Raw genomic sequence first — 57,671 nt, forward strand, 5'->3', positions numbered from 1 at the left:
CTTTAGCTGAACGCGTTAATGGCATTTTAAAGGATGAGTTTTTAATTCATCAGTGTAATACGTTAGATGAGCTAAGAGTGCTCGTTGATGAGTCGGTTTATATTTATAATCATATGAGACCGCATTTGAGTTTGAATATGAGAACGCCTTTCGAGTTTCATCAAAGTTATGGTTGTTCTGCATAGAAAAAACCAGATACACGGGGTATCTGGCTTGTTTTAAATCATCAACCTATTTTAGGACGAGACATTATTCTACTGGCTGAATAGTTGTTAACTAACTTACCCTTATACCTTAAAATATTGCCTAAATTGCCTAAACTTCTTTTAGCCCTTTACTGCCAATGCTTTTAATAAGTAAAGGTGTTTGCCTATGACCTCCTAAATTGCCTATTCTGTTGCCTATTTAAGGCAGTTCTTAGGCGCTTTAGGCAATCGTAGGCAATGCTATTTACTAAAGAAAACCCCCATACCATAAGGCATAGGGGCTATTTAGGCAGTTTAGGCACATTTTCTAGGGGTATAAGTGAGGGTTGATATATATAACTTGCCTCTTGCCTTCCATTTCCTGCTTAATGTGTCCAGCGCTTTCTAAAATGTTAAGTTCATTCTTTAATAGCTTTGTATCTTTTCTCAATGGTACAGGGGCGCCATTAAAAACATAACTATAGTTAAGCTTGTGAGGTTGTTTGTCCTTGGCCTTACTTGCCAGCCAATCGCTTAACTTCTCGCTGTTATTCTGTTCACCTGTGGGGCTTGCATCAAGATAGCGTAAGCGTTCACTAGTAGAGTAATCAACTAACATAAATGCCCTGTTGATATTATCTACTGTGATGGTATAACGCCCCTCAAAGAAAGCCATTAATGAGGCTATACGGCTTGCATTTTCAGCCATACGGCTAGCATGGGCTTTTAGATATTCTAGGGCGTGTCCTTTCGCCTGTCGGTTCTCTATTGCCTGCATACCCTCATAAAAAGCTTGTTCTGCCTTGGCATCATGCCAGCTTATTTTTATACGCCCTTTAGTATTAATACTGGGGTCATTAATTGGAGCAGGGTCTAGCATGGTTCTACACTTTTGCCAGTATGCTATTAGGTCAACATCATCATAAGGGCTTTGTTGTCTGCGCTGTGGGTCATTCCATACCCTTTGACCTTGTAGACTATCAGGGCAAGCTATCATAGCCCTAGCTAAAAAGCCTTGACCGTTCATCATGGGGTCAGTTAAAGCATCTTCTAATACTACACGTTGCCCCATAAGTAACAATGTCATACGCACATCATAAGCCTGTGAGCGTGGGTTAGCATGTTGGCTCTTTTGTGACCTAAGGCGATTTACCATACCATCACTATATAAAGTGGTTAGGGCAGATAAGGCATTGCCAGCGGTGTCGCCTTTCATGGTGTGACCATTAAAGAATTGCCCTGCTTCATCTGTTGACCAGCTAGCGTTATCCATCTCACCGTTAATAAACTTATCAAGTATTGGCTCAATAGTTGCATCACCAAACATAGTTATAGGGTTGTAAGGTTTAGGCGTATTGGTTAAGAAGTCTTTTAATTCACTGCCCTTTAAGGTCGCTTTGTCGGCTTCCCATTCATCAAGCCTTTGCAAGTAAATTTCATATTGTTCACGCTCGTAGGCTTTTACCTCATAATGACTAAGCCCCATAGCGACACTTTTACCGCTACCACTTTCACCCTCTGTTATAAGGTATAGGCTTGCTGGCATGTGCTTATGACCCATAGGGGCATCAATATAACGCTGTCCTATATGAGCCAATGCGCCTAATACACATTGTCCAGCCATTGCATGGGGCACTTGAGCATAATATGCAATCTTGTTTACTACATTTTTAAGCAGTCCATACCATGCGTCAATTGGGTAAGGGGTAGGCTTACTGGGGTCGCTTGCTAGTGGTTCAGGTTTGCCCCATGCTTCATCTTGTAAGTCTACTATTGTGGCCGTTTCTATCACGCTATCATAAGTTGCATTGCCATAACTCATAATGTCATGCAGTGGTATAAGCTCGGTTATGACTGCCTTAACATTTGCCCCTATTAACGGCTTAATTAATTTCTCTTTGTTCTCTAGGGTAGTCGTAACTGTGATTGTCCTAGTTTCTGAGAAGTATTTAACCATGTTGTTAAAATGCCATGAATTGATGCTTACAATAACGGCAATATTTAAACCTTGAGTTAACACGATTTCTTTATATAAGCCTAAGCCCTCGTTTATATTGCTTACAGCGTATATTTCAATAGCGGTTAAGGGGTCGCCAATGACTAAAGCATAATATTGATTAGGCTCTGTTAGTTCAGGCGGTGTATTACTGTTTGGTGTAAAAATAGCTATGCTGGCAGGCTCAAAGTTATTATCTAGTAATGGGATAATAACTTTACCTTGAGTGACTATTATTTCTCCATCAATAGAGAACCCATCAGAATAATGAAGTAATTGGCTGCCTTGCCCGATTTGGGCTAAGGTGCTTAACAAGTCATCATTTGCTATAATGTCAGCTGTAGCCCGTTCTGTATTTCCTAGTATATCTAAAAGCCCCTTGTGGTCAGCTTGGGGCTTTGTTATTTCTGCATTACTCATTAAGTCCCCCTTTCTTATACCAACTCTTTTTAAACCTCTGTTTCTTTGATTTATCGGTTTTCCCATGCTTTGACTTTGCAAAGGCAAGCTGGGCATGAATAAAGGTTTTTGAGTCTTCTACCTTGTCACTCTCCAGCGTTTGTAGTGGTACTTCTTGATTAAGGTATTGTGCTAACTGCTCATTGGTAGGTAACTTATTATCTTGGCTCATAAGTACCCCCTAATAACTCATTAGATGCGTTATAAAGCGGTTTGCAGGCAGGCAGTAGTAATATCACCAGTAGAGTAATTGCGCTCGCTATAATGACGATACAGCGAGTTATTGAAGGCTTATTACTTCGCATGACTATACCTCCTCTTTATCATTTGAGGTAGGCTGTTGGCTCTCAAGCCATGCTAAAACATCAGAATTACGCCATGCCACCATAGTTGGTGATAGCTTAACGCTGGCAGGAAAACGGCCATCATTACTCCACTCATGTAGAGTTGTACGGCCAAAAGGTAGGAATGGCAGAATATCTTTAGCTCTACTCAACCCTTGAGGTGGCAGGTATTTTGAATACTGGCTTTGTGCTATTTGCTCAGTTTGATTTGATGCTTCTTTGCTAAAGTTGATTACTTTAGTATCGGTAGGATTGTTCATTATATCCACTCCATAACGGTTAATTTAAACCGTAACGGCTCTTAATTGAGTGTTACGGTTGCTATGGAATGGATAATAGTTTAAAGGAATATAGCTTAGTTCTAGTTAGGATTCGAATAATACTAGTTAGAATTAAATTGTATTTTTATGAGCTAATGTTAGCCAATTTGCAATTACATCTTTACTCATTGTATTTCCTTGAATTTCAATAGCTTTCTTAATGACACTATTACTACTCTCGGCATATGGTTGTGTTAAGTCCATATTTAATAACTCACTTGTTAACGCTCCAATTATTTTACTGGCGTTGTTTGCAGTTCTTGGATGTAGTGGCTTATCGTTTTCCGATATGGCTTTTTCTTTTAAAGTTTCTATCTTGGCTAATAAAGCTTTTATTTCTTTATCTTGATTCTTAATAGTTAAGCGAGCTTCAATCAATTCTTTTTTAAACTCACCAGCTTCTATACTTTCAAATAACTCTACTTGTTTAAGTAACTCATCATTCTTTTTTTATATTCCAACACTTTATTAGCATCAATGTGTAAAGCTTCTCGGCACTCATTAAAAGATTCTCTATTGAGATTAACTATTTTTAAACATTCAAGATTTATCAAATCTTCTACTTTCCAATATTTATCCTCGAAGTTTTCTTCAAGTAATTGTTCTTCCAGTATTTCTTCAAAAAATATTTCGGTTGGATATTCAATATCATCTTCATTACGAACCTCATCATATTTTTTCTTATGAAAAATATATTTTGAATATCTGTTAAGAATATCTGGTTTTTCATGTTCATCTGCAGATTTAAATTCATTCTTAAAATCTTCGTCGCCTTCCTGAAATGAAAAAGCCGGACCATAAAAAAAATAATCTAGCTTCAAAAATTCATCATGATTTATCAGATATTGAGCAATCATTTCAATGCTGTCATCAGCATGAAGTTCTAAAATAGCTATAAACTCTATGAATTGTACATACTCTAATTCTTCATCATCTAAATAAGGTTGGATGTCATCTTGCTTTAATTTCCGTATGGCTTCATAAATTCTGCCCATAATTCACCTTTAATACACCTTTAATAAAATAAGGTGCAAGGCGGTGACTGCCTAAAGGTGTAAATGGCAGTCGTTCGGGTAATTACTCCTAGCCTTGCAATTTGGTACGATGGGTTAAGCCATCATGTTTGGTTAAGTGGTTTCAGTTCTACGTTTTTCGGTTAGCTGTTGTCGTCTATCTTGCTTGATGAAAGACTCACTCCACCCACCTAGCTTAAGACTGACATTGTCATGCTCTTTAGATAGCTGTTCTACTTGATACAAGGCATATCCATACGGATAGGCTTTCATACTACTTAGTTTGCCATATTCATTAACATACTGTACAACCTTGCCATCTATTAGAACATCAAACATTGGGGCATGAAGGTACCCATTAAATAAAGCACCTTCAGGCGGTAAACTTTCCCAAAAGCTTCTATTATCTTTTTGCTCTCGTGTAGGTGTGAAATCAAATTCAATCATCTTATATTCTCCGTTGGTGGGGTTTCGTCAGTTTTGGCAGTGCCATAACTAACCGTTTTGGGTTTTTTGTGCTTTAGGCATAACAATCAAGTTATCAGTTTTACCGTTAAAAGCATCATTAACATAGTCAGCCCATTTATTCATCATCTTAGTACGATAGGGCAGGTGTTGAGCACCATTGTATGCCTTACTAATCTTGTTTTCTCTATCGTGTGCAAACTGTAACTCAATAGCCTCGTGCATAAAACCTTTCTCATGTAAGGTGGTACTGGCTAAACCTCTAAAGCCATGACCTGTCATTCTGCCCTTATAACCTAATCGCCATAGGGCAGTAATAAAGGCATTTTGGCTATATGGCTTGTGAGTTGAAGGATTAAAGAAAACATACTTATCAGAAAAGCCCAGCGCTTTGATTTTATGGAGTAGCTCAATAACTTGAGGCGCAAGCGGTACTAAATGCAAGCGTCTAGCTTTCATCTTATCGGCTGGTATGGTGATTAACTTGCGATTAAAGTCGATATCTTGCCACTCAAGATATCTAACCTCATTTGTTCTAAGGAATGTATAGCACATAAACCATAAGCCATACTTAACCAATACATCACCATCATAGGCATCTATATCTTGTAGTAACTTGGGGAGTTGTTGAGCTGATATCCTGCTGTGGTGTACTGTGCGATGTGGCTTGATAGCCTCTGTTAGGTCTGTGGCCGGATTACTTACGGCTAAGCCAGTACGTATGGCGTGTTTAAATATTTGGCCTACCTCTCTAATGGTACGCCTTGCCATCTCGTTAGCACCTCGAGCCTCTACCGCCTTACCAATAGCTAAGATATCAGGTGGTGTTATCTCATCAATCAGTTTATTACCTATAGCAGGCTTAACATCACGCTCATAAGCTGAATAGTTACGGCTGAATGTACTAGGTGCTAAGTAGGTTTTACGCTCTGCATACCAATCTTGAGCAATGGTATCAAATAGCCTTGAGCCATCTTGGCTGGCTTGCTGTTCTATCTTATGCTCTTTTGGATTGATACCATCAGCAATAAGTTTTTTTATTTCAAGGTTATTTTGTCTAGCAGCTTGTAAGGATAGGGCAGGGTATTTGCCTAATGTCATGCTTTGTTGCTTGCCTTGCCATCTATAAGCACTTACCCAAACTTTATTACCTGTATGTCTTACCCATAGTTGAAGCCCATCGCCATCACTGTGTTTATCAGGTCGGCTAGGTGTGCATTTTTCGCTTGGTGTGAGTTTGTTGATAAAGGTATGAGTTAAAGCCATTGTTGGTATATTCCTATGTTGTAACTATCTATACCAACAAATATACCAACATTCTATACTGTTCACCATACCCCTATATATTCGTTAATACCATGAAACACCCATTAAAAAAGGCCTACCGAATGTTACGGTAAGCCTTGATTAAGAAATTGGTGGAGATGGCGGGAGTTGAACCCGCGTCCGCCAGCACTACGCTCATGAATCTACATGTTTAGGGTCTGTCTTTGGTTTTAACCCGCACCGAACCGACAGTCAGGTTGGATAGGGCGATCCTTTAAGTTTGAACCTAAGTGACTAAGGCAGCCACTTAAGCGAACCCATATGCGTGCGCTTCAACTCGTCTAACCCACTATGGGTAAAGGGCAGAGGAGTAAGCAGGGGTTTAAGCTGCTAGAGCGTAAGTTTCGTCGTTTGCGACTATAACAATATATGTTTGATTAACGAGAGGACATATACTCTCGACATGCATCATTGAGTTTCATCACCAGCGTCGAAGCCAGAACATCCCCAATTGAACGAGATATTATATAGATAAGAATGGGTTAGTACAAGCTGTACTAGGTAGGCCTTACATTAAGTAACATAATAAGATACTAAATTAATCTAATACAAGTCTTATTGGTTATTATAAATGTTAGAAATACAAAAAGTCAGCCGAAGCTGACTTTTAGGTTGATTGACTAAATATCAAGGTATCTGTCAATCCAAGCTAAATATTAGTTAGATGAGTAAGGTAAATACTCAGCTAAAATTATTCTTCTTCAGCTTGTTCTTCTTGTTGCTGCTGTGCTTGCGCTGCTTCTACGTCGCCATCTTCAGAAAGAATGGTTACTAGAATGTTAGCAAACACGTCATGGTGCAACTGGATATCAACGCTATATTCACCGATATTGCGTAGCGTACCTTCAGGTAGCTTCACTTCAGAACGGTCAACTTCAAGGCCAGATTTGGTTAAAGCATCAGCGATATCGCGAGTACCGATAGAACCGAATAATTTACCATCTTCACCAGATTTAGCACGCATGATAACGTTAACGTCAGTCAATGCTTCAGCACGTTTGTTAGCAGCTGCTAACTCTTCGGCTTCAATTGCTTCAAGTTCAGCACGACGTGCTTCAAACTTTTCAACGTTAGCTGGTGTAGCTGGTAAAGCTTTACCTTGTGGGATAAGGTAGTTACGACCGTATCCAGATTTTACATCCACAGTTTCGCCAAGTTTACCAAGGTTGACGATACGCTGTAATAAAATAACTTGCATGAGTCACTCCTGAGTTGGCTTACTTATGGTTATCAGTATATGGTAGCAATGCCAAGTAGCGAGCTTGCTTGATAGCAGTTGCTAATTGACGCTGATATTTGTTAGACGTACCAGTGATACGGCTAGGAACAATCTTGCCATTGTCACTAATGTACTGTTTTAATAATTCTACATCTTTATAATCGATGTGAGTAATACCTTCAGCGGTAAAACGGCAAAATTTGCGACGGCGATAAAAACGTGCCATGGGTGTTCTCCTTAATTGAGCTTAAATTAGTCGTCAGAATCGTCGTTAGACTCATTATCCTGATCGTTGTCAGCGTTTTCGCTACGTGGCGCTTTACGAGCACGCTTCTCATCAGCACTTTTCGCTAATTGTGAAGGCTCAGTGATAGCGTCGTCACGACGAACAACTAGACTACGGATAATTGCGTCGTTATAACGGAATAGTTCTTCAAGCTCTTCTAGAGTTTCACCATCACACTCGATGTTGAATAACACATAGTGTGCTTTATGGATTTTGTTAATTGGGTAAGCCAACTGACGACGGCCCCAATCTTCAAGACGATGAACCATACCATTGTTGTCTTGAACTAATTTGATATATCGCTCTACCATTCCGACTACTTGGTCGCTTTGGTCAGGGTGTACGATAAGCACCACTTCGTAATGTCGCATTTAAGACTCCTTACGGATTAATAGCCATTGACCCCATGTCAACAGCAAGGAGATTTATAGCAGATACAGATATTCTTAAAAAATAGGATTAAGCTATCTACAATGAAGATAAATCGGGGTTATACTTTTAAGGTTAAAAGAATAACAAAATAATTTACTTATTGCTATAAAGCGGCGGATTATACCAGTTGCACGTGATTTTAACAAGTTTTGTATGAAAAGATTTCAAAATACAATAAGCAATTGAGCATAGCCCAAAAAATGTTTAGAGTAACCGGTAGCCATATCCCCAGATTTGCCAAAATAGGCGATAAAAGAGTCGAGATTGACTGTTATGTTGGGGATATTATGCTGAGCATAAACGGATATAAGCCATAACTATAATATAAAGGCTTGTTTGCTATTGCTATCAGCTTTTGAGAAACGCGTTAGCACAAGCGTTATAAAATAGGTACACAGAGTTATGAAACGTAAAGCCATTATTATAGGCGCAACGGGGTTGGTCGGGAAGCACTTGGTCAATCAGCTAAATTTGTTATACGACAGCTTAATTATTGTCGCAAGGAAACCGCCTAAGCATATCTCCGCGGAGATGCAGTTCTATCAGTTGGGTGATTTTACGAGCTTAGATGAGATTGTAAATAGCATTACCCTTGATGCGCATACTGATGCCTTTACTTGCTTGGGGACGACTATGAAGCAAGCAGGTAGTGAAGAGGCATTTCGACGTGTGGATTACGATTACAATTTAAGCTTTGCCAAGATATGCCGCCATAAAGGAGTGGAACGTTTCTTTTTATTATCGGCGCTAGGTGCTGACCGTGATAGCCGTTTCTTTTATAACCAAGTTAAAGCGGAGCTAGAAGCCGCGGTACGCGAGCTTAAATTTCCAGAGCTTGTGATATTTCGCCCCTCGTTATTAATAGGCAAGCACAAAGGGCGTATCTTAGAAAATGCAGCACAAAAGGTATATAAGGTTCTCTCACCTTTAGTGCCCAAATCAGTTGGCTCACGTCCTATTGCCGCTGAACGTGTTGCTGCTGCGATGGCACTGAGCGCACAAGAGATTCATGAGCGGTATAAATACGTCGATAAAAGTACCAAGCATGACACGGCGAATGTCACGATTATCGAGAACAAACAATTGCTTGCGATGACTCGGCTAAAGTCTTAAGCTAATTGAGGTTCTGCTAAGCCGATGAGTATAAATTTAGCAGTAAAAATAACAGCTATTTCAAAAATACTAATAAGGATATAACTATGACTGAGATGACCAAAACCACGTTTGTGACCTGTGATTTATTAGATGCCAATCCAGAGAGTCAGGTATGTTTGCCAAATATTGAAGGCAAATCATTTTATAGCTTTGGTGGAAAAGACAGATTTTGCGGTGAAGTTGTTACTGTCAAATGCTTTGAGGACAATAGCCGAGTCAAAGAGCTGTTAAACAGTGATGGCCGTGATGCCAATGGTGAGGGCAAAGTCTTGGTCGTTGATGGCGGCGGATCTATGCGCTGTGCATTATTGGGCGATATGATTGCTCAATCAGCGATTGATAACAGCTGGGCAGGGGTCATCGTCTATGGCTGCGTCCGTGATGTCGATGATATGGCACAAATGGACATTGGCGTAATGGCAATCGGCTGCATTCCTCGCAAATCAACCCGCCGCGGTGAAGGCCAAACCGATATTGAAATCAGTTTTGGTGATTTAACCCTAAACTCAGGGATGTATGTATATGCCGATAATAACGGCATCATTGCTAGCGATAAAGCTTTAATCTAGTTTAAGTGACTTAAGCCCTATAGCGATATTAAGGTTCCAAATATTCGCTAACCTTTATTAGCCAACTGAGCGCAGATGCTGCTTTGTTGGCTTTTTTAGCTAGATGTCTGATTGTTTATAACGTCTTAACGATAACAAGCATTTTAACGATAACAAGCATTAACGGATATCAGCTTTTATTATTCGTATAATAACCGTCTTCAAATCACATATAACCTGCTGCAGCTTGTGGCAGAAATTTGGTCATTAATAAGGATAACACCCACACCATTATGCCTAAATCACCTAAGCATCCGCTAACCACGCTGTTTACCGCAACCAATGAAGCCTTATTTCCAATTACTAAGACACAAAGGCGCTGGCTGTATCCTGCGCATGGTGCTGCAGGCAGTCTATGGTTGGCAAGCTTAACGGATTGTCCGGTTGCCAATGTGGAAAATCGGCTCAAAGTGGTGGTTACCAAAGACCAAAATCAGCTCAATCAAATTGAGACGGAATTGGCGTTTTGCGGTGTGGATGCCTATGTGTTCCCAGATTGGGAGACACTCACTTATGATGAATTATCTCCGCATCAGGATATTGTCAGTGAGCGTATTAACCTTCTGACTGAAATGCCAAAAAGTGGCATTTTACTGATTAGTATTCAAACCTTAATGCAGCGCGTGGCACCGCCAAGTTGGCTGATTGGACAGCATTTTGATTTAAGTGTTGGTGATATCTTTGATATCGAAGCACAGCGTGAGATGTTGGCGGCAGCCGGTTATCGTACCGTTGATAATGTGTTCGAGCCTGGCGAGTTTGCGGTCCGTGGCAGTGTGATTGATATCTTTGCAATGGGTCAGCCGTTTCCACTACGTCTGGATTTATTTGATAATGAAATTGAAACCATCCGTTTCTTTAATCCACAAACTCAGCGCACCTTATCACCTCAGACTTTGCAAGAGCTTGTCTCAGGAAAACCCAATGCAGACAGCGCTAATAAAAATGAGCTCTCTATTGAGTCATTGTCGTTACTTCATAAATTGCCTGATGTGTCCAAACCGATTACCCAGTTTCAAATCTTGCCGGCCAAAGAGTTCCCGTTAGATGAGGGTAAAGAGACCTTCCGTACTAACTTTGCAGCAATGTTCCCTAACGCCAGTAGCCGCAAGTTTGAGCTACACAAAGATGTGATGGCAGGAATTGCCAGTAGTGGCCTTGAATATTATCAGCCGCTGTTTTTTGAATTAGATGATTGGCGTCAGACGGGTCATCTCTTCTCTTATTTCCCCAAAGACGCGTTGTTTATCGTTGATGAAAATATCACCGAATCACAGGGCGATTATTGGTCACAGATTCAGCGCCGCTATGAAGAGCGTCGTCATGATATCGATAAGCCCATTATTGAGCCTTCTTTATTATATTTACTGAGCAATGAGCTTAATGAAAAGCTAAATGACTATTCGCGTATTATCCTCAGTCAAAACGACTTAGATACAGTCGATAGCAGTCTAAGAGGTAAGGTGAGATTGCCAGCGGTTAAGCCGCCCGAGCTGCCTGTTAGTCATCAAAAAGCAGAACCTCTACTAGAGCTGCTTAATTATGCCAGCGGTCACTGGGGCGATAATGAAACCGAACAACAGCTATCACAGTCATTAGCCGCAGATGGTTCGCAGCGTCGCGCTATTTTGATTGTTGCAGAAACAGCCGGTCGTCGTGAGATTCTACTAGAGCTGTTCCGCAGTAAACTGAATGTTCAAACAGTAGATAGCTTGCAGCAGTTTTTAAGCAGCGAGCTGTATCAAACCAGTGCGGCATTAGATAAAAAGTCGAGCAGTAGCACCAAACCAACCATTGGCCTGACTATTGCACCTATTGAGCGTGGAGCAGTTATCCATCAGCAGCTGTCTATTATTAGTGAGACGCAGTTGTTTGGCCGACAAGTGCTGCAAACCCGCCGCCGTCGTCAAAGCGATGTGTCCGAAGAGTTCTTGGTTAAAAGTGTTACCGAGCTGACCGAAGGTAGCCCTGTAGTACACATCGATCAAGGGATCGGTCGCTATCACGGTCTCATTACCCTAGATATTGGTGAAGGTGAGCAAGAGTTTATTCACCTAAAATATGCCGACGACGCCAGCATTTATGTGCCTGTTGCTAATCTACAGCTGATTAGCCGTTATAGTGGCGGTGATCCTGCGTTAGCACCTCTACATAAGATTGGTAGTGGTAAGTGGGATAAAGCTAAGCAAAAAGCTTTAGAGCAAATTCATGATGTGGCGGCAGAGCTGCTAAATATGCAGGCACGTCGTCAAGCCAAAGAGGGTATTCACTTTAAAGTAGAGACGGCTCAGTATGAGCTGTTTGCCAGTCAGTTTGCCTTTGAAGAAACGCCAGACCAAGCCAATGCTATTGATGCAGTGATGCATGATATGAAGCAAAATAAGCCAATGGATCGTCTGATTTGTGGCGATGTGGGCTTTGGCAAGACAGAGGTTGCGATGCGAGCGGCCTTTATTGCGGTTAATAGTGGCTATCAAGTGGCGGTACTTGTGCCAACAACTTTGCTGGCAGGTCAGCATGAAGATAACTTTAAAGACCGCTTTGCCGATTGGCCGATTCGTGTGGAAACCTTATCACGCTTTGGGGGTAAAAAGTATCAGGACAAAGTGCTAGAAGAGTTGGCCGATGGTAAAGTGGATATTGTTATTGGTACTCATAAGATTCTGCAAAAAGATGTCAAATTTGCCAACTTGGGTTTAATGATTGTCGATGAAGAACACCGCTTTGGGGTGCGTCATAAAGAGCGTATTAAAGCGATTCAAAGTGATGTCGATAGCCTATCAATGACGGCAACGCCAATTCCACGTACGCTTAATATGGCGTTAACAGGTATGCGTGATATGTCTATTATTGCCACGCCGCCGGCGCGCCGACTTGCAATTAAGACCTTTGTAATGCAAAAGTCTGACCAGTTAATGAAAGAGGCCATCTTGCGTGAGCTGTTACGTGGGGGTCAGGTATATCTACTGCATAACGATGTTGCCAGTATCGAGCGTATGGCAGAGAATATCCGTGAGCTGGTGCCAGAGGCTCGTGTTGGCGTTGCTCATGGTCAGATGAATGAACGTGGCCTTGAGCAAGTCATGCAGCAGTTTTATCACAAAAATTTCAATGTATTGGTCTGTACCACCATTATTGAAACCGGTATCGATGTACCTAATGCCAATACCATTATCATTGAGCGTGCCGATAAGTTTGGTCTAGCACAGCTGCACCAGTTGCGCGGGCGAGTGGGGCGCAGTCATCATCAAGCCTACTGTTATTTATTAGTACCGTCTGTTAAAGGGCTAAAAGGCGATGCCAAAAAACGTCTAACAGCGATTGAGCGTGCCAATACCTTGGGCGCAGGATTTATGCTCGCAAGCGAGGATTTAGAAATTCGCGGCGCCGGTGAGATACTCGGTAAACAGCAAAGCGGTAACATGCAGGCGATTGGGTTCAGTCTTTATATGGACATGCTAGAGCGTGCGACCAAGGCGATTAAGGCGGGCAAGGAGCCCGATTTAAATACGCCATTATCACTAACCAGTGAGATTAATCTACATTGTTCAGCACTGATACCGGAAGACTATGTCAATGATGTGCCGCAGCGTTTGTTGTTCTACAAGCGTATCAGTAATGCTGAAGATAAAGATGCGTTGACTGATATTCGTACTGAGATGATTGACCGTTTTGGTGCATTGCCTGATCAGACCAAGCAGCTATTTGCTATTCATCAATTGCGTATTCAGGCTGAGCCATTGGCCATTCATAAAATCGATGCGACCAGCAACAGTGTCACTCTCGAGTTTGCTCCCGATACACCCGTTGAAGCCCTAGCAATTATTCAACTGATTCAATCTGATGGCAATCGCTATCGTATGAATGGCGCATCAGGTATTCGTTACACTAACCCTGACAAGCTCGAGACACCGGCTCAGCGAGTAGAGGTGGTACGTGAGCTGCTGAACCATTTTGCTAAGCACGTGGCGAAGCCTGAAAATATGGAAGGTTAACTTTCATTCAATGAGCTCAATTTGGGATCATTAAACGGAGGTCATCAAATCGTCATCTGTCGTTAATCTGACTGTCATTTATTATCAGTATCTTATAGTCATTCAAAACACAACGAGGAGGAGGATAATGACAGGTTCGAGATTTGAAAATACTCATTTTGCGGTAGATTTAGAAGAGCTACAAGTACCTGATTGGTTCGATGATGATGTAGAAGATGCGGTTGAAATGTAATTTGAAACTCGTATGACTCTAAATTTGCTGTTACGGTACAAAACCAATAATAATAAATCTAAAATAATAAAATCAGAATAATAAGCTATAGGGATAATTAGTAAAACAACAGGATGGCATAATAAGAATAATTGAAATAGGTAGTGCTTGGTAACTCGCTATGAACATCCCAGCTGATACGGTTAGTGCCTCTCAATCAGTGCAGATTTAATAGCAAAACAGTCTTGAGCTTTCAAGGCTGTTTTTTTATGGGTGATAGGATTATCCTTTATTTTAAGTCCCTTATATTTGAAGATGTTGAGATTTCTCAGATGTTTGGGTCGATATCAAAGCGCTGTGAATAGGCTGAAGTAGGCGACTCAAATATTAAACCTTTTAGCATCTATAATATCGAGCCAATACCTGATAAAATATCAGTTTGCTGAATTATTAAAATAAATAAGAGAACCGATATGTTTCAACTTCATCCAACACTTGCTAAAGATTCTTTTTTAGTTGGAGATTTTCCTTTATCAACGTGTCGTCTAATTAATGACTGCCAATTTCCTTGGCTGATATTGGTACCCAGAGTGGCGGGCGTACAAGAGATTTATGAGCTGTCAGCTGCGGATCAAGCCCAGTTTTTACGTGAGTCTAGCTGGTTATCTAGCCAAATGGCGAAAACCTTTAATGCAGACAAAATGAACGTTGCAGCATTGGGCAACCAAGTACCTCAATTACACTTCCACCATATCGTTCGTTATCAAAACGATCTTGCATGGCCAAATCCAGTTTGGGGTACGCCAGCAGTACCTTATACCCAAGACGTTTATTTAGCGATGCAGCAGACTCTAATGATGGCACTACGCGGTCATAACCAAATGCCATTTGATTGGCAAATGCAGTAATTGATTCAAATCAATTACTGGCTGAAATAAAGAAAGCCACTCATTTTGAACTAAACCCCATAAGTTGGATCCAACTTATGGGGTTTAATTTATTTACAGCTTTTTTATTTAACCCGTGCCAGATTAATGATTTTCTTTGGCATGGTTTAATGTGTACTTAGGAATCTCAACCACTAAGTCTGTGTCTTCAATCTCAACTTGGCAAGACAGACGCGAATCCGGCTCTAAGCCCCAAGCTCTGTCTAATAAGTCTGCTTCCACATCATCCATTTCTTCTAAGCTATCAAAGCCTTTACGGATAATAACGTGGCAGGTAGTGCAGGCTTTAGACATCTCGCAAGCATGCTCAATCTTAACGCCTTTTTCTAATAAGCCTTTACATAAGTTATCGCCACTTTCTAATTCAACTTCTGTGCCTTCTGGGCATATTTCAAAATGAGGTAGTATCGTAATTTTAGGCATAAAGGTTTCCAATATTTAATTTTAAAAGTTGGTTATAATCGGTTAATTCAGTATTCAATCAAGCAAGGTATCTGGTTATTCTGACCAATCTTCGGTGCTAGTACCTGCAAGTGACTGTTTAACGCTTTGATCCATAATCAGGGCAGCAAATCTGTCGCTAAGTGGCTTTAATTGTGCCTGCTTCGCTTCAACTTCTGCTTTAATTGCCTGTAAATCGCTGTCATCCTCTGAAGAAGAAACGGTATTTAATACAGCGCTTAGATTCTTCATCGCGTGTTGTAGAGACTCTGTTTCACTCTCTGAGAGTAAGTCACCGAAATCTTGTAGCGCAGATTGGAGGGCTAATATTTCACGCTCTGCTTCTACTTTTGCTTCAATTAAGCTGCGCGATATCTTGTCATGTTCTGCATTTTCAAATCCAGCACTTAACAGCTGTTCTTGCTGCTCATCACTTAAGCCGTAAGAGGGGGTAATTTTAATATCACTTTGCACGCCTGACGTGGCTTCTAATGCGCTAACAGATAATTGACCATTGGCATCGATATCAAAGGTTACTTCTATACGTGCTAACCCCGCTTTCATTGGCGGGATGCCATATAGCTCAAAGCGGCCTAATGAGCGATTGTGCTCAACCGTATCACGCTCACCTTGTACCACGTGGATGACCATACCGGTTTGACCGTCTTGATAAGTGGTAAAGGTCTGCTTTTTGGCCACAGGAATTGGCGTATTACGTGGGATGACCACTTCTACTAAGCCGCCCATAGTTTCTAAACCCAAGGATAGAGGGGTAACATCAAGCAGTAGCATATTATTTGATTTATCATCTTTAATCAGCTGATCGGCTACTTGGGCCGCGCCTAAAGCGACGACTTCATCTGGATTTAGATGCGCAAGTGGCTGCTTATTGAAGAATTGCTGCACCGCTTTTTGAATAACTGGCATACGGGTTGAACCACCCACCATAATAATCTCATCTAGCTGCTCAGGTTCGATATTGGCATCGCGCATCACTTGTTCACACGTCGAGATAGTGCGGCGAGTAATCGGCTCAACTATTTGCATTAAATCAGCAGAGGTTAATTGACCTTGCCACTGATGACCAGCCACATCGATAGCCACATCTACAGAATCACTATGCGTAAGCGCTTGTTTAAAGCTTTCGGCTTGACGTGCTACGTGTGTGCGCTGCTGAGCAGTTAAATCAGTAGGTTTAAGGGTCGCTTGCTTGAGTAACCAGCCCATAATCAAGCGGTCCATATCATCACCACCTAATGCACTGTTACCGCCTGTCGCCAGTACTTCGAACACACCTTCATTCATTTTCAGTAATGAGACATCGAATGTACCACCACCCAAATCATAAATCAGATAAATCTTCTCATCTGAATCATTTGCATTACGGTCCAAACCATAAGCAACTGCCGCGGCTGTCGGCTCGTTAAGCAGTCTTAAAACGTTCAAACCGGCTAATTTTGCCGCATCTTTAGTCGCTTGACGCTGTGCTTCATCGAAGTATGCTGGAACGGTAATGACCGCACCTTGGATGCTGTCCTCAGGCAACGCTTTTTGTGCACGCTGTTGTAGAGTACGTAAGATATCTGCAGACACTTCAACGGGAGATATATCACCTTGAGCAGTCACAAACGATGGCATTGCATCGGTCGTGGTTTCACTAGATTTTAGCTGATAAGGATGTGAGAACTTTATGTCTTTAACACTGCGGCCCATAAAGCGCTTGGCCGAAATAATAGTATTGGCAGGGTCAGTCTCAAAATAGGCTAGGGCAGGACTACCCACGATTGGAGTATTGATATCATCTTGATTGCCATAATAGACAATCGATGGCAATAACATGTCTGTGTCGTCAGCTTGGTCATTTTCGTCCAAGGTCTTTAATAATATCGCCTTTCCTGAGCGAACAACCGCTACCATGGAGCGTGTCGTGCCTAAGTCGATACCTAGAGCATATTTATGTTCATGCGGCTTTGCACTTTGGTTGGGTTCGGCAATTTGTAATAGGGACATAACACACTCAATTTATGGCTAATAATAAAAATGAAAGTAAAACAACAATATAGATAGCAAAACAGCGGATTATCTGCTTAATATTTTAACAGCCGACTATCTTTTACGGATAAATTATAGATATAGGTCGTCAACATCGTCGTCAGCTTGCTGGCTGTTATCAATGGCGGTATCCATATCTTTTTTGAGCTTCACTAAGAACTTAAGCTTCTGGGTCGCATCCATTGCCGTAGGCCAATCTTGCTGATTATAAGCCGTTTCAAAGCGATCAGAATGAGTTTTAATACGTGACTCTGCTTTGGTTTTAAGCGATTTAATAGTCGTTAAATCAGCAGCCGATTCAGCATCATCTAGATCCATACGCATATCCATGGCATCATCTAGGAAGTCTAAATCTGCAATCGAATGATCAGTATTAAGCTCTTGCCCAGATAATTCTAATAGGTAGTTTGCACGGCTATCTGGATGCAACAAAATAGCGTAGGCATGATTGATAACCGCCGAGTTCTGCTTCGAAGCCGCCGTTTCATCGCTACTTAAATTATCAGGGTGGAACTGCTTTTGAAGCACTCGTAATCGATGACTCAATTGAGTGGTATCGATATTAAAGGCAACTGGCTGCTCAAATAGAGCAAAGAAATTAGCAAAAGTAGGCGCGTTATCAGACATAGGCTTTGGGTGCTATTTGTTGATAGTAGGGATGAGGGTTTGCGTTATTATAATATATAGTTAATCCACTATTATACAGCTAAGCGGACTGACTTTGTGCTAAGCGTAAAGACAAAACTGACGAACAAAGTCGTCAGCAGCTTATATTGTCACTTAATACGGTTTACTAGTATGTTAAAGACATACAGAAAAATGGACACCATAATTTCAAATTAACTATTAAACCTAAGTTTAATGAGTCAGTTTGAGAATTGGTATTACCGGTTAAACAGTGAAAGACTCACCGCAACCACATTCCCCTTTTTGATTAGGGTTAGTGAATTTAAAACCTTCATTCAATCCTTCACTCACATAGTCCATATGTAAACCGTCTAAGTAAACTTTGCTTTTCGGATCAACAAAGATGTTTACACCGTGGCTGTGATATTTAACATCCACATCGTTTGGCTCATCTACAAACTCTAACACATAGGCCAGTCCTGAGCATCCAGAGGTACGGATACCCACACGAATGCCTTCACCATGACCACGGTTTTCTAAATAGTCTAATACGTGTTTTGCGGCACGCTCGGTCAATTCAATCATTAAGACTTTCCCATCGTTAAAAATTTAAAGACTCATCATTTATATATTGGCAGATGATTGGCCTATTAGACTCTACCACTAAGCATAAAAGTGAATTATATTTAGCGGTAGAGCCACTTACTGTTTACAATTAAGCGTCAGTTTTGCTGCCACTTTTAGTACGGTAATCATTGATTGCCGCTTTAATCGCATCTTCAGCAAGTACAGAGCAATGCACTTTTACTGGTGGTAAAGCCAACTCTTCAGCGATGTGTGTGTTTTTAATCTCTGACGCTTGGTCAAGCGTTTTGCCTTTAAGCCATTCAGTAACTAATGAGCTTGAAGCAATAGCTGAACCACAGCCATAAGTTTTAAAACGGGCGTCCTCGATAATACCGTCATCGCCAACTTGGATTTGCAAACGCATTACGTCGCCACAAGCAGGTGCGCCGACCATACCAGTACCAACGTTAGTCGCATCTTTGTCTAAATTACCAACGTTACGTGGATTTTCATAATGGTCAATTACTTGATTACTATAAGCCATGGTGTTTCTCCTGGGGTTTAACCTAGATATTTAAAATAATAAGGTTTGTCGAAATAAGGTTTCGACATGAATTTTTTACTGAGATAAAGCGTCTAACATTATAATTGTTAAAAATATAATGAGTAATTAGACACCTTATCTGTATTTATAACGGTTAACTGTATTTGTCCGTAACGATAAGGGTGGCTTAGTGCTCGGCCCATTCTACAGCGTTTAGATCGACACCATCTTTATACATATCCCAAAGTGGTGATAGGTCTCTTAACTTATCAACCGCTTCATGAATTTGAGCTAAGATAATATCGATATCTTCTTCAGTAGTGTAGCGGCCAAAGCTAAAACGAATCGAGCTATGAGCCAATTCATCTGGGCGACCAATTGCACGTAATACATAAGATGGCTCAAGCGTTGCTGAGGTACATGCAGAACCTGAAGATACGGCCATGTCTTTAAGCGACATCATTAACGATTCGCCCTCAACAAAGTTAAAGCTGATGTTTATAATATTTGGTACGCTGTTCTCTGAGTCACCATTTAGGTAAATCTCTTCGATATCTTGTACGCCTGCCCAAAGCTTGTCACGCATTTTTTGAGCATGCGCATGGTCTTCTTCAAGACGCTCAGCAGCGATAGCAAAGGCTTCACCCATACCAACAATCTGGTGCGTCGCTAGAGTACCTGAACGCATACCACGCTCATGACCACCGCCATGCTGTTCAGCACGGATACGAATACGCGGCTTACGGCGAACGAATAGGGCGCCAATACCTTTAGGACCATAAATCTTATGACCTGAGAAGCTCATTAGGTCGATTTTTAAATCTTGTAAATCGATAGCAACTTTACCAGCAGCTTGAGCAGCATCTACGTGGAAGATAATACCGGCTTCACGAGTAATTTCACCGATAGCTTTCACATCGGTCAAAGTACCAAGCTCGTTATTTACCATCATTAAAGAAACAAGGATAGTATCTTCACGGATAGCGTCTTTAACTTGCTCAGGTAAAATCAAACCAGTACTTGGCTGTGGCTCGATATAAGTAATCTCAAAGCCTTCTTGCTCTAATTGACGGCACGTATCTAATACTGCTTTGTGCTCAATTTTGCTAGTGATAATGTGTTTACCACGGCTTTGATAGAAATGAGCTGCACCTTTAATAGCAAGGTTATCTGACTCTGTTGCACCTGAGGTAAACACAATCTCACGTGGGTCTGCATTTACCAAATCAGCGATTTGCTGACGGGCATTTTCAACAGCTTCTTCTGCTTGCCAGCCGTAACCGTGAGAGCGTGACGCAGGGTTACCAAACATGCCATCATAGGTCATGTAGTCAGTCATCTTTTTAGCGACTTGTGGATCAACGGGAGTCGTTGCGGCATAATCAAGATATATCGGGCGGTTTAAGTTACTCATGCTGGATTAACCTCACTGGCAGAGAAAATAATGTTTGGATTAGATTGATTGTTTGAGGTATCAGTCGCCGCATCAGAAATTAATTGTTGGCGATGCGAAACGTCTTTAACATTCTCCATTTTCAATAACTGATCGAGAGAAATATTTTTTAAATATTGTTCAATGTGCTTAGATAAGGCGCACCATAAATCATGGGTTAAGCACATAGCGCCGCCCTGACAGTTACCTTGACCTTCACACTGCATAGCATTCACCGACTCATCAACTGCTGTGATAATAGCCATCACATCAATCTCTGATAACGGTTTAGCCAAATGATAACCACCAGATGCGCCGCGCGTACTGGTGACCAATCCTGCTTTTCTTAGCTTAGAAAATAATTGCTCTAAATAAGAAATAGAAATAGATTGGCGTTTAGCAATGTCAGATAGGGAGACAGCGCTTGATGAATCACCGTCTTGAATGGCTAAATCAAGTAACGCGGTAACCGCGTATCTTCCTCGGGTAGTTAAGCGCATTAATTGCCTCCACAATGTGCTAATAAGTGATTATGTTGGCTATTATAGTTAATCCCGAGTAATTTAGTCAAGATTAATCGGTAATCATTTTGTAAGAATAGATTTGGCATTCAATTCAGTAGCTTAACTTAGCTTTAATGGGGGTTGTGCCGGTAATATCAAGCGGTGAGGTCAGAAAATGATTGGCTTTAGGTAAGGTAAATTATATCTTAAGTTTTCTAATCGATAAGTAATCGATAAGGCAAAGAGACAATAAAACTAGCAAATTTTTCTATAAGCAATTTAAATACTACAGGCAATAAAAAAGCTTAAATGAGAGCCAACCATAAAGTTGGATTATTTAAGCTTTTTTCTATCTCTCGTTTTTATATCGCGATGAGTATGTCAAAACGATTGCTTTAGGTTAAGCAATTTAAATGGTGCAGTAAATTAGCTAACCCATCCAATCACTGATATAACAGCAATTAGTACCGCTACCACAAGAGCAATCAGGGTTACTTTCTGTTTACTCTGCGCTTCTTTTAAGCTAATTTCTAACTCACGGTTACGCTTGCTAAGCACATTGAGCTGTTGTTGCTGTTCTTCAATACGTGCCTTGTAGTCAGGTCTAGCATCACTACCGCTAGCGTCATCTGAACCTTTGTTTTTATCTTTACCCTTAATCGTTTTGATAATACCTTGGAATAAGCTAGCGAGTCCCAGCTGAATAATGAAAGCACGTATTTCAGTGACCGTTTCAGTGGAACCGCGCATGGTCAGTTTATTAACCTGAGTGGGGTCGTTACTCACAAAAGCATTGATCAGCTGATGGCTATAGGCGTTAATCACTACATCTACTTCTTTGATGTTAGCCGGCATTCTGCTATCTAGTAGCACGCCTTTATGGGTAAAAGTGGCATAAACCTCAGTGTGTGGCAAGTAGCTACGAACACAGACCACGGTGTTCTTTTTTACAAGGGGATAAACAGCTTTGCGCAGGTTTGGGTCGAATCTTAACACTAACGTAATTGCAGATTCTGCAAGAACGAGCACGACATTAAGTAAAGAATTAGATATCGGATTTTGACTCATGCTAAACCTATTTAAATGAAATGTTTAAGCGGTCATTATCTATCGCAATTTAACGAATAATGATTGCAATAAATACGTCGCTAATAGCGGTAACCTTATGCCACAGGATTAAATACCACAAAAGTAAATAATAAGATAAGGTCAAATGCCATAAATAATAGCATAATGCGTGGCCTGCGCCATAGTGGTTACAGTATTTTTACAGCCTAACTGCCGAATGTCTATATTTATTTACAAAGCTATCTACCAAAGCTGTATTAATCACAACCAATTAGCCTCCAATGTAAGGCTAAAAATGCTATGCTAGTTTTTAATCTATGTCGTTTTTGTAATTTTTATAACAAATTGCGATATAAATGCAGGTCAGGACTTGAAACAAGAAGCGTTTGGGGGTATAAAATGCTCTTAAACAAGGTCACAAGGGATGTTAGGTGTATTATTCATCAATAATATGTAAATTTACTTGCACATTTTTGACCCCCTTGTTATAACTGCAATTACGAGTTGTCCTATTTAAGACCATACTAAAAATTAAATGTGCTTTTTTTTGCACTATTGTGTTGTCTTTAGGGACTTAGTTATTGCTTAATTGGTTTTTAAGCGATAGAATTTATCCCGAATTAAACCCATTTTAAAGGAATTCTTTATGAACAAATCAGAATTAGTTGATAGCATCGCTGAGAAAAGTGGTCTTAACAAAACTCAAGCAGCTGATGCTTTAAATGCTATGATGGAAAGTGTTGGTGAAGCATTAGAAAACAATGACACTATCTCATTAGTTGGTTTTGGTACATTCAGTGTTAAAGACCGTAAAGCGCGTACTGGTCGTAACCCTAAGACTGGTGCTGCTCTAGATATTCCAGCAAGCCGTGTACCACATTTCAAAGCAGGTAAAGGTCTTAAAGATCGCTTAAACGACGCATAATTTTGTAACGTTAACCTGTTCTATACGTCTAAAAGTAGACAATAACGCACCTTAGGGTGCGTTTTTTTTGTGTCAAACTGCATTTTAACGTATGATACTACGTTATCCTTTTATTAACCTATGACTGATATGTACTATGGAATCGATACGTAATTTTCTCAAAAGTTGGCCTGGAAGAATCTTTTTAATGCTTTGTCTGTCACCGTTGGTGATCCTAGGGCTTGAGAGTTATTTTAGTGGTTCGGCAAGTGTGAATGAGGTCGCTAAAGTCGGTGATCAATCTATTAGCCGTATGGAATACCAAGATGGTATCAATGGGCGTAGAAATGAGCTGATGCAAAGTGGCATCGAAAGCAGTGCCATTAACAATATTGTGCTAAACCGTGAAGTGCTAGATGGTCTAATCAACCGTGCCTTGCTCAAAAATCAAAGTGAGCAGTTAGGGATGTACGTATCTGATGCGGTCATAAACAATATGCTGTTAAAAGATCCTCAGTTTTTGGATGAAAATGGTCAGTTCTCTAATGATCGTTTTGCTTTTGCTTTAAAACAGCAAGGCATCACCAAAGATCAGTTGTTTGATCAGTATCGTCAGCAACTTAACGTGATTCAGCTGTATAACAGTATCGCGCAAACGGCGCTGTATCCAGGTGCAGATATCGACAGACTGGTTATTTTGCAAAAAGAGACACGCGATGTGTGGCTACACCGTTTGCCTTGGCAGGATTATCAAAATCAGGTCAAAGTCTCTAACAAAGAGATTGAAGATTACTATAACGAGCACAAAAATGAGCTACAGAGTCTAGCGACTGTTGATCTTTCTTATATTCTACTAGACCCAACCAAAGTGTCTATAGAGCCTGTGACAGAGGAGGAGATACAAGCGCAGTATGATGACTTTAAAGTGAATTATTCGGGCAACTATACTCAAAGAATCAGCCAAATTTTATTAACAGGTGATGACGCCAGAAGCCGTATCAAAGCGGTCGAAAACCGTTTAGAAGAAGGTGAGAGTTTTGAGGCACTGGCCAAAGAAGTATCAGAAGATCCAATCAGCCGTGATAAAGGCGGTGATATCGGTACCTTCAACCCAGATGCCTTTGGTGAAGACGGTACAAAAGTCGCCAAAGCTATTCAAGGTCTAAAAAAAGGCGAAGTATCAAGCGCGGTTAAAACGGGCTTTGGTTATCAATTATTTAAAGTGACCAAAGTATCGGGTGATTCTATACCGTCGCTTGCAGATATGCGTGATGAACTAGTAGCCCAAGTGCAGCGTCAAAAACGTGAGCAACTGATTGCTGATAAGATTACGCGTATTAATGATATGGCAACCGATGGTGTTGGTATCCAAGATATCGCACAGCAAGAAGCGCTAACGCTGCGTCAAATTAAGGACTACACCAAGGTTAATAATAATACCGTGCTAAATCAGCCTGCGGTTATTGAAGCGGCTTTTGATGATTTTACTATTCAAGATGAGTCAGTTAGCCCAAGTATTAAAGTCAATAAAGGAACCTTATGGGTTCAGCCGGCTAATTATCGTCCTGTTGCGCCGTTGAGCTTACAAGAAGCGACGGCACAGATTAAGCAGGTACTGGTTAAAGAGAAGGCGACTCAAAAGGCGCTAGAAGCAGCTACCGCGATTGCTAAGACAGTGAATCAAAAAGGTATGAGTGCAGCCAATGTATCGTTTCAGTCTTTAGGGACTATCAACCGTCAAAATCCACAGTTGCCAGCTGCTGAAAAAGCGATTGTGTTTAGTAAAGACACGCCAAAAGGTAAGCTGCTAGCCATTCCAGAAGCGACCAATGCCGGTGCTACGGTTGTGGTGATGGATGCTTTAAATAAAGCGTTACCAGAAGATGTATTAGAAGCTGAAAGAGCCCAGACAGCTGCTATTGTACGCCAAAGCCGTGGTCTAGAGATGTTTACAGATTACCTTGAATATCTAAAGATATCGACTGAGATTAATAAGAATGAAGCAATAATTAACGATATCGCTGGCCTATAGTTATAGATAGCGAACGGCTAAATGGTTACGGCGTTACCCTCGCTAAACCTGCTTTATAAGGCTTGCATCGGTTGCCTCGTAACTCTCTCAAAGCTCTTAAACTATATAGATAAACGTTACTAATTCACCAGTAATTTTGGTCAATAACTTAAAATAAAACTACTAAATACAAAAACCCCGTCTTACTGAGTAAGGCGGGGTTTTTATGGTGAACTAATTAGATGTTCGAATAAAGCACTATACACTCATAGTTTCCATCCAATTTTTAGTCATAGTCATATAAAAGAGGTACGGTGTTAACCTTGCTAAGCCTACATTTGTAGTACTTGCGCTCGGTTGCCTAGTATCTCAAATATCTGACTACGACTATAGCTCACTGTTATTGAGGATGTATGGCTTAATGGCGGAAGTGACGCATACCAGTGAATACCATCGCGATACCATGCTCATTAGCCGCAGCGATGGTTTCATCATCACGAATAGAGCCGCCGGGCTGAATAATTGCTTTAATGCCGACTTCAGCAGCGTTATCAATGCCATCACGGAATGGGAAGAAGGCATCTGATGCCATGACTGCACCTTCAGTAGCAAGATTAGCATGTTCAGCTTTGATAGCAGCGATACGCGCAGAGTTAACACGGCTCATCTGACCGGCGCCAATACCAACAGTGCGCTGATCTTTACCGTATACAATTGCGTTTGATTTCACATATTTAGCAACCGTCCAAGTAAATAACAAGTCAGCCATTTGCTCAGATGTTGGCTGTAAGTCAGTGACCACTTTTAAATCATCAGCAGTGATAAGACCTAAATCTTGGTTTTGAATCAATAGGCCGCCAGTGACACGTTTATAGTCAAACTGTGCTGCACGCTGTTGCGGGTTAGGTAATTCGCCGCATGTTAAAACACGAACGTTTTTCTTTTTTGCTGTGATATCTAAAACGCCATCTTCTAAGCTTGGTGCAATAATCACTTCAGCAAACTGAGTATCAACAATCGCTTGTGCCGTCTGTTTGGTTAGCGGACGGTTGAATGCAATAATACCACCGAATGATGATTCAGGATCAGTGCTAAAGGCTGTTTTATAAGCGTCTGTTTGATTGGCATTAATCGCTACACCGCAAGGGTTGGCGTGCTTAACAATTACACAAGCTGATTCACTAAATGATTTCACACACTCTAAAGCGGCATCAGTATCAGCGATGTTGTTATAAGACAGCTCTTTACCTTGGTGCTGCTGAGCGGTTGAGATACTGCCCTCGCCAGAACCATTTGCTTCAACATAGAAAGCCGCTTTTTGATGTGGGTTCTCGCCATAACGCAAATCCTGCGCTTTTTGCATCTGTACGTTAAAAGTACGGGCAAAATCGTCTGGCTGATCAAATGACTCTAAGCGGCTACCTAAGAAGTTAGCAATCATGCCATCATAATGCGCTGTGTGTTCGAATGCTTTTACGGCCAAATCAAAACGGGTCTTTTGTGAGATGCTACCTGACTCTTTTAGCTCTTCTAACACACGATCGTAATCAGCAGGGCTAGTCACGATAGCCACGTGCTCATGGTTTTTAGCCGCAGAGCGGACCATGGTTGGACCACCAATATCGATGTTTTCAATCGCATCTTCTTTGGTCACACCTGGCTTAGCAACGGTTTGCGCGAATGGGTATAGGTTAACAATGACTAGGTCAATCGGGCGGATTCCATGCTCGCTCATGACCTGATCGTCTTGACCACGGCGACCTAAAATACCACCATGAATTTTTGGATGTAGTGTTTTTACACGGCCGTCCATCATCTCAGCAAAACCGGTATAGTCTGCTACTTCGGTCACTGCAATGCCATTTTCAGACAATAAGCGATAGGTGCCGCCAGTAGATAATAGGTCGTATCCAGCGTCAATTAAACCTTGAGCGAAGCTTTCAATGTGTGATTTGTCAGAAACAGAAATAAGAGCGTATGGCTTGTCAGACATAGTTTTTCCCATAGTGTGAGAGATAAAAAAGGTGATTGGGTTCTGAAATCATCGTTGATACTGATTTATCGCTTAATCACGCCATTATCTTAATAGACCATAGCGCGAGTTAAGACCCGTGTATATTAGAGGAATTTGGATAATATGACAAAGTTTTCATGGTGATTGGCTTAAGTTTTTAGCGACTCATCGGGCTACTATAAGACAATCTCACTAGCAAATTAATCTAGGCTAATAAAGCCTTTAAAGGCATAGACTCTCTTACAATTATGGTTACAAAGTGATAGTCAACTTACATTAGACCGTATTGCTGCATTTTCTTACGCAGTGTACCGCGATTTAAGCCTAATATTTTTGCTGCCTTTGATTGATTGCCTTGGGTTTGCTCAAGCACAACGGTAAGCAGTGGCATTTCTAATTCTTGCAAGAAAGTATCGTATAAATACGTTGGCATCTCGCCCTCAAGTTCAGCAAAATACTGTTCAACAGCAAACTGTACGTGTTGCCTTAGTGGTTGACGCGGCACCATAGATTCAACCATATTAGCTGAGATAAAGTGCGCTTGGTTGTCAGATACTTGATTGTTGCTCATAATCTGTGACTGTAAGACATGGGTAGTGGGGTTTGTCATAATAGCACGGCACGCAAGTTAAAGACGTTGTATAGATTGGTATAAAAGCAGCAGGGTAGACAAATAGTCATGCATATATAGCAAAAGACAGTGCCTATTTATGTTATTACTTACTCTACAGTAATATCCTCTATAAACACTGACTAAAAAATCACTGTCCCATACTCTAGTATTGGCAGATGTTTTTAGGTGCTTGCTCTAGCGGGTATCTTACCGAATAATGTCATTATACAACAGTGATTGTGCTCATCTAAGAGTCATGTTATACGCTATATGACTACTGATTTATTATCAGGGTTTTGCTTAGTCGATGAGCTTGCCAGATAGACGATGCCAATGAGAGTCATCGAACTTCTCATATGAATGACGGTCATCTAAATGGAACCAAGGCGCATACGCTTCAACTACTTGCTCAAGCTGCTCAGAGATAAGTCCAGCTAGTACAATATCACCTTGTGATTTAATAAGAGTTGCTAAGTAAGGGGCTAAATCCATTAATGGCTTGGCTAAGATATTAGCGGTAATCATATCCGCTTTTGGAATCTCGCCTGCCGCAAAAGCTTTAGTAAAATCTTCTGGTAAATACGCTTGTAGCGAGTCATCAACGTCGTTGCTTTCTGCATTTTGCTTGGTGGCAAGTACCGCTTGAGGATCGATATCCACACTATAAACCTGTTTAGCGCCTAGTAGCAGGGCAGCGATACCTAAAATACCAGAGCCACAGCCGTAATCAATAATCACCTTGTCTTTTAAATTCTGGTCGGTCAACCAATCTAGACACAGACGAGTAGTGGCATGATAACCGGTACCAAATGCCAGACCCGGATCCATCATAATATTGGTCGCTTGTGGGTCAGGTGGCGTCATCCATTTAGGCACAATCCACAGATTATTGGTGCATTCGATAGGCACATAATGCGACATCCATTCACGTTCCCAATCGGTATCAGCAAGTGGGGTAGTCCATACTCGGCTGGCATTAACTTGCACCGCAATAGTTTGAGCAACGGCTTCGATATTTTGAGCGTTATCCGCTTCAAATAACCCAGTTAGGATAACTTCATCCCATAATGGAGATTGACCAGGTAGGGGCTCAAACAACGGCTGATCGCCGGCATCTTCTAAGCTAATAGATAATGCGCCTTCTTCTAATAAAAGACTCTCTGCCAAATCGACATTGTCTTTTGCGCATTGTAGGTGAAGTTGCTGCCAATCCATAATGATCCTTAACGCTGTTTAATTAATAAAGTATTGAGTAAAAATAAGTTTGTTTATTGGGTCGCTTTTAGCGAGATAACGCAGCATTTGCTTCTTTAATGACTCGCTGATTGCCTTGAGCTTGCCCGGCTTTTAAGATGAGTCGCCATAGGGCTTGTTTTCTTGAAGCGGTTTTAGCAACGACTAAACCACGGCGTGCCATTGCCTCAGCTTTCAACGGCTGATTTTGGGCAAGTGCAACCTGACTTAGATAATAATAGACCGCCGAGGACTGCGGAGCGAGACGCTGTGCACGGGTGAAGGTACTTTGAGCAGCGGAAACTTGGCCTTGGCGTAATTGGGCGACACCGGTATTCATAAGCCTTCTAAAGGCAGGGATATTATCACCATCTTCACTTGAAGATGAACTGCGCGCTGTTGATCCTGAATTTTGTCTGGCTTGCTCAAGTAGTATTTGTCTTGCCGACTTTTGATTGGTTGGTCTTGGCTGCTCAGCCACAGGCGCAGTCTCAATCGGCTGATGACGTTGCGGTGTTGTCGTCCGATTAGGCTGTGACACGATTGACGAGTTGTCAGGTGATTGCTCAGGCTCAAAGGGATTGTCTGTCTGACTTTGAGTAGTGCTGTCAGCAGTCTCTTCCATGACGTCTTCATACTCTGAGCTGTCATAAACAGAGGTGTCAGGCTGCGTAGTTGGTGCAGAGGAGCCATAAGGATTGGTCGTCTGATAGCCAGATTGCGACATGCCAGTGGTCGTCTGACAGCCAGTTAAGGCGAGCAGACTAAAAGATAACGCTAGGACAATAGACTTTAAATACGGAGTAGGTTGGCTTTGACGCTGTGAATAATTTTGCATAAGGGCGTAATGTTTCCATGGTCAAAAGAGTCAAATAGTAAGACAAGCGCTGGCTTAATAAAGTAATGGTTTTAAGTGATAAACATAATTATACAGAGATATGAGCGTGGTATCAGAATATAAACCGATGACCAAGCTCACTTCCTATTCGCTTACAAAGCAATGTCAATGATTATTAGAACCATTCTGCTGCTTTCTCATACCAAGTTTCGCCGCCGCTTTGAGAGTCCTCAGACTGCGTATTATTGTTGGCATTATCTGAGTTGTCAGAGGTAACCGGTGCAGTTTCTGATGCACCCGTGTCATTATTGGGCTGTGCAGTGTCACTTTGTCTGCTTTGCTCAAGTAGTGAGCGGCGCTGATTGTTTAACCACTGAATCTGTTTACGCGCTTGCTCTTGTTGATACAGTTGCAGCGCACAGTCACTGGCATCTTCTGGCAAGTATTTAGACAATACCGGTAAGTAGCGTGCGCCGGCACAGCTTTCATGCGACAATTTGCCTGTACCGTTTTCAAGCCATAACCACTCAACGCTGTCTGGTTGTACGAGGTTAACAGGTGTTAAACGCAAGCGTCCCATAAAGTCTTTCCAGACAGGTAGAGCGCCGCTACCACCACTAAGACCAATTGGTTGGTTGTCATCACGGCCGACCCAAACCACGCTCACATAGTTACCGCTATAGCCTGCAAACCATGCATCACGATAGTCATTGGTGGTACCTGTTTTACCGGCCAGATTTAAATCACTACCCAAAGATTGCAACGTTTTGGCAGTACCATTTTTAACCACTTCTTGCATTGCATAATTGGTCAGATAATTGACATCAGGCGGTACGCTGCGTTTGGTATCCAGACCTGAACGCTGCAAGATTTGCCCACGATCATCGACGACAGAACGAATACTGATAATCGGCGTACGGAATCCGCCTGCAGCCACCACTTGATACATGCCAAGCATATCCATTGGGCTAAGCTCAACCGACCCTAACAATAAAGACGGATAAGTTGGGATTTTCTCATTAATACCCATACGGTGCATCTGATTAACCAAAGTACCAATACCAAATTCAACACCCACGTTAACCGCAGCTTGGTTATAAGACTTGGCAAGGGCAGTGGTTAATGGCACATAACCATGGTCACGACCATCATAGTTCTTTGGTGTCCACGTAGAGCCATCGGCCAATGTAAGGGTAACCGGATTGTCATTTACTGGGCTGGCAAGGTTGTATTTACCACTCTCTAACGCGGTCATATAGATAAAGGGTTTTAATAATGAACCCACTTGACGCTTGGCATCAACAGCACGGTTAAAGCCTGTGAACTCACTACCACTACCAACAGCGGCGACTAATTCGCCTGATGCCGGATTGGCGCTAACCAAAGCGGCTTGGATAGGTTTGGTTTTACTGCTTTTCTTGCGCAATATGGTTAACTGTTTATCAACGGCAGCGTCGGCAGCAAATTGAGCAATTGGGTCAAGGGTACTAAAGACACGTAAGCCCTCATTCTTTAGATCTTCTTGATGATAATTTGCTTGTAGCTCGCGTTTTACGATATCTAAGAAGTCTGGAAAACGACTCTTGCCAACGCTAGGCTTTTCGACCACATCTAGTGGCTTTGCAATGGCTTCATCATAAGTGGCTTGATCAATTTTGCCAGTTGCGAGCATATTAGATAAAACCGTATTACGACGATTTAATGCACGCTCTGGATTACGGCGAGGGTTGTAATAACTGGTGCCTTTAGCCAAACCAACTAGCATCGCTTGCTGATCAATACGCAGCTCTTTTAGTGGCTGATTAAAATAAAACTGTGACGCCAAACCGAAGCCATTGATAGAGCGGTTGCCATTTTGGCCTAAGTTAATTTCATTCAGATAGGTTTGTAAAATCTCATCTTTATCGTAATGCATTTCAAGCAGTAGCGCCATGACCGCCTCATTAGCTTTACGTTTTAAAGAACGCTCATCGTTTAGATAGAAGTTTTTAATCAGCTGCTGCGTGATGGTCGAGCCGCCTTGCATCTTACCACCTTTTAAATTGGTGACAATGGCGCGTCCAATACCACGTATTGATACCCCTTTATGCTCATAAAAACTACGATCTTCGGTTGCAATCAGCGCATCGATTAACGGCTGCGGCACCTCATCAATAGGTACCACAATACGGTCTTCATTATTATCAGGATAGATACCGCCAATGGTCACCGGCTCGATACGCACAATACCAGTATCGTTAGGCTCGGTGCTTTGTACACTGGTGATTTTTGAGTTATTGATACTGACTTTGATGATTTGTTCAGGATCAACATCATTGGCACTGTATTTAAAACCGCGAGTATGAATGGTGTATTGACCAGACGACTTACTATACGAGCCGGTACGGTCATAGTTTGAACCGGACTGATAGTTGAGCATTTCAAGCCAAGTGTCTAGGTTTTTACCCGATAAGGTCGCTCCTTGATACAGCTCTAAAGGCTGTGAGTATACTTTGGCCGGAATATTCCAACGTTTGCCTTCAAATTTTGAAGTGATGACTCTGTCTTGCTTAACCAAATACATCGCAAGCAGCAACATGCCGACAATGATAATAATCAGTAGAACAAAACCAATAACAGACCCGCGCTGTGTTTCAGGGTTTGGCAGCTTGCCAGTCGTTACGGAGGACTGTTTTGTTGAAGGCTGAGATGTAGATGGTTTTGCACGAGAGGGTTTGTGATACACGATAGGATTACCAACTTAAAAAAAGACCCGATTATAATGACCTAAAACGCCTATTTTTTCAATATCATTGAAAATAAATGGCGGTGATATGGCAACTAATACACTGATTTCACCTGTTTTTCATCAAAAGGCCTTGTTTGAGCAATCTAAGGGTAACGATGCATACCTTATCTGCACGACCTGATACAATAGAGTGTACTATTTTTCGCCTTTAACTTAAGCCTTATTTTTGGATTTGCATTTATCATCCCCATATAAATAAGCCTGCTATGTACGGTTAATAGCCCTTCTAATGACCCCTTTATGCCCTCTGTTATTGTGAGGATAGTATCTTTGTATGCGCTTAATTATTCAGCCAAATACAAGGGCATTGTCTTTATCTTTGTGGGGTTAGATAAAGGGTCGACTATAGCGTTATAACTGCTGTGATTATGCCTATGACTTCTCCAAACTCATCACAAAAATCGGTTCCGCCTGCTTCAAGTACGAGCGGTCAGTTCACTTATCTAAAAGATGATATTAATAATCTAGTATTGCCACCAAAGGGATGCTGCTTTCATTGTGGTGAGCCCGTGCCGCAGCCACCATTTAAAGCAGCTGTCTTGGGCGAGTCACGTCTTATGTGCTGTATGGGTTGTCAGCTTGCGGCTGAAAGTATTGTCGAAGCAGGGCTTGAGCAATATTATCTAGACCGCTCAGAGATTAACCGTACCGCCAGTATGCCAGCAGAATTGCAGCGCTTACAGGCGTATGATCATGATGATGTGAAATCACAGTTTGTATATGCATCCGATGGCTATTCCGTTGCTGAATTATCAGTGAATAACCTGCGCTGTGCGGCCTGTACTTGGCTGATTGAGGCACGGCTCGATGAGCTTGATGGCGTGAAGCAGTGCCAAGTAAACTTAACCAATCAGCGAATGCGGGTGATTTGGGATGAAACAAAGCTGCCCATTAGCGATATCCTGATTACGATTAATCAGATTGGTTATGATGCCAAGCCCTATCGTCAGGATACCCATGAGGCAATGCTTGCCCGCCATAACAAGCAAATGATGATACGTTTGGGTATTGCAGCTTTAGGTGCAATGCAAGCGATGATGTTTGCTGTCGGTATGTATTTTGGTAATTACACCAGTTATAGCGGCATGCTTGTTGAGCAGCGAGACTTTCTGCGCTGGGTATCTTTGTTTGTCAGTATTCCAGTGTTTTTTTATTGTGCAGTACCTTTCTTTACCTCTGCTTGGTCAGCGATTAAAGCGCGTCAGGTAAATATGGATGTGCCGGTCAGTATTGCACTGACCGTGACTTTTTTTGCCAGTTTATACGCCACCATTTCAGGACATGGCGAGACCTATTATGACTCGGTCAGTATGTTTGTGTTCTTCCTGCTGGCAGGTCGCTATATTGAGCATAATGCACGTCTAAAAGCGGCCAATATGGCCAATGATCTCGTCGTTGTAGAGCCGACTTTGGTTCAACGTATTGCGCAAGTGCCAGAGCTTATTCAAGAACTCAGTCCAAGCAGTCAAACCGAATCAAATTTAGACTACTCTAATATTGCCTTAAGCAGCTCACAATCGAAGCAATTAAGCGAGCTAGGTGAATTAATCCATGCTGCCAAAAATAACAATGGCGTTGACAATAACCCTAGCAAGACAACTAAGAGTCGTCATAGCGAGACTGTCACCGCGCATACGCTAAACGTGGGTGACGTGATTATGATAGATGCTGGCAGTGAAGTGGTAGCAGATGGTATTTTATGTAGTGAAACAGCGACCGTATCACAGAGTCTATTAACCGGTGAGAGTCAACTAATCGCTAAACATCGCGGTGAGCAAGTAGTGGGCGGTTCACAAAACGACAGTCAGCCCTTTGTGATGATTGTTACCGCCTTACCTGAAGATAGTCAAATTGCGCTGATTGACCGCTTAATGAATCGCGCCATGAGCGAGAAGCCGAAGATTGCTGAGCAAGCAGATAAATGGGCGCGATGGTTTGTGGCACGTATTTTAGTGTTATCCGTCTGTGTCTTTATCGGTTGGTATTTTGTTGATCCGTCGAAAGCGTTATGGGCAACGGTTGCTGTCTTGGTGGCGACTTGCCCTTGTGCTTTATCCTTAGCAACACCGATTGCGCTAACCGTCTCGACCAATCGGCTAGCAAGCTATGGCTTTTTGACCACTCGCGGACACACCATTCAGACTTTGGGAGAGATTACCCAAGTTGCTTTTGATAAAACCGGCACCTTAACGTATGGCAAGCCTAATTTATTGTTCGTCGATGTTTTGGATGATGCCAAGGTCGCGAGTAAAGATGATTTATTGGCCATCGCGGCTGCGTTAGAGGTGGGCAGTCGTCATCCGATTGCTAGTGCGTTACTGGATGCCGCCTATCAGCTACATTTACCGGCCGTAACTAGTGTTGAGCATTATCCGGCAGGCGGTATCGAGGCGGTCGTGGATGATATTGGCGGCGGTTATCAATATCGCTTGGGTCATGTTGATTTTGCTTTGCAGAATGAGAGCAGCACGACAGCGTTATCTGAGCGAGTAGAGGCGCACTATTTGCCTAATTTAGATAAGCATCATGCCAGTACCGCGGTTATGCTGACCAGACGCGCTAACAACACAGATGCGGCCAATGATGCAGTGTGGGAGCCTTTGGCGCTATATTACTTTAATGACAGCGTGCGTGAGGGCGTGGCAGATATGATTGCTAAGCTGCAAGCGCAGAATATTAAAACTATTATTTTAACAGGTGACCCTAGTGAGCATGCTCAAATGGTTGCCAAGCAGTTAGGCGTTGATGAGCTGTATTATGGGTTGTCGCCGACTGATAAGGTTAATCATATCAAGCAGCGCCAACAGCAAGGCGAAGTCGTTATGATGGTAGGCGATGGTATAAATGATGCGCCTGTTTTGGCCGCTGCCAATATTTCAACGGCCATTGCCGGCGCCGCAGATTTAGCGCAAGTCTCAAGTGACAGTGTGATATTAAATGGAAAAGTGACTGCTGTGCATGATGCCAAGCGTATTGCTGATAAAGCGCAGCATATTATTAAACAGAATTTGCATTGGGCATTGGGCTATAATATGGTAGTGCTATTACCGGCAGCCTTTGGTTATGTACCGCCTTGGCTAGCGGCGATTGGTATGTCGTTAAGCTCATTAATCGTGGTATTGAATGCATTACGTCTAAAACGAGCGTAACCGTTATAGTCAGCGAACGACTAAACGGTTACGGCGGTTAACCTTGCTAATCCTAGACTTGTCGAACTTGCGCTCGGGTGCCTTGTCACCCTTTTAGACTTCTCAGACTATAGAAGCCATTTGTTTGAGGCAATAAAAAAGGTCGCCCTAATTGGGTGACCTTTTTACACATCTTACACATCAATAAGCTATAGCAATTAAAAGGGATGATTAATCTTGGAAATGGCTCAATAAACGCATAAATTCGAAGTACATCCAAACCAGCGTCGCTAAAATACCAATACCAAATACCCATTCATAGTCTTCTGATACGCCAGCAGCAACACCGCGCTCGACATTATCAAAATCTAGTAATAGGCTAAATGAGGCAATAACCACCACAAATAAGCTAAAGCCAATACCGATTAATCCGCCAGTCTCAAAAATGAACGGTAAGCTTGAACCAAATAATACGAAGCCTAACTGTACAACATATATAAGCATGATAGCGATGATGGCTGACATCATGATTGAGCGGAACTTCTCAGTTACCTTAATTAGGCCAGAGCGGTATAGTCCAAGCATTACAGCAGCAGTGACAAAAGTCGCGGCTAAAGCATTGGCTGGAATACTTGGGTCAATACCCATAAACATAATAGAGACACCGCCCAAGAATAGGCCTTCTAAAATGGCGTATGGTGCAGCTAGTGATTTGGCTTTTTGCGGTTTGAAGGTAATGAATAAGCCCAAACCAAAGGCAAGAATCATACTACCAAAGGTAATACCTTGTGCCATACCGCCGCTAATGCCACCACTTAAGATAAAGAAAAAGAAAGCCATAGCACAAATGGCACTTAGACCCAATAAAAAGCTGGTCTTATGAATCACACCTTTTACGGTCATCGCCCTGCCACCAACGGCAAGCTCTGTACGACTGACAATTGGATTTGCCATAATACTGTGTTCCTTAAATATTTAATGAATCGGCTAATTAATTATTTTAGCTCGGTGTATAAATGAATATAATGCGTCATCATAGCCTATTTTATCAAGATTAGTAAAGATTTGATGCGCTGTAGATGGATAGGGTAGATGACCAATCAAATTTATTTAAAATCACCGATAGTTATCTTATAAATGGCCCTTTAGCATTACTATTTCAATAAGGTTTTGCGTAATCAACAGTGGTTAATAGTCAGTAAACTTACTGGTATGTAAGCTTATTGCAATTTAAGCACCTGACTATAAATAGTCAAGATAAATGATGTCTATAATTAGGAATATTAAGTCTAGGTAATGCAGTAAATGCCATAATGTGGTACGCTTGCGACCTACTAGGATGTGGTTTACCGTTGCTTTTGTGAGCATAAGTATGGATATAAGAGCTTGGTTTGTATGCCAATATTATCCGTATAATCCAATATAAAAATCCATCCTATTATTGGTAAGACATTTCAATATTCATCACCTATTTAATTAAGCTAAAGCCTATGGAAAGCTCTGCGCAGTCCCATAAAATACCGAATCTTTCTGAATCACCGCATTTTCATTCGATAAAAAACCCTGCCTTTAGGCGTATTGGTTTAATGGGAAGGGCTAGAAAGCGTGGGGTGATTACCACCATTCACGAAATAGGCCGACGCGTCAATGAAATGGGGCTCGAGCTATATATTGATGCAGAGACAGCCAGTTTGCCCGATTTGGAGCTTGAGCAACTCAGTAAACTACACGTAGTCAAACGTAGTCTACTCGGTGAGATTTGTGATCTAGTAGTGGTAGTCGGTGGCGATGGTTCTATTTTGCATGCCGCGCAAGCGCTGGCGCGTTACCGTGTTCCTGTATTAGGGGTCAACCGTGGCCGACTGGGCTTTTTAACCGATGTCAATCCACATGAAGTGGGCGAGAAGTTACGTCAGGTATTGATGGGCGATTACCAGTTAGATCAGCGCTTTTTATTGACCATGGAGATACGCGAAGGCCGCGATATTATTCATGAAGATATGGCGCTTAATGACGTGGTACTGCACGCTGGTAAGTCCGTGCATATGATTGATTTTCAAATGAAGATTGATGGGCTTGACGTTTATCGTCAGCACAGTGATGGGCTAATAGTCGCCACGCCAACAGGCTCGACTGCCTATGCCCTTTCCGGTGGTGGTCCGATTATTCATCCAAGTTTAGACGCTATTTGTCTGGTGCCGATGCACCCGCATACTTTATCGAGCCGGCCTATTGTGGTTAGTGATAAAAGTGAGATTGTGATTCGAATTCATAAGGATAATCGCACTCAGCCTATGGTTAGCGCAGATGGTAAGCCGAGCTTACCGCTTGAGCAGCACCAGCGACTTTATATCCGTAAACATCCTGATAAACTTACCTTACTTCATCCACCTGGATTTGATTTTTATAAAGCCTGCCGTACAAAGCTTAATTGGAATGTTCATGCAGAAGAGTTTAGCCTAGAGGGTGAAGATGACGACGAGTAGTTAATTATTAACTATCAGCAGCGCTTAGACTTAATATGAGTTTTAATTTTTAGACACTGTGAGGATATTATGAACAAACAAGATGTTTTAGCCGCAATGACTCCAGATCTAGTAGAGTCTTTTCGCGTCGCTATTGAGCTAGGAAAATGGCCAGATGGCCGGAAATTAACGCCGGAACAGCGCGAAACCTGCTTGCAAGCAGTGATGATCTGGGAGCATGAGAACCTACCGCCAGAAGAGCGCATTGGTTATATTCATAAGCCAGTCAAAAAAGATGGCACAGTCGTAGGCGAGGAGTGTGATGTTGAGCATGAGCATCACTATCCAAACTTGCCAAATCCTAAAGGCAATATTAAACCTGTTAAATTCCGTTAATTAGGCTTTAATAAGATAGTTTGATGCGATTACCAATAAGTATAGCCATAAAAAAAGACCAACTTGATGTTGGTCTTTTTTGTCTCTTGTCTGTCTTGAGTCGGTACATCTTTAAATAGACAGACGATTAAATATTTTTAACATCCACACTTGGACGCGGCGTTAATGGATTTTTCTCCATTAAGAACGCTTGCCAGCCCCAATGAATAAAGTTACGAATATTTGGATGATCCACACCTTTTGGGGTCGATAAAACTGAATCGTAATGCTCACCAAACAGTTTTAACGTATCTAATTGGCTTAAACCATGATGCTTTGCAAAGCCAAATACCTTAGCACTGCCTTCATTTTCACCAACGGCGTTAACGATATCACCATTGGTAAAGCTTACTGGTGTATAACGATAAAAGTCATCGATAAAGTTTAGCACATCATTAAAGCCGATGGCTTTCTTACTTAGTCCGTTTAGTAGGGCGGACACGTCCGAATGTCGGATACTCATAATGGCCTCATTGTCAGTTTAAACGTATTGGTTTAGCCATCGCTTAGTGTCGCAAGTAAAAAGCTAGGCAATTAAATAGCGCAAGTGACGCAAGGCGCTATTTATTGAGCTAATAATCTCTCTAGATAGTTATTAAAGCGAAAAATATCAATGAAAGCTAGAACTATCTGTTAAAGAAGTCGTCGTCATCAAATGAGGCAGGGAAATTGCCTTGCTCTAAATGCTGCATTTGAGACTGCATAGCGCGTTCATGCTGGATACGCTGATAAATCTCTTCACGGTGAACGGCGATGTCTTTTGGCGCATTCACACCAATACGGACTTGGTTGCCTTTTACGCCAAGTACCGTAACGCTTACCTCATCACCAATCATTAAAGTTTCGCCGACACGGCGGGTTAAAATTAACATGCGTCACACTCCTTATGTCGCAGTAAAAAGAATTGGCTAATGCCAAATGATGAATTATTCATAACGTTGCCCATTAAGTTTGCCCTTCAAAAAGAGGCGACCTTTTTTGTCTAGTCCGGCTGCGACTTCTAATATGGTAAATAAAACAAATCATTATCCACGTAAGCCAGTCATCACCGGGCTGCTATGTTTTGATGTATTTGCCCATAGTTATCCGCTAGCATAACTGGCTAGATATCTAAAATACATCAGTATAGGCCACAATCGAACAGAATATTATAAGGTTTTATTGGTCATATGTCATTATTATTCAAGGTTTTTAACAGATTGCTGTCAAATATGACTTAATAAGTGACTTATTATTACCTTATTTAACAGGCTGTTAGTCAGAGTATTGAAGAATAGCTCAAAACCAGAGTTTAATTAGCCTAAGCGTTAGAAAACAAGCAGTTAAGCATAAAAAAGAGCCTTATTATTAAGACTCTTTTATCATAACAAATATCGAATTAAGGTTATTGTAGGATTAGGTTAATAATTAGCGCATGACAATTTAAACAGGCTGATTAAATCCATCAAGTCGTAATACAACGATACTATTTATACACCGGCAACCTTGCTTTCACCATCGGTTCTGTCTAGACCAAAGGCTGTGTGCAGTGATTTAACCGCTTTGTCTAAATGCTGTTCTTTGATTAGAACAGAGATTTTGATTTCACTGGTAGAAATCATTTGGATATTGATGTTGTTTTCAGCCAATACTTGGAACATTTGGCTTGCGACACCAGCATGAGAGCGCATGCCGACACCAACTAAGGAAACTTTAACTACATCATCGTCACCATGAACTTCTTTGGCATCGATATCGACTTTTACGTCTTCTAAGATAGCCAGTGCTTTTTCAAAGTCAGGACGGTTAACTGTGAAGCTAAAGTCTGTAGTGCCTTGAGTTGATAGATTTTGTAAAATCATATCGATTTCAATATTAGCATCGCTAATTGGGGTTAAGATAGCAGAAGCAATGCCAGGGTGATCAGGAACACCACGCACGACAATTTTTGCTTCGTCTCTGTTAAATGCAATGCCTGAAATGACCGGCTGTTCCATGTCGTCTCCTTCGTCTACTGTAATCAGGGTGCCAACATTTTGGCGGAATTCTTCATCAAAGCTACCGTCTTTACCTTCATCAAAGCTTGACAGTACTCTTAAAGGTACTTGGTATTTGCCCGCAAATTCAACCGCGCGGATTTGCAGGACTTTTGAGCCAAGGCTGGCCATCTCTAGCATTTCTTCAAAAGTAATCTTGTCAAGCTTACGGGCTTTTGAAGTCACGCGTGGGTCAGTGGTATAAACACCGTCTACATCGGTATAAATTTGGCATTCATCAGCACTTAATGCTGCCGCTAAGGCAACGCCAGTAGTGTCTGAGCCGCCGCGGCCAAGAGTAGTAATATTACCTTCGTTATCAATGCCTTGGAAACCTGCAACCACCACAATGCGGCCAGCATCAAGCTCAGCGCGAATCTTCTTATCATCGATGGCTTCAATACGGGCTTTATTGTGTTTATTATCAGTGTGAATAGCGACTTGACCACCAGTAAACGAGCGTGCGCCTATGCCAAGCTCCATAATCGCCATAGATAATAGCGAGATAGACACTTGCTCACCCGTTGAGACCATTTGGTCATATTCACGAGGATCAGGCGATTTGCTAATTTGGTTAGCAAGGTCGATTAAACGGTTTGTTTCTCCGCTCATGGCTGATACGACAACAATGACTTGATGGCCATGGTCATGCCAGCGTTTAACGCGCTTTGCGACGTTCTTGATACGGTCGATACTGCCCATCGACGTACCACCATATTTTTGTACAATCAATGCCATGTGAAACCCTTTGAATTGAAAGTTTGGTTTTCACCATTTATTCCTACTACTATCGCCCCTTTATACACAGATGACCGGTTATCATTTAAGACCACCGAACACGTATATAACTATTTACACTATATAACTAAGTAATGCGATATGCCGCTTAGCCATAAGGGTTTGATAAAATAATAAAAAATGGTAAGCCCATAGTTTATTGAAAGATATTTTTGACTATTTTAAATTTTATCTACTGCGTGTTGCTCATGAAACTAAAGTCATAACAAACGTACTTTATAACACAACCGAACCGCACCATCAAAGTATGATCAGGCTTTTAATGATGGTAAATAGTTATTAATGCATAAACTTATCGCAATATCTACTTACTCAGCTGCGCTTGATTAAAAACGGTTTTAAAAAATAGCCTAAAAACCAGACAACTGCAATAGCTAAATACAAAGAAAGCAGCGTAATGGAGTGCCAAAACGCTGCTTGTTAAATAACGGGCTAACTTTATCTGCAAAGCCAGCCAAATAAATCCGACTAAATAAGTCTAGCCAATTGCACTGAGAAAAGTGACATTCATTAGATCGATGGCAATTAACCCAATTGCTCAGCAAGCCACTGTGGTAAATGTCTCATTACGGCTTCTAATTTATCACTATTAGGTGCGCCGCCTTGAGCATAATCAGGTTTGCCACCGCCTTTACCATCAAGCTCACCGGCCAAATGACGGATAATATCGCCTGCTTTGATATCGCCAGTCAGCGACTTGCTAACAGAAGCGGCAAGGGCAAGCTGATCACCTTTTTCACCAATAAGGACAATAATCGTATCTTGCAATTTAGACTTCATGTCATCCATGAGGCCACGGATTGCTTTACCATCAATACCCGCTACTTTTGCAATCAGTACCTTTTTGTCGGCAATAGTTTGCACATCGTCGACCAGTGTTGCTGCTTGCGCGCTGGCGATTTTCTGATTTAAACGCTCAATCTCTTTTTCAAGTTCACGCTGTTTGTCAGCCATGGTTTGTACACGGTCAGCAACCTCTGGACGTTTGGCCTTTAGTTGATTGGCAAGAGCAGTTAATTGATTATCCGCTTGCTGTACATAACGTAGTGCACCCATGCCGGTTAGGGCTTCGATACGGCGGATACCGGCGGCAATACCAGACTCTGAGGTAATTTTGAACAGACCGATATCACCGGTACGCTTCACGTGTAAACCACCACAAAGCTCAATTGAGAAGGGTTTTTCAACACCATCTTCAATCTCATTGGTGCCCATGGTTAATACGCGAACTGTCTCACCATATTTTTCACCAAATAGGGCAGCAGCACCTTTTTTCATCGCCTCATCAATGTTCATAAACTCAATCTGAGTCGCCACGTTGGCTTGAACTTGTTCATTGACCAGACGCTCAATAGTCGCTAAGTCTTTTGCACTCACGGGGGCATCATAAGAGAAGTCAAAACGAAGCATATCACTGGTCACTAGTGAGCCTTTTTGTGACACTTCATCGCCCAATACTTTACGTAGCGCAGCGTGCAATAAGTGAGTCGCTGAGTGGTTACGCGCACTGGCAGAACGTAGGGCAGAAACCACTTGTGCTTCAGCCGTCTGACTCTTTTGTAGACGACCCATATTAACCACACCATGATGAATAATGGCTTGACCTGATTTTTTGGTGTCTTCAACATTAAATACACCAGAGCTAGTACGAATCTCGCCCATTTCACCGACTTGACCACCGCCTTCTGCATAAAATGGCGTGCAGTCTAGAACGATAACACCTTCGTCACCTTCATTTAACTCATCGACTTCTTTACCATCTTGATATAGGCCGATGATGGTTAAGTCTTTTTCATCAAGCTTTTCGTAACCCACAAACTCAGTCGGTACGTCTACTTTAATAGTAGCAGAGTAATCGACATCAAATTTACCGGCATCACGAGCACGTTGACGCTGGATGTTCATTTGCTCATCAAAGCCGGCTTCATCAATACTAATACCGCGCTCACGGGTGATGTCTGCAGTCAAATCGACAGGGAACCCATAAGTGTCATACAGTTTAAATGCGGCTTCACCAGAGAGGACATCGCCTGATTTTAAGCCTTCAAGCTCGCTATCTAATAAGCGAAGACCTTGAGCCAAGGTTTTGGCAAATTGAACTTCTTCCTTTTCGATAGCTGATTCGATAAAGCTTTGTTTTTCAACCAATTGCGGATAAGCGTCGCCCATCTCTTTGACCAAAGGTGCAACCATCTTATAGAAGAAGCTGTCATCAGCGCCTAGCTTGTTACCATGACGAACAGCGCGGCGGATAATACGGCGCAGCACATAACCACGGCCCTCATTACTTGGCAATACGCCATCAGCAATTAAGAAGCTAACCGCACGGATGTGGTCAGCGATTACTTTAAGCGAGGCTTGCTCATTATTTTCAATACCAAGGATATCAGCGGCACTGTTGATGAGATTGACGAATAAATCAATCTCATAGTTGCTGTGAACGCCTTGCAAAATAGCGCTGATACGCTCAAGACCCATGCCGGTATCAACACTCGGTGCAGGCAATGGCTCCATGGTGCCATCTGGCAGACGGTTAAACTGCATGAATACACAGTTCCATACTTCAATATAGCGGTCGCCATCTTCTTCAGGTGTACCCGGTAGACCGCCTTCTACATCGGCACCATGGTCGTAAAATACTTCAGAACAAGGACCACAAGGACCGGTATCACCCATTGCCCAGAAGTTGTCTGAGGCATAAGGTGCGCCTTTATTATCGCCAATACGGATAATGCGGTCGGCTGGCAAGCCAATGTCTTTGTTCCAAATATCGAAGGCTTCGTCGTCGGTTTCATAAACAGTCACGTACAAACGGTCGCCATCTAGTGCCAGCCATTCCTTTGAGGTCAAAAATTCCCACGCGTAGTTAATCACTTCTTTTTTGAAGTAATCACCGAAGGAGAAGTTACCCAACATCTCAAAGAAAGTATGGTGACGCGCAGTGTAGCCCACGTTGTCTAAGTCGTTATGTTTACCACCGGCGCGCACACATTTTTGTGAGGTCACGGCACGAGTATAATCACGCTTCTCTATACCCAAAAAGCAGTCTTTAAACTGGTTCATACCGGCATTAGTAAATAGCAATGTCGGATCGTTATAAGGCACTAGGCTTGATGACGGCACATGGGTGTGCTGCTTGCTGACAAAGAAGTCGATGAACGACTGTCGAATGGCAGCAGTGCTCATAAAGTTATCTAAATTTGGCTGATCTGGATTTGAGGATGTAGACACAGGCTGAGTCACGTGAACTCCTTTATAAATGGCTGATTGGCTAAAGTTTAGGACGGCTGATTATTAAAAATTAGCGTTTATAAATGACAATAATTATCTGTCTAAAAGTTATCTTATTTCAGTATCAAAACAGGTATCTTAATACGCTAAGTTAATATTTGGGCGTGTGGAACATTCGCAAATTAGCACTGCTGATAGCTAAAATTGTTTCAGACTAGGCGTAAACCGTAGTTAATGTCTAGACCTTGACTAGGTTTGCAACAACGTCTGGGGCGATTTTAGCATCAGCCCTGCGGGGCGGGACTCTTTTTTACCAATATATTGCGAAATTGTCTAACTTAGAATGACTAAGCGTCAAAAATTCCACTGCATATTGACTAAAAAATAGTCGCCGCCAGTGCCATGGTCGAATGTTCCACACGCCCTAGATTCAAGCGCCCTAAATATAAAATGTATCAAATAAATAATAGCCACAAAGTTTAGCATATTTGAGGGCAAAACATGAGCGCTTCGCTATTCATTGGATAAAATAGCGACATCGGTTTGGTCAATGGTATCTGTATGTTCAGGGCTTGATTCGATAACCACGACCGGCATATAACGCAGCTGAATACGAACCGGTAAATATTTAGGATAATCTTCCTCAATTGTCTTATTAACCACTTGCTCTAAATACTGCGCATCACTTGACGACGGGCGTGTTTCTCCTCGTACAACCGCTCGAATCGTCTGATGGTCTTCACGATTGACGAACTGAGTGGCGGTTAACGCATTACCTTTTTCAATAAAGTAGTTGTTAATGTCTTCTTTGACGGTGTTTTCAAAGGTTTGACGTTTGGTAATGGTATTAAAGTTATAAGTTAAATAAACACCGATAGCAGCAAGCAATAACAAAGGCACTGCATTACGTCGGAAGAAAGCGAGTACTGGGCTGCTCTTATAATCCTCTTCCATTAATCTACGAAATCCGGTGAACCATAGTACTAACGCATTGGTAAACTGAATGGCGACGATGTTGGTAATGGCCAATAACAAAGCGCCAAAGCCCAAGGTTAATTGTCCATGCGCAAATAAAATACCACTAGCAGCAAGCGGCGGTACTAAAGCGGTAGCTACCGCAACACCAACAACAGCCACTGATAAATGCGGTGATATCATAGCGTAAGCACCGGCCGTACCACCGGCCAAGGCAATCATCAAGTCCATCGAGGTGGGCTCAGTACGCGATAAAATCTCGTTTGACAAAGGCGTGTCTTGATGAAGAAAGCCGACAATAAAGCCAATGCTTACCACCATAGCGCCGCCGGCAAGTACCGTCATTAAGGACTTACGTAAAAAGGGCATGCGATAATCAATAATCGCTAGAGCCACGCCACTGATTGGGCCTAACATCATGGCGACCAACATCGCACCAATAACCACCGCCGCTGAGTTAATGACCAAGCCGTAACTGGCAATAATGGCCGACAATGCATTCATAATAAAGTACATACGGCTGGGCAGGGCATTGGCCTCAATACTAACGCGGATACCTTGGTAATCTACCTCAACCTGACTTTCTTGTTCGGCAACGAATTGCTTATAAGACTCAAGCTTGGCTTCTTTGTCTTTTTTTAACTGCTCTTCTTCGGTTAACTCTTCTTTGTCCTTTTTACTTCTTTTACTGTCTTTCTTCTCTTTTTTAGCAGACTCTGAGTCCGTGTTATCTAGAACAGCCTTTGGTTGTGTATCAGTGGCAGCTGGTGTTCCTGTGTAGATATCAGTATTAGTGTTGGCATCTGAATGATTGGCCTCTTTGGCAGCCATCTCCTCTAACTGTGCATCTGAAACCTCTTCAGGCACCGCCTCGTAATCTGGTAGCGCAAGCTCTTCATTCTCTGAGTCATTGTCATCCGTATTATTTTGTGTTCCAGCGTCTTGTGTTTGACCAGTCTTAGCCGCACCGTCTTTGGACGGATTCTCAGGGGTCTCTACTGTCTTAAACGAGTGAACATTGTTATGAGAGGGGTCGGCTTCTTGACGCGCTAAATAATCAAGACGCTCTTTTTCTTTTCGAGCCGCTTCTTCGTCTTCTTCACTTAGCTCAGTTGTCGAGTCTGATAGAGCCTTATCTATGTTATCACTGGGTGTTTCAGTATTCGCCGCATCATTAGCTGTATTGCTCGTATCAATAGCCTCGTCTGTGTTTTGGATTTTCTGATTGGCATCAATGGCTGAATCTGTCTCTAAGGCCTCGGGTGTGACATCTTCGGCCACCGCCACGGCCACATCCATCAAAGGCTCATTAATATAGTCGGCATCAATAATGATAAACGGACAATGGCAGTGTATCTTTTTATTAGGCACCGGCTTGTATCCATGGGCAGCGAAATCAAATTCTCGAGCATAGGGAGCAAATTGAAAATATGGCACAGGAATAAAAGTAGCTTGCGACATGGTGACCCTTATCGATTTATTGATGGCTCGGTGGTTTATACAAGAATAGGTCGCCCTATTATTTGGCATAAATAAGGGCTAATTCTGAGTGCTTTGTTAGCAGTGGTGTAATTTAATGATAAACGGATTTAAAATCCATAAGTTTTTCGATTTGTTAGCGCTAATACAACAAATATTATCAATAGGCTACGAATTGAAGTATAGATAAGGGGAAGTTGTCTATAGACAGGAGGGTATAAATAAAGGCTATGAGAGGTATTTGAGACATATTTTAGAGTATATCAAATTGCCACCTGAACGTCTTTTATAATAAGCGACTGAGGGTTTTTAAAAATAAACACAAAAACCCTTAACGAAACTAAGGATTTAGTGTATAACTATAATATAAAGTGAATATTATAAGTAGGAGTACTAAAAATTAGTCCTGAATGATTAACTGACTTTATTATTTGACGATGAGGTGGAAGGTATGAACTGGCAACTACTTAGTATGATTTGGTCTATGGCAGCTACTGTGTTGATTGGCATATTAATGATTGCAGCATTGGTGACTGGCTTTGATGATATTCCACATATCATCGCCACAGCGGTCGTGGGTGCTCTGTTAGCGATTCCGGTGGCATTGGTGCTTACCAAACGAATTAACCGTATTAGCTAAGTTTAATAAGTTAACATCAATAAGCCGACTCAGATTAAGTCGGCTTTTTCTATTTAAGTAGAAGGCTGTGTTTTGTCTTTTAGATACAGCATTACATTAAGAAATATTACTGGGCAAAATCGGTATTTTTAATGCTCATGGTGTCTTTATACTTGTTTAGCTTCATATATAAGAAGGCACCAAACAACACATTTAATATGCCAGTCAATAAGAACAATTGTGGTAGGGTGAGTGACAGAACATTTAATAACACAATCGCAAAGATGGCTGACGTTACCATAAAGATGGCGTTAAAAATATTGTTGGCACCGATAACACGCGCGCGGTGACTGGTTGGCGAATAAGCCTGCATTGCTGAGTATAAAGGCACGATATAGATGCCACCGCTAAATCCTAAGAAGAATAAATCGGCGAAGACACGCCAGCTGCCAGGGATAGCGGCAAGCTCACTTATACCGAGCAAGCTTGTGGTATCGATATCAAGCGACGATAAAGAGAAGTACAAATCAATTGCAAACAAGCTTAGTCCGGCAATACCAAAGGGCAGTAGCTTAAAACTAACCTCATTTTTGGTTAAGGTTTTGCACAATAGCGAGCCAATGGCTACACCCACAGAGAATAAGGTAAGCAAAAAGATAACCACCGACTCATTACCATTTAAGATGACTTTACTAAATTCAGGCGTTTGCGTTAAAAAAGTAGCCCCATAAAACCAGAACCAGCTATTGCCTAGGATAATAAAGAACAGCAGCGGCAGTGAATATAAGTATTTAATAGTTGCCATACTGGTCGAGAAGATATTCCAATTCACCTTAAGCTCTGGCTGAACTGCTGGCGTATTCGGTACAAAGCTTGCGGCAAAATAACCAAGAGCAGCGATTAGTATAATAATACCGCTAACCCAGTATAGATAGTTGGGCATTTGGGTTAAAATACCGGCAAAAATCATACCTGATAATATAGATAGCGAGGTACCCATTTGGAACAGACCATTGGCACCGACCAGCTCATCTTGACGCATTGCCTGCGGTAGATAAGCATATTTAATGGGGCCAAAGAATGTAGACTGCGCGCCTAATAAAAATAGAGCCACAAATAAGAACCAATAGAGCTCAAAAATAAGTCCCACAGCGGCCATAAGCATGATGATAATTTCTAGTATTTTTATATACTTTGTCAGCTTAGACTTTTCATACTGATCGGCCAATTGACCAGCCAATGCTGAGAATAAAAAATAAGGCAAAATAAACAACATAGCAGCCAAATTATTGAGTACGCTAATCGAAGCGCTCATCTTGGCAGCAGCGGTGTAGGTCAAAACCAATAATAGAGCTTGTTTAAAGAAGTTGTCGTTAAATGCACCCAAAAACTGCGTAAAAAACATAGGCGTAAAGCGACGGTGCTTAAAAAGTTCAAACTGTGATGCCATCAGCGGCTTCCTAATGTAAATAACAGATAAATAGTCATAGTAAGTAATTCATTTGAGTCAAATTTATCAAATTATCTCGAATAAATGGACTCAGTCACGGTATCATAGTGACAATTTATCACAACTACATTAAATTTGTTTTTTGATTTATGAAAATCGCCCTTGCACAGACTACCTGTTGCGGTTAGCCTTTGGTCTAAAATTTATTATCGTAAGTTTTCTATAAGAGATTGTTAATGAGCACTCTACATAACACGTCATTGACTAAGCCCACAGTCAATAAAAAACTGGCAACTAAAAAGCCGTCGCCACGAGCGCCTATTTGTTATGGCATCTTTGTTTTTAATCCCAAATCTAAATTACCGTTTCGTTACTCAAATCTCGTCTGTGCCTTGTCAGCGTGTATGTTGGCGCAAGTGGCGTTGCCGTCATTGGCATATGCGGCGAGCAGTGGCACATTGCCAGATAGGATAAGCAATAACCTGAGTCAAGATGAGTTAGATCAAATTGATGAGGTGCTTCTAAATAGCGCAGAGGACACTAATAACTCTGAAGACAGAAGCCGTATAAAGCAAAACCAACAGTTAAGTGATGCGCAGTTAGAGGAAGCGCTCATTGGGCTGCGTCTTAAAAGAGCGGTTGAGCAAGGGCAGCTTGATGCTAGCGTGTTAGAGGATTATCAGCGAGAGACCTTGAATAAAAACGACGATGACTCAGACAGTGTTGAGATTACCAATGCGCAAAAAGACCGCTTTACCAATTATTCAAGCAGCACCTCAGATCGTATCGGCAACTCTGTACCCAATAATAACTTAGCGAATGTCTCTGATGTGCAGATAGAGAAAAGCGGGCTTGATGACATTACGATTAATGATGCTAGTAGCAATAATTCAAATATCAGTAGAGCCACTGTTGATAGCCTTGGTAAGTATGATGATACAGATGCGCGCCAAACTAGTAATGGACAAGGCAGTAATAACCCAGACTATACAGGTAATGCCAATAATGGTCAGTCAGTATTAAACATCGATGACTTTGCCAGTGAGCAAACACTACAAACGCCAGAAGAGCTTGACCGGATGCTCGATCAAATTCAAGCGCAGGTCAATACGGACTTTGATAGACCAGTGGCCACGCTTGATGATTCTCAGCCGCCTTTAGGTTTTGATACCAGATTGGATCAAACCACTGCATTAAATCCAAGCAACCGTGCGACATTAGGTCTGTTAGATAATGAAGACGATAATATCAGCGCTGAAGTGACTGATAATCGCTCAGATGATAATGACAGTAACAGTCGTAGGGAGAACAACCCAACGATTGCAAACAATCGCACCGGTTCAAGTGGTAATAGTAACGCTGTTACTGAAAACAGTGCTCGACCAACCTTTAATACCAACACTGGCGATGCCAATACAAGCCCTCGTTCTGATAACACTATTATTAGCACGAATAATACGCCAGTATCCGAGAATAATAGTCAAAGCAACAATAGCAGTATTCGCAATAGCGATAGAGATGAGGACACTCAGGTTCAAATCGAAGCCAGTGATCATAAAAGCAAGGATGTCAGCTTAACGGAAGAGACACCAAACGAGCCTAGCTCAGATCCAGTTACGGCCGCAAACATTGGTAAGATTGATAATATTATTACCCAAGCCGATGGTGATATTACCGATGACTTAGTGACTAAAGCTCAAGAAGACAGCAATACCGATTCAGGTATTAATCCTGATGACTACTTGCCTGAATATGACAGTGAGGCCAACGGCGGCTATAATCGTGATGCTGTATTAGCGAATGTCGAACAGGAAGAAGAGGAAGAAGAGGCCGCTAAGCCTAGTCTGTTCAAGCGTATTTATGCACGGCTATTTAATGATGGTTATACTGCTTTACCGCGGCTTAAAGCCAATATTTACATTCAAGCTGATGAAAACGATGACTTTAGTCAGCCAACACTGGTCAAAGCGGATGATGACACGCAGCCTGCTAATAATATTAAAGCGGCCATGGAGAACATTACAGTCGAAGCGATTTCAGACTTTACCGCTGTGATACCTAAGCTGCGTGAAGAATCGTTAAATGCAGCGCAAGCAGTTGGTTATTATGATATTAATATGCGTTTCGAGAAAAAAGACGCCGATGAAATTAATGTCATCATTGAGCATTTGGGTGAGCCAGTTATTGTTAATAGCCGTATCGTGGATATTCGCGGTGAAGGTGCCGAATTAGAAACCTTCCAGGAAATTGCAGAATCAGCACCACCTAAGACCAATGATATCTTTAATCACGGTGTCTATCAGCTTGCCAAAGATAGAATTGAGAGCGCACGAAATCTTTATGGTTTCTTTGATGGGCAATGGCTAAACAAATCTGTCGATGTTATTTTGCCAGACAATACCGCAGATGTGGGTCTTATTTATGATACCGGTGAGCGCTATCAATTTGATGATGTGGTGTTTTTCACCATTGATGAAGAAAAAGGCGAGCTAACCACCGATCCGGATAAACTACCGGTTAAACTTGAATTATTGCATCAGCTACATAAGTATAAGCCAGGTGATGAATTTGATGCCTCATTAGTGACTCGATTTACCAATGATTTAGCAGCGACTCGCTACTTTAACGTGGTGAACGTTGAGACCGTCAAGCCCAATGATTCGGTAAGTAGTGGCAGTCTAGACTTCATGGGTATGGATAGTGGTGCCAATGCTGAAAGCCAAGAGAGTGATGAGTCAGTCGCCGATGTGGTGGAAGATGTTATTAATGCCGCTGACGATAATCCACAACGCACGCAAGATAATAGTTCGGCGCAAAGCCAAGAGAATGCTAGTACTCAGAACCAGAATAATGCGGCTGCTCAAAATGATGTCACTGCCCAAAGTAATAAGGATGACACAAAGAACGAGTCAGAAGCTTTAGCAAATAATAACTCAGAGAATAATGCGGATGATGATTTATCTGCAGAGTTTGAGCCTATTGAATATACGGTTGATCAAGAAACCACCGATAAATTGGCCGAAATCAGTGCAAAAGCAGAGCGCTTGTCTAGGCTACCAGATGACCGAGTACTCGATGCTGATGAGGAAGAAGACGCCAAAAATATATTAGGCAAAATATCAAATGCTATCAGTCGCGCAGTTCGAAAAGTATTACCGGATGAAGAAGACCGCTTAGCGGATACCGATAATCTGCCTGAAGACTTGAGTCAAACTGTTTTGGCAGGTCGAAAAACCCCGCAAGAAGTACATGAGACCAAATCAGTTCCGACTTACGTGTTCGTAACTGCAGACAAACCGAAAGATGTGGATTTAGGTATTGGTTATGGCACTGATACCGGTATTCGTACGGTGACAAGGTTTGAGCATAATCTAATTAACCGAGATGGTTATCAAGCCGGTATTGATGTTGGTCTGTCTGAGATTAACCGTTCAGTGAATATACATGCCAGCCGTCCATGGAAGCACCCTCTCAATGATATTTTGACGGCCAATGCCAGTTACGAGCAAGAAGAGATCACCCAAGGTGATGGTAACTTAGATTTGAAAACCAATACGGTAAAAGTTGGTGTGGCACGACGCATCCGCCGCGACACGGGTTGGAACCGTACTTACTCACTGCGTTATCGTCTTGATGATCTAGAAAGTGGCGTGAAAGGGCCTGCGCGTGAAGATTTGCCTGAACCGTTTAACCGTGAAAATGCCCGTTTTAAACAAGAAGCCCTATTGCTGGGTTATACCTTAGATAAAACCACCACAGATAACATTACCAATCCGATGAAAGGGTGGCGTCAGTACTATTCTCTAGAAGCAGGTACCGAAGATGCATTGACCGATACCGATATGGTCATTGCGCGTGCTGGCGTCAGCGGAGTTTATAGCTTTGGTGAGATGAACAAGCATCAGCTAGTCGGCAGCTTGGATACAGGCTATATTTGGACTGATGATTTCGAGTCTGTACCGTATAAGCTGCGTTTCTTTGCCGGTGGTGATCGCAGTATTCGCGGTTATGACTATAACAGCTTATCTGCGATTGAAAACGGCTACCTAACGGGTGGTCAAATCCTAGCGATCGGTAGCACCGAATATAACTATGAGTTTAAGCCAGGTCTTCGCGGCGCTGTATTTGCCGACTTTGGTAACGCCTATGACAAAGACTTCGATGCAGAAACCAAATTGGGTGTGGGGGTCGGGGTACGCTGGGCATCACCTGTTGGTATGGTACGCGTTGACTTAGGCGCAGGCGTGTTAGAGGACAGCATTCCTATTCGCTTGCACTTCTTTATCGGCTCGCCTCTGCAGTAAGTTCGGCGCTTTTGTTTTGACTGCTAGATATATGATTGCTCAGTGTCCTAATATCATTTACTATGACACAGCCTTCACTGTGTTATGAATGCTGATATTTTTGACTGTAAATAGTACCAACCCTAACCACACACAGGGGCATTTTAATCAGAGATAAAGCCCTTGTGTGTGACTTGTTTTAATTGCTATTGCTAAGAAGCCACTTAATCCATGACCACTCCTCAAACTCCTGAACCAAAAGAAGAACACCCTGCTCAGCGTGATGCCAAGCGGGTTAAACGCCATTATCCGTTATCTTTTTTATTAAAGATATTGGCACTGCTGCTCGTTCTGTTTTTGATTATGTGTATCGTCTTGTATGTGATGGCGGGTACATCTCGTGGCACCCAGTTTATCATGAACAAAATCGCTTCAGAGACAGGCATAGAGCTTGAGTATGGAGAGGGTAATCTGCGTGATGGTTTAAGGATTAAGGATCTTGCCTTAAGTGCCTCAGAAGATGTTGATATTCATTTTATCGATACCTTTGTTAAAATTGGCTGGCGTGCCATTTTTATTAAAGAGGCGCATTTACGTGAAGCGACGATTGGTAAGATTGAAATTATCAATCGTAAGCCGGCAACAGGTGAACCGTTTGACTATAAAACGTTTGATCTGCCTATTAACCTACGCTTTGATGAAGCGCGTATTGATGAGATTGTCTATAACCAAGCTGGCAAAGAACCAGTTGTGGTCACGGATATCAGAGCCGATGATTTAAGCTGGGTAGGGACAGAGCTTAAAGTTAATGAAGCCTATTTACAGTACAGTGATGTGGTTAAAGTTGATGATTTATCCGGCTCTGTGAATTTAACTGGTGATTATCCTTTAGATTTATCGGCGGTGATTACAGTTAATAGCTTAGAGAAGGTCTATGTCGACCCGATTGAGGTGATGGCTACAGGCAGTCTTAAGCGTACGTATGGTAAGCTGCGTAGTAACTATAATGACAAAGAGGTCGTGGGCGAGTTTAGAGTCCAAGGCATGGATAAGAATGCTCCCTTTAGCGCCAAGCTAAGTTGGGATGAAATAGACCTACCTTATGCCGAAGATGCGATTAATCTATCGCTACACAATGGTTTGGCCACCGCGTCAGGGGTGTTGTCAGATATTGAGCTGCGTATTAACAGCCAATTATCAGCAGATACTATTCCAAGTGGTCATTATCGTGGCCGTGCCAATATTGTTGATTTTAAAGAAATGCACGTTCAGCGTTTGACAGCTGCCACACCAAATGGTGATTTGATTGCACAAGGTATCCTCGATTGGGAAGGTCCGTTTAAAACGAAGGCCATGTTATTTAGCGATGATTATAAGGTACGCACTCTAGTGCCTGATGTGGCTAAACCTTATGCGCCTAAGTTCTTGAATGGTAAGCTTGCAGTGGTCTATCAGCTCGAAAACTCAGATGGCTTGATGCAAATTAACGCTGATCTGAAACAACGTGATGGCGAGCATATAAATGCCAAGATTGTAAAAGGTGTTACTCCTGAAAATCCAAGAAAGAGTGCGCCTTGGTATGTCGATGCCAAGTGGCAGAATCTACGCCGTAAAGATGTCCCTCAAATCGGTAATATCGATAGCCCTTATGGTGTGGCTGATGTACAAGTGCGTGACAACCTATTGTGGGTCAATGCCAATGCCAATATTGAAGAACTAAATGCCGCGCCTGCCGGTGATTATAAGATTCGTATGAATAAAGTTGGTGATCGCGTTAATCTCCGCACCTTAAATTACAACGGTGTGATGGGTGATTTAAGCGGTAACGGCAGTATTTTACTGGCATCGAAGAATAATCCGCTGACTTGGAATATTGATGCCAAAACGCAAGAGCTAAAGCCGCAAGTCTTTAATAAAGATTTACCAGTGACGCGATTGGTCGGTGATATCAATGCCTCAGGCAAGATGTACGACATCAAAAAGCGTGTTAATGGTAGGGTGCTTAGCGGACAGCGCCACGTGTTTAACATTAAATCTACCGATTTGACCACCACATTAACAGCGCAGGTCAATACTGATGCCGCTGATAATAATGGCAAGGCGACGACTGAAAATCGCCGTGTGACGGTTATGGGTAGTGGCGATGGTGCTGTAAACATGCTTGGCGGCAACTTACAGAATTTTGATGCGCGTTTTAATGGTCAAGTTCAGACCCAAGGGGTGCCAAAAGGCAACTTCAATGTTGATGTAAATGGCACGCCCAAAAATATTAATATCAAATCCTTTAATCATCAGGGTGAGGCAGGTGATATTCGTGCGTCGGGTAATGTTAATCTAACCGATGGTATTAAGTGGAATATTAATGCCAATACAAAACAGTTTAATGTTGGTTTCTTTGCACCGCAAACCCAAGGCATTATCACGGGTGATTTAAAAACCTCAGGTAAGTGGCGTGACAACAATACTAAGATGGGCGATTTGCAAGCCTTTGATGTGAAATTCAACGGCACCATCGATACACCGCAATTACCACAAGGTAAACTGGTCATTGATGCGGTTGGTGATGCGCAAGCGATTCGATTACGCCGATTTAGTCATATTGGAGAAGCAGGTAGCTTGATTGCCAAAGGGACTGTCAATGTTAAAAATGGCATCTCTTGGGATTTAAATGCGGTGATGGACGACTTCAATGCCGGATACTTTGTCAAAGATGTGCCAAGCACCATCACTGGTCGTATCGAAACGACAGGTACATGGCGAGACAGCGTGCAGCGTATTAGCGTTAATCGTATGTCACTAAGCGGTCATATCAAGGGTCAGCCATTATTGGCCAGAGGTAGCTTAAACACTACTTTACATTTGCCAAAAGATATGAATGCCTATCTGAATGTCTTAAAAGCAGCAGATTCTAGTGGTCAAGTAAAACAGGTGAATAGCATTGTTGAGACCCTTAATGCCGATAATCTGCTTGTACAATGGGGTGATAACCAAATCGTTGCCAATGGCGATGCCAGACGCTTGCAAGCCAAGGTCAATGTCCGTAATTTGTCGCAAATCTCAAAAGATATTGCCGGAAATGTTGTTGGCGGACTCACCTTGGTGCAGCCACAAGGTCAGCCACTACCAACGATTTATGTTGATTTAACCGGTAACCGATTAGCATTACCAGGTATCACTCTTAACAAAGGTATTATTAAAGGTAAGATTGTTGACTTGGCTAAGAGCCCAAGCACCTTAGTGGTTATCGCTGATGGTCTTGAAACGTCAAGTAATCAGTTTGATACCTTACGTGCGGTATTTACTGGTACGGAACAAGATCATGCATTGACGCTCAAAGCGAAAACAAATAGTGCAGGTACCGATGTGGGTATCAATGCACTGATTAAAGGTGGTCTCGATCGCAATGCCCAAAGCTGGCGTGGCGTTATAGGTAATGGTGCTATCGGTACTAAATATGTGACTTTAGCGCAGAATCAACCGGCACAAATGTTGGCCTTCTTTGGCGGTGAGACACCGCGCATTGAGTTGGCTGCCCATTGTTGGCAAGCAACTGATCAAGAAGGCAAGCTGTGTCTACGTGAGAAGCTTGTGGCATCAAGTGAACAGGGTCAGGTTAACCTAGCGATTCAAAGTTTAAATACAACTTTATTTGCGCCTTTTTTACCAAAAGATTTAACTTGGCAAGCTCAGTTAAACGGTAAAGCAGTTATAGGCTGGCGCCGTGGTAGCAACCCAAATATCAATGCAACACTATACTCAGATAATGGTAAAGTGGGCATGACCCAAGATGGCTATTCAGAGTCAGTAACCTTGCCCTATAAGCGTGTGTCATTAATTGTCCGCTCATTTGAAGAAGGTATCAAGCTACGTACTGATATCGATAGTGGTCAAGGAGCACGGGGTTATGCCGATGTGGTTATTGATCCGTTCAAAGAGAGTAAGCCGTTATCCGGTGCGCTAGTACTTAATGAGTTTGATTTGGCTATCTTAAAGCCATTCTTCCCAGGTATGCGTAGATTGGCTGGTAATATTACGATGGCCGGTGGTGTCGGTGGTACGTTGACAAGCCCTGTGTTCTATGGCGATGTGAACTTGCATGATACCACGGTCGCTATGCTCGATTTGCCGGTGAATCTAACTAATATCAATGCCAAAGCCCAAATCCGTGGTCAAAGCGCCACACTAAACGGCAAGTTC

The 57,671-nt window shown here is 42.1% G+C and carries 43 protein-coding genes and 1 other RNA gene (1 of these 44 running past the window's edge); 13 read left to right on the forward strand and 31 right to left on the reverse strand.

Annotation, left to right across the window (positions count from 1 at the left end; translation table 11 throughout):
• Positions 1-185, forward strand: a 185-nt coding sequence (locus tag AC2SLM_RS02255) for an integrase core domain-containing protein (protein WP_486551736.1), incomplete at its 5' end; no start/stop codon positions are given.
• A 328-nt stretch (positions 186-513) separates the two neighbouring features.
• Here AC2SLM_RS02255 and AC2SLM_RS02260 read toward each other — a convergent pair.
• The 11 genes from AC2SLM_RS02260 to rpsF all read right to left on the reverse strand — a co-directional run bounded on the left by AC2SLM_RS02260 (position 514) and on the right by rpsF (position 7,984).
• Complete coding sequence (locus tag AC2SLM_RS02260; protein WP_486551738.1) at positions 514-2,601, reverse strand: DUF3987 domain-containing protein; 2,088 nt, start codon at positions 2,599-2,601, stop codon at positions 514-516.
• On the reverse strand, positions 2,594-2,812 hold the full coding sequence (locus tag AC2SLM_RS02265) for a hypothetical protein (protein WP_486551740.1): 219 nt from the start codon (positions 2,810-2,812) through the stop codon (positions 2,594-2,596). The genes AC2SLM_RS02260 and AC2SLM_RS02265 overlap by 8 nt, the downstream gene beginning before the upstream one ends.
• 135 nt (positions 2,813-2,947) lie before the next feature.
• The gene (locus AC2SLM_RS02270) at positions 2,948-3,244 is read right to left on the reverse strand and encodes a helix-turn-helix transcriptional regulator (protein WP_486551741.1); all 297 of its coding nucleotides are present in this window, start codon (positions 3,242-3,244) and stop codon (positions 2,948-2,950) included.
• A gap of 132 nt (positions 3,245-3,376) precedes the next feature.
• Positions 3,377-3,682, reverse strand: coding sequence for a hypothetical protein (locus tag AC2SLM_RS02275; RefSeq protein ID WP_486551743.1), 306 nt, complete (start codon positions 3,680-3,682; stop codon positions 3,377-3,379).
• A gap of 41 nt (positions 3,683-3,723) precedes the next feature.
• Entirely contained in the window at positions 3,724-4,299 is a 576-nt protein-coding gene (locus AC2SLM_RS02280) for a hypothetical protein (protein ID WP_486551745.1), read from the reverse strand.
• A 132-nt stretch (positions 4,300-4,431) separates the two neighbouring features.
• Complete coding sequence (locus AC2SLM_RS02285; RefSeq protein WP_486551747.1) at positions 4,432-4,764, reverse strand: hypothetical protein; 333 nt, start codon at positions 4,762-4,764, stop codon at positions 4,432-4,434.
• A 48-nt stretch (positions 4,765-4,812) separates the two neighbouring features.
• Positions 4,813-6,048: a tyrosine-type recombinase/integrase gene (locus tag AC2SLM_RS02290; protein ID WP_486551749.1), complete on the reverse strand. Its 1,236-nt coding sequence runs from the start codon at positions 6,046-6,048 to the stop codon at positions 4,813-4,815.
• A gap of 150 nt (positions 6,049-6,198) precedes the next feature.
• Positions 6,199-6,557, reverse strand: a transfer-messenger RNA (tmRNA) gene (gene ssrA, locus AC2SLM_RS02295).
• A 242-nt stretch (positions 6,558-6,799) separates the two neighbouring features.
• Complete coding sequence (gene rplI, locus AC2SLM_RS02300) at positions 6,800-7,306, reverse strand: 50S ribosomal protein L9 (RefSeq protein WP_486540435.1); 507 nt, start codon at positions 7,304-7,306, stop codon at positions 6,800-6,802.
• Between the two features lie 19 nt (positions 7,307-7,325).
• The gene (rpsR, locus tag AC2SLM_RS02305; protein WP_019672669.1) at positions 7,326-7,553 is read right to left on the reverse strand and encodes a 30S ribosomal protein S18; all 228 of its coding nucleotides are present in this window, start codon (positions 7,551-7,553) and stop codon (positions 7,326-7,328) included.
• A gap of 26 nt (positions 7,554-7,579) precedes the next feature.
• Positions 7,580-7,984 carry a 30S ribosomal protein S6 gene (gene rpsF / locus AC2SLM_RS02310; RefSeq protein WP_486540433.1) on the reverse strand — a complete coding sequence of 135 codons (405 nt, stop codon included), beginning with the start codon at positions 7,982-7,984 and terminating at the stop codon, positions 7,580-7,582.
• Positions 7,985-8,447: 463 nt separating this feature from the next.
• On the opposite strand from rpsF, the gene AC2SLM_RS02315 reads away from it, so the two are divergent.
• From AC2SLM_RS02315 to AC2SLM_RS02330, 4 genes are all read left to right on the forward strand, one after another.
• Positions 8,448-9,158 (forward strand): NAD-dependent epimerase/dehydratase family protein, encoded by a 711-nt coding sequence (locus AC2SLM_RS02315; RefSeq protein WP_486551751.1) that lies wholly within the window; start codon positions 8,448-8,450, stop codon positions 9,156-9,158.
• Between the two features lie 95 nt (positions 9,159-9,253).
• Positions 9,254-9,769, forward strand: coding sequence for a ribonuclease E activity regulator RraA (gene rraA / locus AC2SLM_RS02320; RefSeq protein WP_486551869.1), 516 nt, complete (start codon positions 9,254-9,256; stop codon positions 9,767-9,769).
• Positions 9,770-10,041: 272 nt separating this feature from the next.
• Entirely contained in the window at positions 10,042-13,803 is a 3,762-nt protein-coding gene (gene mfd, locus AC2SLM_RS02325; RefSeq protein ID WP_486551753.1) for a transcription-repair coupling factor, read from the forward strand.
• Positions 13,804-14,487: 684 nt separating this feature from the next.
• Complete coding sequence (locus AC2SLM_RS02330) at positions 14,488-14,922, forward strand: HIT domain-containing protein (RefSeq protein ID WP_486540427.1); 435 nt, start codon at positions 14,488-14,490, stop codon at positions 14,920-14,922.
• A 123-nt stretch (positions 14,923-15,045) separates the two neighbouring features.
• Here AC2SLM_RS02330 and fdx read toward each other — a convergent pair whose 3' ends face one another.
• The 8 genes from fdx to AC2SLM_RS02370 form a co-directional block, all read right to left on the reverse strand.
• Positions 15,046-15,384 (reverse strand): ISC system 2Fe-2S type ferredoxin, encoded by a 339-nt coding sequence (fdx, locus tag AC2SLM_RS02335; protein ID WP_486540425.1) that lies wholly within the window; start codon positions 15,382-15,384, stop codon positions 15,046-15,048.
• Between the two features lie 75 nt (positions 15,385-15,459).
• Positions 15,460-17,412, reverse strand: coding sequence for a Fe-S protein assembly chaperone HscA (gene hscA, locus AC2SLM_RS02340; RefSeq protein ID WP_486551755.1), 1,953 nt, complete (start codon positions 17,410-17,412; stop codon positions 15,460-15,462).
• 114 nt (positions 17,413-17,526) lie between these two features.
• On the reverse strand, positions 17,527-18,081 hold the full coding sequence (gene hscB, locus AC2SLM_RS02345; protein ID WP_486551757.1) for a Fe-S protein assembly co-chaperone HscB: 555 nt from the start codon (positions 18,079-18,081) through the stop codon (positions 17,527-17,529).
• A 264-nt stretch (positions 18,082-18,345) separates the two neighbouring features.
• Positions 18,346-18,666: an iron-sulfur cluster assembly protein IscA gene (iscA, locus tag AC2SLM_RS02350; protein ID WP_486540419.1), complete on the reverse strand. Its 321-nt coding sequence runs from the start codon at positions 18,664-18,666 to the stop codon at positions 18,346-18,348.
• A gap of 130 nt (positions 18,667-18,796) precedes the next feature.
• Positions 18,797-19,192 carry a Fe-S cluster assembly scaffold IscU gene (iscU, locus tag AC2SLM_RS02355; RefSeq protein ID WP_486551759.1) on the reverse strand — a complete coding sequence of 132 codons (396 nt, stop codon included), beginning with the start codon at positions 19,190-19,192 and terminating at the stop codon, positions 18,797-18,799.
• Between the two features lie 187 nt (positions 19,193-19,379).
• The gene (locus tag AC2SLM_RS02360) at positions 19,380-20,606 is read right to left on the reverse strand and encodes an IscS subfamily cysteine desulfurase (protein WP_486540415.1); all 1,227 of its coding nucleotides are present in this window, start codon (positions 20,604-20,606) and stop codon (positions 19,380-19,382) included.
• On the reverse strand, positions 20,603-21,124 hold the full coding sequence (locus AC2SLM_RS02365) for an Rrf2 family transcriptional regulator (protein WP_486540413.1): 522 nt from the start codon (positions 21,122-21,124) through the stop codon (positions 20,603-20,605). Before AC2SLM_RS02365 ends, AC2SLM_RS02360 begins: the two co-directional genes overlap by 4 nt.
• A 429-nt stretch (positions 21,125-21,553) precedes the next feature.
• Positions 21,554-22,195 carry a hypothetical protein gene (locus AC2SLM_RS02370; RefSeq protein WP_486540411.1) on the reverse strand — a complete coding sequence of 214 codons (642 nt, stop codon included), beginning with the start codon at positions 22,193-22,195 and terminating at the stop codon, positions 21,554-21,556.
• A 646-nt stretch (positions 22,196-22,841) separates the two neighbouring features.
• Here AC2SLM_RS02370 and AC2SLM_RS02375 point away from each other — a divergent pair.
• On the forward strand, positions 22,842-23,120 hold the full coding sequence (locus AC2SLM_RS02375; RefSeq protein WP_486540409.1) for an HU family DNA-binding protein: 279 nt from the start codon (positions 22,842-22,844) through the stop codon (positions 23,118-23,120).
• A 136-nt stretch (positions 23,121-23,256) separates the two neighbouring features.
• Positions 23,257-25,131: a SurA N-terminal domain-containing protein gene (locus AC2SLM_RS02380; RefSeq protein WP_486551760.1), complete on the forward strand. Its 1,875-nt coding sequence runs from the start codon at positions 23,257-23,259 to the stop codon at positions 25,129-25,131.
• Positions 25,132-25,528: 397 nt separating this feature from the next.
• Here AC2SLM_RS02380 and purH read toward each other — a convergent pair whose 3' ends face one another.
• The 5 genes from purH to mrcB all read right to left on the reverse strand — a co-directional run bounded on the left by purH (position 25,529) and on the right by mrcB (position 32,386).
• Entirely contained in the window at positions 25,529-27,103 is a 1,575-nt protein-coding gene (gene purH / locus AC2SLM_RS02385; protein WP_486551762.1) for a bifunctional phosphoribosylaminoimidazolecarboxamide formyltransferase/IMP cyclohydrolase, read from the reverse strand.
• 292 nt (positions 27,104-27,395) lie between these two features.
• On the reverse strand, positions 27,396-27,734 hold the full coding sequence (gene fis / locus AC2SLM_RS02390) for a DNA-binding transcriptional regulator Fis (protein ID WP_486540403.1): 339 nt from the start codon (positions 27,732-27,734) through the stop codon (positions 27,396-27,398).
• Positions 27,735-28,037: 303 nt separating this feature from the next.
• Positions 28,038-28,952, reverse strand: coding sequence for a 50S ribosomal protein L11 methyltransferase (prmA, locus tag AC2SLM_RS02395; RefSeq protein ID WP_486551764.1), 915 nt, complete (start codon positions 28,950-28,952; stop codon positions 28,038-28,040).
• Between the two features lie 67 nt (positions 28,953-29,019).
• Positions 29,020-29,808, reverse strand: a complete 789-nt coding sequence (locus tag AC2SLM_RS02400; RefSeq protein WP_486551766.1) for a tetratricopeptide repeat protein — start codon at positions 29,806-29,808, stop codon at positions 29,020-29,022.
• A gap of 175 nt (positions 29,809-29,983) precedes the next feature.
• Positions 29,984-32,386: a penicillin-binding protein 1B gene (mrcB, locus tag AC2SLM_RS02405; protein ID WP_486551871.1), complete on the reverse strand. Its 2,403-nt coding sequence runs from the start codon at positions 32,384-32,386 to the stop codon at positions 29,984-29,986.
• Between the two features lie 578 nt (positions 32,387-32,964).
• Between mrcB and AC2SLM_RS02410 the strand changes: the two genes are divergently transcribed.
• Positions 32,965-35,745, forward strand: a complete 2,781-nt coding sequence (locus AC2SLM_RS02410) for a heavy metal translocating P-type ATPase (protein ID WP_486551768.1) — start codon at positions 32,965-32,967, stop codon at positions 35,743-35,745.
• A gap of 210 nt (positions 35,746-35,955) precedes the next feature.
• On the opposite strand, the gene AC2SLM_RS02415 is transcribed toward AC2SLM_RS02410, so the two are convergent.
• On the reverse strand, positions 35,956-36,678 hold the full coding sequence (locus tag AC2SLM_RS02415) for a Bax inhibitor-1/YccA family protein (RefSeq protein ID WP_486551770.1): 723 nt from the start codon (positions 36,676-36,678) through the stop codon (positions 35,956-35,958).
• Between the two features lie 536 nt (positions 36,679-37,214).
• Here AC2SLM_RS02415 and AC2SLM_RS02420 point away from each other — a divergent pair.
• Positions 37,215-38,210 (forward strand): NAD(+) kinase, encoded by a 996-nt coding sequence (locus AC2SLM_RS02420; protein WP_486551772.1) that lies wholly within the window; start codon positions 37,215-37,217, stop codon positions 38,208-38,210.
• 69 nt (positions 38,211-38,279) lie between these two features.
• Positions 38,280-38,585, forward strand: coding sequence for a YeaC family protein (locus AC2SLM_RS02425; RefSeq protein WP_486540389.1), 306 nt, complete (start codon positions 38,280-38,282; stop codon positions 38,583-38,585).
• A gap of 127 nt (positions 38,586-38,712) precedes the next feature.
• Here AC2SLM_RS02425 and AC2SLM_RS02430 read toward each other — a convergent pair whose 3' ends face one another.
• The 5 genes from AC2SLM_RS02430 to AC2SLM_RS02450 form a co-directional block, all read right to left on the reverse strand.
• Complete coding sequence (locus AC2SLM_RS02430) at positions 38,713-39,087, reverse strand: HopJ type III effector protein (protein WP_486540387.1); 375 nt, start codon at positions 39,085-39,087, stop codon at positions 38,713-38,715.
• A gap of 163 nt (positions 39,088-39,250) precedes the next feature.
• A complete protein-coding gene (gene csrA, locus AC2SLM_RS02435; protein ID WP_019672642.1) occupies positions 39,251-39,496 on the reverse strand; it encodes a carbon storage regulator CsrA in 246 nt (81 codons plus the stop codon).
• Between the two features lie 597 nt (positions 39,497-40,093).
• On the reverse strand, positions 40,094-41,377 hold the full coding sequence (locus AC2SLM_RS02440; protein ID WP_486540384.1) for an aspartate kinase: 1,284 nt from the start codon (positions 41,375-41,377) through the stop codon (positions 40,094-40,096).
• Between the two features lie 585 nt (positions 41,378-41,962).
• Positions 41,963-44,623: an alanine--tRNA ligase gene (gene alaS / locus AC2SLM_RS02445; protein ID WP_486551872.1), complete on the reverse strand. Its 2,661-nt coding sequence runs from the start codon at positions 44,621-44,623 to the stop codon at positions 41,963-41,965.
• A gap of 558 nt (positions 44,624-45,181) precedes the next feature.
• Positions 45,182-47,104, reverse strand: coding sequence for a DUF389 domain-containing protein (locus tag AC2SLM_RS02450; RefSeq protein WP_486551773.1), 1,923 nt, complete (start codon positions 47,102-47,104; stop codon positions 45,182-45,184).
• A 469-nt stretch (positions 47,105-47,573) separates the two neighbouring features.
• Between AC2SLM_RS02450 and AC2SLM_RS02455 the strand changes: the two genes are divergently transcribed.
• A complete protein-coding gene (locus AC2SLM_RS02455; RefSeq protein WP_486540380.1) occupies positions 47,574-47,762 on the forward strand; it encodes a hypothetical protein in 189 nt (62 codons plus the stop codon).
• Between the two features lie 106 nt (positions 47,763-47,868).
• Here the strand turns inward: AC2SLM_RS02455 and AC2SLM_RS02460 are convergent, their stop codons facing one another.
• Positions 47,869-49,191 carry an MFS transporter gene (locus AC2SLM_RS02460; protein WP_486551774.1) on the reverse strand — a complete coding sequence of 441 codons (1,323 nt, stop codon included), beginning with the start codon at positions 49,189-49,191 and terminating at the stop codon, positions 47,869-47,871.
• A 236-nt stretch (positions 49,192-49,427) separates the two neighbouring features.
• Between AC2SLM_RS02460 and AC2SLM_RS02465 the strand changes: the two genes are divergently transcribed.
• Together AC2SLM_RS02465 and AC2SLM_RS02470 are read left to right on the forward strand one after the other, a co-directional pair.
• On the forward strand, positions 49,428-53,495 hold the full coding sequence (locus AC2SLM_RS02465; RefSeq protein ID WP_486551775.1) for an autotransporter assembly complex protein TamA: 4,068 nt from the start codon (positions 49,428-49,430) through the stop codon (positions 53,493-53,495).
• Positions 53,496-53,705: 210 nt separating this feature from the next.
• A protein-coding gene (locus AC2SLM_RS02470) for a translocation/assembly module TamB domain-containing protein (protein ID WP_486551777.1) crosses the window boundary here: on the forward strand, positions 53,706-57,671 show its 5' portion. It continues 1,053 nt past the right edge of the window; only the first 3,966 of its 5,019 coding nucleotides appear in the window; the start codon lies at positions 53,706-53,708; its stop codon lies off the right edge, out of view.

The organism is Psychrobacter sp. CX16 (genome assembly GCF_057396245.1).

What these genes read in the sequence shown, in the direction of transcription:
- AC2SLM_RS02260 (WP_486551738.1), bottom strand. Translation starts at nt 2,601, where the DNA reads ATGAGTAATGCAGAAATAACAAAGCCCCAAGCTGACCACAAGGGGCTT.
- AC2SLM_RS02265 (WP_486551740.1), bottom strand. Translation starts at nt 2,812, where the DNA reads ATGAGCCAAGATAATAAGTTACCTACCAATGAGCAGTTAGCACAATAC.
- AC2SLM_RS02270 (WP_486551741.1), bottom strand. Translation starts at nt 3,244, where the DNA reads ATGAACAATCCTACCGATACTAAAGTAATCAACTTTAGCAAAGAAGCA.
- AC2SLM_RS02280 (WP_486551745.1), bottom strand. Translation starts at nt 4,299, where the DNA reads ATGGGCAGAATTTATGAAGCCATACGGAAATTAAAGCAAGATGACATC.
- AC2SLM_RS02285 (WP_486551747.1), bottom strand. Translation starts at nt 4,764, where the DNA reads ATGATTGAATTTGATTTCACACCTACACGAGAGCAAAAAGATAATAGA.
- AC2SLM_RS02290 (WP_486551749.1), bottom strand. Translation starts at nt 6,048, where the DNA reads ATGGCTTTAACTCATACCTTTATCAACAAACTCACACCAAGCGAAAAA.
- rplI (WP_486540435.1), bottom strand. Translation starts at nt 7,306, where the DNA reads ATGCAAGTTATTTTATTACAGCGTATCGTCAACCTTGGTAAACTTGGC.
- rpsR (WP_019672669.1), bottom strand. Translation starts at nt 7,553, where the DNA reads ATGGCACGTTTTTATCGCCGTCGCAAATTTTGCCGTTTTACCGCTGAA.
- rpsF (WP_486540433.1), bottom strand. Translation starts at nt 7,984, where the DNA reads ATGCGACATTACGAAGTGGTGCTTATCGTACACCCTGACCAAAGCGAC.
- AC2SLM_RS02315 (WP_486551751.1), top strand. Translation starts at nt 8,448, where the DNA reads ATGAAACGTAAAGCCATTATTATAGGCGCAACGGGGTTGGTCGGGAAG.
- rraA (WP_486551869.1), top strand. Translation starts at nt 9,254, where the DNA reads ATGACCAAAACCACGTTTGTGACCTGTGATTTATTAGATGCCAATCCA.
- mfd (WP_486551753.1), top strand. Translation starts at nt 10,042, where the DNA reads ATGCCTAAATCACCTAAGCATCCGCTAACCACGCTGTTTACCGCAACC.
- AC2SLM_RS02330 (WP_486540427.1), top strand. Translation starts at nt 14,488, where the DNA reads ATGTTTCAACTTCATCCAACACTTGCTAAAGATTCTTTTTTAGTTGGA.
- fdx (WP_486540425.1), bottom strand. Translation starts at nt 15,384, where the DNA reads ATGCCTAAAATTACGATACTACCTCATTTTGAAATATGCCCAGAAGGC.
- hscA (WP_486551755.1), bottom strand. Translation starts at nt 17,412, where the DNA reads ATGTCCCTATTACAAATTGCCGAACCCAACCAAAGTGCAAAGCCGCAT.
- hscB (WP_486551757.1), bottom strand. Translation starts at nt 18,081, where the DNA reads ATGTCTGATAACGCGCCTACTTTTGCTAATTTCTTTGCTCTATTTGAG.
- iscA (WP_486540419.1), bottom strand. Translation starts at nt 18,666, where the DNA reads ATGATTGAATTGACCGAGCGTGCCGCAAAACACGTATTAGACTATTTA.
- iscU (WP_486551759.1), bottom strand. Translation starts at nt 19,192, where the DNA reads ATGGCTTATAGTAATCAAGTAATTGACCATTATGAAAATCCACGTAAC.
- AC2SLM_RS02360 (WP_486540415.1), bottom strand. Translation starts at nt 20,606, where the DNA reads ATGAGTAACTTAAACCGCCCGATATATCTTGATTATGCCGCAACGACT.
- AC2SLM_RS02365 (WP_486540413.1), bottom strand. Translation starts at nt 21,124, where the DNA reads ATGCGCTTAACTACCCGAGGAAGATACGCGGTTACCGCGTTACTTGAT.
- AC2SLM_RS02370 (WP_486540411.1), bottom strand. Translation starts at nt 22,195, where the DNA reads ATGAGTCAAAATCCGATATCTAATTCTTTACTTAATGTCGTGCTCGTT.
- AC2SLM_RS02375 (WP_486540409.1), top strand. Translation starts at nt 22,842, where the DNA reads ATGAACAAATCAGAATTAGTTGATAGCATCGCTGAGAAAAGTGGTCTT.
- AC2SLM_RS02380 (WP_486551760.1), top strand. Translation starts at nt 23,257, where the DNA reads ATGGAATCGATACGTAATTTTCTCAAAAGTTGGCCTGGAAGAATCTTT.
- purH (WP_486551762.1), bottom strand. Translation starts at nt 27,103, where the DNA reads ATGTCTGACAAGCCATACGCTCTTATTTCTGTTTCTGACAAATCACAC.
- fis (WP_486540403.1), bottom strand. Translation starts at nt 27,734, where the DNA reads ATGACAAACCCCACTACCCATGTCTTACAGTCACAGATTATGAGCAAC.
- prmA (WP_486551764.1), bottom strand. Translation starts at nt 28,952, where the DNA reads ATGGATTGGCAGCAACTTCACCTACAATGCGCAAAAGACAATGTCGAT.
- AC2SLM_RS02400 (WP_486551766.1), bottom strand. Translation starts at nt 29,808, where the DNA reads ATGCAAAATTATTCACAGCGTCAAAGCCAACCTACTCCGTATTTAAAG.
- mrcB (WP_486551871.1), bottom strand. Translation starts at nt 32,386, where the DNA reads ATGTTGCTGCTTGCGATGTATTTGGTTAAGCAAGACAGAGTCATCACT.
- AC2SLM_RS02410 (WP_486551768.1), top strand. Translation starts at nt 32,965, where the DNA reads ATGCCTATGACTTCTCCAAACTCATCACAAAAATCGGTTCCGCCTGCT.
- AC2SLM_RS02415 (WP_486551770.1), bottom strand. Translation starts at nt 36,678, where the DNA reads ATGGCAAATCCAATTGTCAGTCGTACAGAGCTTGCCGTTGGTGGCAGG.
- AC2SLM_RS02420 (WP_486551772.1), top strand. Translation starts at nt 37,215, where the DNA reads ATGGAAAGCTCTGCGCAGTCCCATAAAATACCGAATCTTTCTGAATCA.
- AC2SLM_RS02425 (WP_486540389.1), top strand. Translation starts at nt 38,280, where the DNA reads ATGAACAAACAAGATGTTTTAGCCGCAATGACTCCAGATCTAGTAGAG.
- AC2SLM_RS02430 (WP_486540387.1), bottom strand. Translation starts at nt 39,087, where the DNA reads ATGAGTATCCGACATTCGGACGTGTCCGCCCTACTAAACGGACTAAGT.
- csrA (WP_019672642.1), bottom strand. Translation starts at nt 39,496, where the DNA reads ATGTTAATTTTAACCCGCCGTGTCGGCGAAACTTTAATGATTGGTGAT.
- AC2SLM_RS02440 (WP_486540384.1), bottom strand. Translation starts at nt 41,377, where the DNA reads ATGGCATTGATTGTACAAAAATATGGTGGTACGTCGATGGGCAGTATC.
- alaS (WP_486551872.1), bottom strand. Translation starts at nt 44,623, where the DNA reads ATGAGCACTGCTGCCATTCGACAGTCGTTCATCGACTTCTTTGTCAGC.
- AC2SLM_RS02450 (WP_486551773.1), bottom strand. Translation starts at nt 47,104, where the DNA reads ATGTCGCAAGCTACTTTTATTCCTGTGCCATATTTTCAATTTGCTCCC.
- AC2SLM_RS02455 (WP_486540380.1), top strand. Translation starts at nt 47,574, where the DNA reads ATGAACTGGCAACTACTTAGTATGATTTGGTCTATGGCAGCTACTGTG.
- AC2SLM_RS02460 (WP_486551774.1), bottom strand. Translation starts at nt 49,191, where the DNA reads ATGGCATCACAGTTTGAACTTTTTAAGCACCGTCGCTTTACGCCTATG.
- AC2SLM_RS02465 (WP_486551775.1), top strand. Translation starts at nt 49,428, where the DNA reads ATGAGCACTCTACATAACACGTCATTGACTAAGCCCACAGTCAATAAA.